The sequence below is a fragment of the Synechococcus sp. WH 8016 genome (assembly GCF_000230675.1).
GTDB lineage: Bacteria > Cyanobacteriota > Cyanobacteriia > PCC-6307 > Cyanobiaceae > Synechococcus_C.
The window spans coordinates 774738-828327 of sequence record NZ_AGIK01000001.1 but is presented as its reverse complement, the minus strand read 5'-3'; the positions used below and the strand labels follow the sequence as shown (position 1 = coordinate 828327).

At 55.4% G+C, this 53590-nt stretch carries 62 protein-coding genes (2 of these 62 only partly in view); 33 read left to right on the top strand and 29 right to left on the bottom strand.

Annotated features, from left to right (window positions below):
- The 9 genes from ruvX to SYN8016DRAFT_RS04295 all read left to right on the top strand — a co-directional run.
- Window positions 1-142, top strand: the 3' portion of a protein-coding gene (gene ruvX / locus SYN8016DRAFT_RS04335; protein WP_006853070.1) for a Holliday junction resolvase RuvX. Its footprint begins 314 nt before the window's first position; the window shows 142 of its 456 coding nt (coding positions 315-456); its start codon lies off the left edge, out of view; it ends in the stop codon at window positions 140-142.
- Window positions 143-161: 19 nt separating this feature from the next.
- Complete coding sequence (locus SYN8016DRAFT_RS04330) at window positions 162-707, top strand: DUF3727 domain-containing protein (RefSeq protein ID WP_006853069.1); 546 nt, start codon at window positions 162-164, stop codon at window positions 705-707.
- Window positions 707-1216, top strand: coding sequence for a YqeG family HAD IIIA-type phosphatase (locus tag SYN8016DRAFT_RS04325; protein ID WP_006853068.1), 510 nt, complete (start codon window positions 707-709; stop codon window positions 1214-1216). Before SYN8016DRAFT_RS04330 ends, SYN8016DRAFT_RS04325 begins: the two co-directional genes overlap by 1 nt.
- Window positions 1213-2328: a glutamate 5-kinase gene (gene proB, locus SYN8016DRAFT_RS04320; RefSeq protein ID WP_006853067.1), complete on the top strand. Its 1116-nt coding sequence runs from the start codon at window positions 1213-1215 to the stop codon at window positions 2326-2328. The genes SYN8016DRAFT_RS04325 and proB overlap by 4 nt, the downstream gene beginning before the upstream one ends.
- A 4-nt stretch (window positions 2329-2332) precedes the next feature.
- A complete protein-coding gene (gene lpxD, locus SYN8016DRAFT_RS04315) occupies window positions 2333-3373 on the top strand; it encodes a UDP-3-O-(3-hydroxymyristoyl)glucosamine N-acyltransferase (protein WP_006853066.1) in 1041 nt (346 codons plus the stop codon).
- 30 nt (window positions 3374-3403) lie between these two features.
- Window positions 3404-4477 (top strand): 3-isopropylmalate dehydrogenase, encoded by a 1074-nt coding sequence (gene leuB, locus SYN8016DRAFT_RS04310; protein ID WP_006853065.1) that lies wholly within the window; start codon window positions 3404-3406, stop codon window positions 4475-4477.
- 74 nt (window positions 4478-4551) lie between these two features.
- On the top strand, window positions 4552-5454 hold the full coding sequence (locus SYN8016DRAFT_RS04305) for a phosphoribulokinase (RefSeq protein WP_006853064.1): 903 nt from the start codon (window positions 4552-4554) through the stop codon (window positions 5452-5454).
- A 51-nt stretch (window positions 5455-5505) separates the two neighbouring features.
- Window positions 5506-5835 carry a hypothetical protein gene (locus SYN8016DRAFT_RS04300; protein WP_006853063.1) on the top strand — a complete coding sequence of 110 codons (330 nt, stop codon included), beginning with the start codon at window positions 5506-5508 and terminating at the stop codon, window positions 5833-5835.
- A gap of 17 nt (window positions 5836-5852) precedes the next feature.
- Entirely contained in the window at window positions 5853-6665 is an 813-nt protein-coding gene (locus SYN8016DRAFT_RS04295; RefSeq protein WP_006853062.1) for an A24 family peptidase, read from the top strand.
- Between the two features lie 129 nt (window positions 6666-6794).
- On the opposite strand, the gene SYN8016DRAFT_RS04290 is transcribed toward SYN8016DRAFT_RS04295, so the two are convergent.
- Window positions 6795-7193 carry a hypothetical protein gene (locus SYN8016DRAFT_RS04290; RefSeq protein WP_006853061.1) on the bottom strand — a complete coding sequence of 133 codons (399 nt, stop codon included), beginning with the start codon at window positions 7191-7193 and terminating at the stop codon, window positions 6795-6797.
- Between the two features lie 533 nt (window positions 7194-7726).
- Between SYN8016DRAFT_RS04290 and SYN8016DRAFT_RS04285 the strand changes: the two genes are divergently transcribed.
- The 5 genes from SYN8016DRAFT_RS04285 (at window position 7727) to fba (ending at window position 12676) form a co-directional block, all read left to right on the top strand.
- The gene (locus SYN8016DRAFT_RS04285) at window positions 7727-8185 is read left to right on the top strand and encodes an SET domain-containing protein-lysine N-methyltransferase (RefSeq protein ID WP_115070169.1); all 459 of its coding nucleotides are present in this window, start codon (window positions 7727-7729) and stop codon (window positions 8183-8185) included.
- Window positions 8186-8524: 339 nt separating this feature from the next.
- Window positions 8525-9403, top strand: coding sequence for an acetyl-CoA carboxylase, carboxyltransferase subunit beta (gene accD, locus SYN8016DRAFT_RS04280; RefSeq protein WP_006853059.1), 879 nt, complete (start codon window positions 8525-8527; stop codon window positions 9401-9403).
- Window positions 9400-9798: a hypothetical protein gene (locus SYN8016DRAFT_RS04275; protein ID WP_006853058.1), complete on the top strand. Its 399-nt coding sequence runs from the start codon at window positions 9400-9402 to the stop codon at window positions 9796-9798. The genes accD and SYN8016DRAFT_RS04275 overlap by 4 nt, the downstream gene beginning before the upstream one ends.
- Window positions 9799-9817: 19 nt before the next feature.
- Window positions 9818-10897: a Gfo/Idh/MocA family protein gene (locus tag SYN8016DRAFT_RS04270; RefSeq protein ID WP_006853057.1), complete on the top strand. Its 1080-nt coding sequence runs from the start codon at window positions 9818-9820 to the stop codon at window positions 10895-10897.
- Between the two features lie 705 nt (window positions 10898-11602).
- Window positions 11603-12676: a class II fructose-bisphosphate aldolase gene (gene fba / locus SYN8016DRAFT_RS04265; RefSeq protein ID WP_006853056.1), complete on the top strand. Its 1074-nt coding sequence runs from the start codon at window positions 11603-11605 to the stop codon at window positions 12674-12676.
- Between the two features lie 100 nt (window positions 12677-12776).
- Here the strand turns inward: fba and SYN8016DRAFT_RS04260 are convergent, their stop codons facing one another.
- The 3 genes from SYN8016DRAFT_RS04260 to purS all read right to left on the bottom strand — a co-directional run bounded on the left by SYN8016DRAFT_RS04260 (window position 12777) and on the right by purS (window position 14876).
- Complete coding sequence (locus tag SYN8016DRAFT_RS04260) at window positions 12777-13757, bottom strand: LD-carboxypeptidase (protein WP_006853055.1); 981 nt, start codon at window positions 13755-13757, stop codon at window positions 12777-12779.
- Between the two features lie 208 nt (window positions 13758-13965).
- Window positions 13966-14625 (bottom strand): phosphoribosylformylglycinamidine synthase subunit PurQ, encoded by a 660-nt coding sequence (gene purQ, locus SYN8016DRAFT_RS04255; protein WP_006853054.1) that lies wholly within the window; start codon window positions 14623-14625, stop codon window positions 13966-13968.
- Complete coding sequence (purS, locus tag SYN8016DRAFT_RS04250; RefSeq protein WP_006853053.1) at window positions 14622-14876, bottom strand: phosphoribosylformylglycinamidine synthase subunit PurS; 255 nt, start codon at window positions 14874-14876, stop codon at window positions 14622-14624. The genes purQ and purS overlap by 4 nt, the downstream gene beginning before the upstream one ends.
- A 101-nt stretch (window positions 14877-14977) precedes the next feature.
- Between purS and SYN8016DRAFT_RS04245 the strand changes: the two genes are divergently transcribed.
- The 3 genes from SYN8016DRAFT_RS04245 (at window position 14978) to SYN8016DRAFT_RS04235 (ending at window position 16628) form a co-directional block, all read left to right on the top strand.
- Entirely contained in the window at window positions 14978-15322 is a 345-nt protein-coding gene (locus tag SYN8016DRAFT_RS04245) for a hypothetical protein (RefSeq protein WP_253909811.1), read from the top strand.
- A gap of 14 nt (window positions 15323-15336) precedes the next feature.
- Window positions 15337-15915, top strand: a complete 579-nt coding sequence (locus SYN8016DRAFT_RS04240) for an isoprenylcysteine carboxylmethyltransferase family protein (RefSeq protein ID WP_006853050.1) — start codon at window positions 15337-15339, stop codon at window positions 15913-15915.
- Between the two features lie 80 nt (window positions 15916-15995).
- The gene (locus SYN8016DRAFT_RS04235) at window positions 15996-16628 is read left to right on the top strand and encodes a L,D-transpeptidase (protein WP_141561358.1); all 633 of its coding nucleotides are present in this window, start codon (window positions 15996-15998) and stop codon (window positions 16626-16628) included.
- A 145-nt stretch (window positions 16629-16773) separates the two neighbouring features.
- Here SYN8016DRAFT_RS04235 and cobW read toward each other — a convergent pair whose 3' ends face one another.
- Both cobW and SYN8016DRAFT_RS04225 read right to left on the bottom strand, forming a co-directional pair.
- Window positions 16774-17856, bottom strand: a complete 1083-nt coding sequence (cobW, locus tag SYN8016DRAFT_RS04230) for a cobalamin biosynthesis protein CobW (RefSeq protein WP_006853048.1) — start codon at window positions 17854-17856, stop codon at window positions 16774-16776.
- Window positions 17856-18374 carry a pentapeptide repeat-containing protein gene (locus SYN8016DRAFT_RS04225; protein ID WP_006853047.1) on the bottom strand — a complete coding sequence of 173 codons (519 nt, stop codon included), beginning with the start codon at window positions 18372-18374 and terminating at the stop codon, window positions 17856-17858. Before SYN8016DRAFT_RS04225 ends, cobW begins: the two co-directional genes overlap by 1 nt.
- An 85-nt stretch (window positions 18375-18459) precedes the next feature.
- Between SYN8016DRAFT_RS04225 and SYN8016DRAFT_RS04220 the strand changes: the two genes are divergently transcribed.
- The 3 genes from SYN8016DRAFT_RS04220 to ilvD are packed head-to-tail and all read left to right on the top strand — an operon-like array spanning window position 18460 to window position 21119.
- Window positions 18460-19077 carry a uracil phosphoribosyltransferase gene (locus tag SYN8016DRAFT_RS04220; RefSeq protein ID WP_006853046.1) on the top strand — a complete coding sequence of 206 codons (618 nt, stop codon included), beginning with the start codon at window positions 18460-18462 and terminating at the stop codon, window positions 19075-19077.
- Window positions 19078-19101: 24 nt separating this feature from the next.
- The gene (locus tag SYN8016DRAFT_RS04215) at window positions 19102-19392 is read left to right on the top strand and encodes a hypothetical protein (protein ID WP_006853045.1); all 291 of its coding nucleotides are present in this window, start codon (window positions 19102-19104) and stop codon (window positions 19390-19392) included.
- Between the two features lie 53 nt (window positions 19393-19445).
- Window positions 19446-21119, top strand: a complete 1674-nt coding sequence (ilvD, locus tag SYN8016DRAFT_RS04210; protein WP_006853044.1) for a dihydroxy-acid dehydratase — start codon at window positions 19446-19448, stop codon at window positions 21117-21119.
- 27 nt (window positions 21120-21146) lie between these two features.
- On the opposite strand, the gene SYN8016DRAFT_RS04205 is transcribed toward ilvD, so the two are convergent.
- The 7 genes from SYN8016DRAFT_RS04205 to glpX form a co-directional block, all read right to left on the bottom strand.
- Entirely contained in the window at window positions 21147-21536 is a 390-nt protein-coding gene (locus tag SYN8016DRAFT_RS04205) for a hypothetical protein (RefSeq protein ID WP_006853043.1), read from the bottom strand.
- Window positions 21533-22069: a CIA30 family protein gene (locus SYN8016DRAFT_RS04200; RefSeq protein WP_006853042.1), complete on the bottom strand. Its 537-nt coding sequence runs from the start codon at window positions 22067-22069 to the stop codon at window positions 21533-21535. Before SYN8016DRAFT_RS04200 ends, SYN8016DRAFT_RS04205 begins: the two co-directional genes overlap by 4 nt.
- 26 nt (window positions 22070-22095) lie before the next feature.
- Window positions 22096-22812 carry a 6-phosphogluconolactonase gene (gene pgl, locus SYN8016DRAFT_RS04195; RefSeq protein WP_006853041.1) on the bottom strand — a complete coding sequence of 239 codons (717 nt, stop codon included), beginning with the start codon at window positions 22810-22812 and terminating at the stop codon, window positions 22096-22098.
- An 8-nt stretch (window positions 22813-22820) separates the two neighbouring features.
- Window positions 22821-24239, bottom strand: coding sequence for an NADP-dependent phosphogluconate dehydrogenase (gene gndA / locus SYN8016DRAFT_RS04190; protein ID WP_006853040.1), 1419 nt, complete (start codon window positions 24237-24239; stop codon window positions 22821-22823).
- Window positions 24240-24354: 115 nt separating this feature from the next.
- Entirely contained in the window at window positions 24355-25650 is a 1296-nt protein-coding gene (locus SYN8016DRAFT_RS04185; RefSeq protein ID WP_006853039.1) for a glucose-1-phosphate adenylyltransferase, read from the bottom strand.
- Between the two features lie 94 nt (window positions 25651-25744).
- The gene (locus SYN8016DRAFT_RS04180; RefSeq protein ID WP_006853038.1) at window positions 25745-27058 is read right to left on the bottom strand and encodes a glutamyl-tRNA reductase; all 1314 of its coding nucleotides are present in this window, start codon (window positions 27056-27058) and stop codon (window positions 25745-25747) included.
- Between the two features lie 32 nt (window positions 27059-27090).
- Complete coding sequence (gene glpX, locus SYN8016DRAFT_RS04175; protein WP_038013776.1) at window positions 27091-28095, bottom strand: class II fructose-bisphosphatase; 1005 nt, start codon at window positions 28093-28095, stop codon at window positions 27091-27093.
- A gap of 138 nt (window positions 28096-28233) precedes the next feature.
- Between glpX and rpe the strand changes: the two genes are divergently transcribed.
- Window positions 28234-28902, top strand: coding sequence for a ribulose-phosphate 3-epimerase (gene rpe, locus SYN8016DRAFT_RS04170; RefSeq protein ID WP_038013773.1), 669 nt, complete (start codon window positions 28234-28236; stop codon window positions 28900-28902).
- A gap of 316 nt (window positions 28903-29218) precedes the next feature.
- Here rpe and SYN8016DRAFT_RS04165 read toward each other — a convergent pair whose 3' ends face one another.
- From SYN8016DRAFT_RS04165 to SYN8016DRAFT_RS15630, 4 genes are all read right to left on the bottom strand, one after another.
- Window positions 29219-29425 carry a hypothetical protein gene (locus tag SYN8016DRAFT_RS04165; RefSeq protein ID WP_006853035.1) on the bottom strand — a complete coding sequence of 69 codons (207 nt, stop codon included), beginning with the start codon at window positions 29423-29425 and terminating at the stop codon, window positions 29219-29221.
- Window positions 29426-29543: 118 nt separating this feature from the next.
- Window positions 29544-30095, bottom strand: a complete 552-nt coding sequence (locus SYN8016DRAFT_RS04160; protein ID WP_006853034.1) for a YqhA family protein — start codon at window positions 30093-30095, stop codon at window positions 29544-29546.
- Window positions 30096-30117: 22 nt separating this feature from the next.
- Window positions 30118-30360 carry a hypothetical protein gene (locus SYN8016DRAFT_RS14400; RefSeq protein ID WP_071778019.1) on the bottom strand — a complete coding sequence of 81 codons (243 nt, stop codon included), beginning with the start codon at window positions 30358-30360 and terminating at the stop codon, window positions 30118-30120.
- Between the two features lie 420 nt (window positions 30361-30780).
- A complete protein-coding gene (locus tag SYN8016DRAFT_RS15630; RefSeq protein WP_006853033.1) occupies window positions 30781-30975 on the bottom strand; it encodes a hypothetical protein in 195 nt (64 codons plus the stop codon).
- A gap of 91 nt (window positions 30976-31066) precedes the next feature.
- Between SYN8016DRAFT_RS15630 and mfd the strand changes: the two genes are divergently transcribed.
- The 4 genes from mfd (at window position 31067) to SYN8016DRAFT_RS04140 (ending at window position 36027) form a co-directional block, all read left to right on the top strand.
- Entirely contained in the window at window positions 31067-34609 is a 3543-nt protein-coding gene (gene mfd / locus SYN8016DRAFT_RS04150) for a transcription-repair coupling factor (RefSeq protein WP_006853032.1), read from the top strand.
- An 84-nt stretch (window positions 34610-34693) separates the two neighbouring features.
- A complete protein-coding gene (locus SYN8016DRAFT_RS15480; RefSeq protein ID WP_006853031.1) occupies window positions 34694-34858 on the top strand; it encodes a hypothetical protein in 165 nt (54 codons plus the stop codon).
- A gap of 63 nt (window positions 34859-34921) precedes the next feature.
- Window positions 34922-35479 (top strand): hypothetical protein, encoded by a 558-nt coding sequence (locus SYN8016DRAFT_RS04145; protein ID WP_006853030.1) that lies wholly within the window; start codon window positions 34922-34924, stop codon window positions 35477-35479.
- 35 nt (window positions 35480-35514) lie between these two features.
- Entirely contained in the window at window positions 35515-36027 is a 513-nt protein-coding gene (locus SYN8016DRAFT_RS04140) for a hypothetical protein (RefSeq protein ID WP_006853029.1), read from the top strand.
- Here the strand turns inward: SYN8016DRAFT_RS04140 and SYN8016DRAFT_RS04135 are convergent.
- Genes SYN8016DRAFT_RS04135 through SYN8016DRAFT_RS04120 form a run of 4 tightly spaced genes read right to left on the bottom strand, consistent with a single transcriptional unit; the run spans window position 36018 to window position 39648 of the window.
- Window positions 36018-37370, bottom strand: a complete 1353-nt coding sequence (locus tag SYN8016DRAFT_RS04135) for a S41 family peptidase (RefSeq protein WP_006853028.1) — start codon at window positions 37368-37370, stop codon at window positions 36018-36020. The two genes, SYN8016DRAFT_RS04140 and SYN8016DRAFT_RS04135, sit on opposite strands and share 10 nt — an antisense overlap.
- A 36-nt stretch (window positions 37371-37406) precedes the next feature.
- Window positions 37407-38600 carry a (E)-4-hydroxy-3-methylbut-2-enyl-diphosphate synthase gene (gene ispG, locus SYN8016DRAFT_RS04130; RefSeq protein WP_006853027.1) on the bottom strand — a complete coding sequence of 398 codons (1194 nt, stop codon included), beginning with the start codon at window positions 38598-38600 and terminating at the stop codon, window positions 37407-37409.
- A complete protein-coding gene (locus SYN8016DRAFT_RS04125; RefSeq protein WP_006853026.1) occupies window positions 38600-39205 on the bottom strand; it encodes a uracil-DNA glycosylase in 606 nt (201 codons plus the stop codon). The genes ispG and SYN8016DRAFT_RS04125 overlap by 1 nt, the downstream gene beginning before the upstream one ends.
- Before the next feature lie 20 nt (window positions 39206-39225).
- Window positions 39226-39648 carry a VOC family protein gene (locus tag SYN8016DRAFT_RS04120; RefSeq protein ID WP_253909810.1) on the bottom strand — a complete coding sequence of 141 codons (423 nt, stop codon included), beginning with the start codon at window positions 39646-39648 and terminating at the stop codon, window positions 39226-39228.
- 103 nt (window positions 39649-39751) lie between these two features.
- Here SYN8016DRAFT_RS04120 and SYN8016DRAFT_RS04115 point away from each other — a divergent pair, with 103 nt between their 5' ends.
- The 6 genes from SYN8016DRAFT_RS04115 (at window position 39752) to SYN8016DRAFT_RS04090 (ending at window position 45833) form a co-directional block, all read left to right on the top strand.
- On the top strand, window positions 39752-40930 hold the full coding sequence (locus SYN8016DRAFT_RS04115) for a pyridoxal phosphate-dependent aminotransferase (protein ID WP_006853024.1): 1179 nt from the start codon (window positions 39752-39754) through the stop codon (window positions 40928-40930).
- A 16-nt stretch (window positions 40931-40946) separates the two neighbouring features.
- On the top strand, window positions 40947-41861 hold the full coding sequence (locus SYN8016DRAFT_RS04110; protein WP_006853023.1) for a putative selenate ABC transporter substrate-binding protein: 915 nt from the start codon (window positions 40947-40949) through the stop codon (window positions 41859-41861).
- Window positions 41858-42619 (top strand): phosphonate ABC transporter ATP-binding protein, encoded by a 762-nt coding sequence (locus SYN8016DRAFT_RS04105; RefSeq protein ID WP_006853022.1) that lies wholly within the window; start codon window positions 41858-41860, stop codon window positions 42617-42619. The genes SYN8016DRAFT_RS04110 and SYN8016DRAFT_RS04105 overlap by 4 nt, the downstream gene beginning before the upstream one ends.
- The gene (locus SYN8016DRAFT_RS04100; RefSeq protein WP_006853021.1) at window positions 42616-44145 is read left to right on the top strand and encodes an ABC transporter permease; all 1530 of its coding nucleotides are present in this window, start codon (window positions 42616-42618) and stop codon (window positions 44143-44145) included. The genes SYN8016DRAFT_RS04105 and SYN8016DRAFT_RS04100 overlap by 4 nt, the downstream gene beginning before the upstream one ends.
- 22 nt (window positions 44146-44167) lie before the next feature.
- Window positions 44168-44851 (top strand): GDSL-type esterase/lipase family protein, encoded by a 684-nt coding sequence (locus SYN8016DRAFT_RS04095; RefSeq protein WP_006853020.1) that lies wholly within the window; start codon window positions 44168-44170, stop codon window positions 44849-44851.
- Window positions 44852-44972: 121 nt separating this feature from the next.
- Window positions 44973-45833 carry a sigma-70 family RNA polymerase sigma factor gene (locus SYN8016DRAFT_RS04090; RefSeq protein WP_006853019.1) on the top strand — a complete coding sequence of 287 codons (861 nt, stop codon included), beginning with the start codon at window positions 44973-44975 and terminating at the stop codon, window positions 45831-45833.
- Here the strand turns inward: SYN8016DRAFT_RS04090 and SYN8016DRAFT_RS04085 are convergent.
- Window positions 45760-46512 carry a DUF92 domain-containing protein gene (locus SYN8016DRAFT_RS04085; protein ID WP_038013351.1) on the bottom strand — a complete coding sequence of 251 codons (753 nt, stop codon included), beginning with the start codon at window positions 46510-46512 and terminating at the stop codon, window positions 45760-45762. The two genes, SYN8016DRAFT_RS04090 and SYN8016DRAFT_RS04085, sit on opposite strands and share 74 nt — an antisense overlap.
- Before the next feature lie 86 nt (window positions 46513-46598).
- Between SYN8016DRAFT_RS04085 and SYN8016DRAFT_RS04080 the strand changes: the two genes are divergently transcribed.
- The gene (locus SYN8016DRAFT_RS04080) at window positions 46599-47099 is read left to right on the top strand and encodes a hypothetical protein (RefSeq protein WP_006853016.1); all 501 of its coding nucleotides are present in this window, start codon (window positions 46599-46601) and stop codon (window positions 47097-47099) included.
- Between the two features lie 7 nt (window positions 47100-47106).
- Here SYN8016DRAFT_RS04080 and SYN8016DRAFT_RS04075 read toward each other — a convergent pair whose 3' ends face one another.
- From SYN8016DRAFT_RS04075 to SYN8016DRAFT_RS04050, 7 genes are all read right to left on the bottom strand, one after another.
- The gene (locus SYN8016DRAFT_RS04075; protein ID WP_006853015.1) at window positions 47107-47865 is read right to left on the bottom strand and encodes a 16S rRNA (uracil(1498)-N(3))-methyltransferase; all 759 of its coding nucleotides are present in this window, start codon (window positions 47863-47865) and stop codon (window positions 47107-47109) included.
- A 5-nt stretch (window positions 47866-47870) separates the two neighbouring features.
- Window positions 47871-48803, bottom strand: coding sequence for a glycosyltransferase family 2 protein (locus tag SYN8016DRAFT_RS04070; protein WP_006853014.1), 933 nt, complete (start codon window positions 48801-48803; stop codon window positions 47871-47873).
- Window positions 48804-48920: 117 nt separating this feature from the next.
- On the bottom strand, window positions 48921-49076 hold the full coding sequence (locus tag SYN8016DRAFT_RS14960) for a hypothetical protein (RefSeq protein WP_006171625.1): 156 nt from the start codon (window positions 49074-49076) through the stop codon (window positions 48921-48923).
- Between the two features lie 38 nt (window positions 49077-49114).
- Complete coding sequence (locus SYN8016DRAFT_RS04065) at window positions 49115-49807, bottom strand: DevA family ABC transporter ATP-binding protein (RefSeq protein WP_006853013.1); 693 nt, start codon at window positions 49805-49807, stop codon at window positions 49115-49117.
- Window positions 49808-49811: 4 nt separating this feature from the next.
- A complete protein-coding gene (gene devC / locus SYN8016DRAFT_RS04060) occupies window positions 49812-50984 on the bottom strand; it encodes an ABC transporter permease DevC (RefSeq protein WP_006853012.1) in 1173 nt (390 codons plus the stop codon).
- A complete protein-coding gene (locus SYN8016DRAFT_RS04055) occupies window positions 50981-51886 on the bottom strand; it encodes an HlyD family efflux transporter periplasmic adaptor subunit (protein WP_006853011.1) in 906 nt (301 codons plus the stop codon). Before SYN8016DRAFT_RS04055 ends, devC begins: the two co-directional genes overlap by 4 nt.
- Entirely contained in the window at window positions 51883-52620 is a 738-nt protein-coding gene (locus tag SYN8016DRAFT_RS04050) for a phycocyanobilin:ferredoxin oxidoreductase (RefSeq protein ID WP_038013755.1), read from the bottom strand. Before SYN8016DRAFT_RS04050 ends, SYN8016DRAFT_RS04055 begins: the two co-directional genes overlap by 4 nt.
- A 120-nt stretch (window positions 52621-52740) precedes the next feature.
- On the opposite strand from SYN8016DRAFT_RS04050, the gene SYN8016DRAFT_RS04045 reads away from it, so the two are divergent.
- Window positions 52741-53590 carry the 5' portion of a pitrilysin family protein gene (locus SYN8016DRAFT_RS04045; protein ID WP_006853009.1) on the top strand. Its footprint extends 347 nt past the window's final position, so the window shows 850 of its 1197 coding nt (coding positions 1-850); its start codon is at window positions 52741-52743; its stop codon lies off the right edge, out of view.

Below are 53590 nucleotides of genomic sequence, written 5' to 3'. Positions count from 1 at the left end.
GCAAGGCGATCGCAGCGGCCGACTCGACAGTGCAGCCGCTGCACTGCTTCTTGAACAATGGCTCTCTGATGGGCCAGAGCCCGAACCGGTCGACATGGCGACCCCGTCTGCTAGCAAGACGGACGGCAATGAAGGATCCTGAAGGTAATGATTCTTGAGCAATGAGTTCTAGCGGCCCGAACAACAGCGGAGACGTACCAACTCTGCTGGTAAAAGACAGTGAAGGGCGTGATCTTCTTTGTTTTCTTGAGCAGCTCATTCCCCTCGATGGTCAGGACTACGCGTTACTCACCCCTGTCGACACTCCGGTCTGCTTGTTCCGGTTGAAGGACGGTGATGAGCCGGAGCTGATCGACAGCATCACCAGCAATGAACCGATTCTTTCGGTGGCTGATGTGGTGCTTCAAGAGCATGACCTCACCCTTGTGCGCTCCGCGGTCACCCTCACGGTGAATGGTGAGCTGGATGAGCCCGATCCTGAAGATCTCGATGAGGATGAGGCGGGTGACGATGAATCGGAGACCTATGAATTGCTGGTGAGCTTTTTGGCCGATGACTTGGAATACGGCCTTTACATCCCCTTAGATCCATTCTTTGTTGTCGCCCGCATGGATGATGGCGCTGCGGTGTTGGTGGAAGGGGATGAGTTCGACCAAATTCAACCTCGCATCGAGGCTGAGCTTGATGAGCGTGAGCTATCCGAGTGATGCGTCGTGAATGGCTGCGACCTGACTGGGATCCAGGCTTAACCCTGGCCCATCTTCCTTTGGAACCCTTGCTTGGCAGAGGCATCAAGGCTTTGTTGCTTGATGTTGATCGCACGCTTCTTCCAGGGCGCGATGTGGCCTTGCCTCCCTCCGTTCTTCACTGGGCTCAATCTGCTCAACGCCATACGCACCTTCATTTGATCAGCAACAATCCCTCCCGTCAGAGAATCGGGGCTGTGGCTGAGCAGCTTGGGATTGAATTCACCAGCTCTGCCGCCAAACCGCGTCGAGGAGCGATCCGACGCGTCATCCAAACCTTGGATCTCAAGCCGGAGCAGATCGCCATGGTTGGAGATCGTGTGTTCACCGATGTCCTGGCTGGAAACCGGCTTGGTTTGTATACGGTTTTGGTCAGACCTCTGCGTGAAGACGGAACCCCTTGTCGTCACGATCGCGTTCAAGTGTTGGAGAGGCAACTCGCCCGATGGCTTGGAGCAGGCCACGCATGAGCCTGCGGGTGGTGAAAGTTGGAACGAGTTTGCTGCGCAGCACGGACCATCGCAGCACGGCTGATGCCATCTCAGCCTTGTGTCTGAATCTCGCCCAATGTCTCCAGCGCGGTGACCGTGTCGTCTTGGTCACAAGTGGTGCTGTTGGACTCGGATGTCAGCGCCTGGGCCTGAAGGCCAGGCCTTCAACGTTGAGCGGTCTTCAAGCGGCTGCGGCGATCGGTCAAGGCCATCTGATGGCTCTGTACGAAGAAGCGATGGCCGTTCATGGCATTCCCGTCGCGCAGGTTTTGCTCACCCGATCTGACTTGGCGGACAGTCGGAGTTATCAAAACGCTTCCGCAACCCTGCATCAGTTGCTCGAATGGAGGGTTTTGCCGGTCATTAACGAAAACGACACGGTGTCCTCGGCAGAGCTGCGTTTTGGCGATAACGACACGCTCTCAGCCCTCGTTGCAGCAGCGATTGATGCGGATGATCTGATTCTGTTGACCGATATCGATCGCTTGTACTCCGCTGATCCGCGCAGTGACGCCTCGGCTCGTCCGATTTCGGACGTTCATCACCCAGCAGACCTGCAGGCCCTTGAACAAGGTGCGGGAGACGGAGGTCGTTGGGGAACGGGGGGGATGACCACCAAACTCGCGGCCGCTCGGATTGCCACCGCGAGCGGAATCACCGTGCATTTGGCGGATGGTCGCGATCAGCAAATGCTGGAAACCATGTTGGCTGGCGGGCGCGGAGGAACGGTGTTTCATCCCCACCCCCAGCCCCTTGGTCATCGAAAAAGCTGGCTGGCCCATGCGTTGCAACCCCAAGGAAGCCTGCAAATCGATCACGGTGCCTGCCAAGCGTTGTGCGACAGAGGTGCCTCCTTGCTGTTGGTGGGAATTACGGACCTAACCGGAGACTTCACGGCCAACCAACCCGTGAGGATCGTCGATCAGGAGGGCCTTGAAGTAGCCCGTGGCTTGAGCTCCCTCAGCAGTGAGTCCCTTCGACGTCTTGTCAAAGAGCCAGCGCGACCCGATCGGCAAGGCAGCTCGCCTGTTGTGGTTCATCGAGACGTGCTTGTCCTCAGCACGCCTACGATCCGCCCATCAGACCCCTGAATCGATGCGTTTCAGCCAGTTAATCGCCGTCCTTCAGGACGGAGAGGCAGGTCTGCTGGAGCATCAGCTCGGCAGCGATCCTGAGCTCCGAGGAGCGGCCTCTTTGGAGAGAGCCGAAGCCGATCAACTCAGCTTTCTTGAAAAGGGCAACGCTCTGATTCAGAGCCTGGAAACCAGCCATGTTGGTGCCGTTTTGATTCCCAATCAGGACGACCTCAAGGCGATGGCTGAGCAGCGCGGGCTGGCTTGGGCTGTGATGGCTGATCCCCGTTTGGCCTTTGCTGAAGCCCTCGAGCGCTTGCATCCTCGCCCCAGACCAGACGCCACCATCCATCCTTCGGCGGTGATCGGTGACAGGGTTCAGATCGATGCTGGGGTCTCGATTGGCCCTCACGTTTGCATTGGTGACGACACACGCATCAGTGCCAACAGCACCCTTCATGCCGGTGTGGTGATTTACGGGGATGTGAGGGTCGGTCAATTCTGCGAACTGCATGCCAATGCGGTGCTGCACCCAGGCGTGCGATTAGCCAACCATTGTGTGGTCCACTCCAACGCGGTGGTGGGCTCCGAGGGGTTTGGTTTTGTTCCGACCGCCAAGGGGTGGCGAAAAATGCCTCAAACGGGTCTCGTTGTCCTGGAGGAGGGTGTTGAGGTGGGGTGCGGCAGCACGATTGATCGTCCCTCCGTGGGTGAAACCCGGATTGGGGCGGGAACCAAGATCGATAATCTCGTGCAAATCGGCCATGGCGTTGTCACCGGACGGGGCTGTGCTCTGGCCTCGCAGGTGGGCATTGCGGGCGGCGCTCGCCTTGGCCATGGGGTGATTTTGGCTGGACAGGTTGGTGTGGCCAACCGAGCGATCATTGGCGATCGTGCGATCGCCAGTTCCAAGAGCGGGATCCATGGAGAGGTGGAGCCCGGCGAGGTGGTGAGTGGCTATCCGGCGATTCCCAGCAGGCTCTGGCTGCGTTGTTCGGCTGCGTTTAGCAAATTGCCTGAGATGGCGAAGCAGATCCGGGAACTCAAGAAAGCCGCTCGGTAACCTCTCTTGTTCTCCCCCCTCTGAGTTCCAATGCCACTGCATCGCGTTGTTTTGCTTCCGGGTGACGGCATTGGACCAGAGATCACGGCGGTGGCGAGGCAGCTCCTGGAAGCCGTGTCGCGCAAGCATGGTTTCACTATCGAATTCAGTGAAGCGCCGATCGGTGGCTCTGCCATCGATGCCACCGGTGAACCCCTACCAGCGAGCACCCTTGAAGCGTGTAAGGCTGCCGATGCCGTTTTGCTGGCAGCGATCGGGAGCCCTCGATTTGATGCCTTGCCTCGGGCACAACGGCCCGAGAGTGGATTGCTGGCCCTGCGCTCTGGCATGGAGCTGTTTGCGAATCTCCGTCCAGTCAAAATTGTCCCTGCCCTGATTGGTGCCAGCAGCCTGCGACCCGAAGTTGTGGAAGGGGTGGATCTGATGGTGGTGAGGGAACTCACCGGAGGCATTTATTTCGGTCAACCGAAAGGTCGTGTGCAGGCCGACGGTGAAGAGCGTGCGTTTAACACCATGACCTACTCGGATTCTGAGATCGACAGAATCTCCAGGGTGGCGTTCAAGCTGGCCTGTGAGCGACGTGGGCAGCTCTGCTCGGTGGACAAGGCCAATGTGCTCGATGTCAGCCAACTGTGGCGTGATCGCGTGGAGGGCATGAAAGGCGATTACCCCGCAGTGGATGTCAGTCACTTGTACGTGGACAATGCGGCAATGCAACTGGTGAGAGACCCTCGCCAGTTCGACGTGGTGCTCACTGGCAATCTTTTTGGAGACATTCTTAGCGATATTTCTGCCATGCTCACCGGCTCGATCGGCATGCTCCCTTCCGCCTCTCTGGGAAGTGAAGGTCCTGGTTTGTATGAACCCGTTCATGGTTCAGCCCCTGATCTCGCCGGTCAAGACAAGGCCAACCCGATGGCCATGGTGCTCTCCGCAGCCATGATGTTGCGGACCGGTCTCAAACAAAACGCAGCAGCGGACGATCTCGAACAAGCTGTTGATCGCGTTTTGGCAGCCGGATTCCGCACTGGAGATTTGATGTCTGAAGGCTGTACTGCCCTGGGCTGTCAGGCGATGGGGGAGGAACTTCTCAAGACACTCTGATGCGACCTGGCAGGAAAAATGTGGAATTTGCCCTTTGACCTGCCAAACTCATTTGGCCAGATCTTCCTCCGTCGATGTCGAAGCGTCACCCCGTCGTGGCTGTCACGGGTTCCTCAGGTGCAGGCACCAGCACTGTTAAGAGGGCTTTTGAGCACATCTTCGCTCGGGAGAACATCACTCCTGCAGTGGTGGAGGGCGACAGCTACCACCGCTTCGAGCGGATGGCGATGAAGACCGCCATGTCTGAATCGCTTGCGAAGGGTGAGAATTTCTCCCACTTCGGACCCGAAGCCAACCTCTTCGACAAGCTCGAAGAGCTCTTCCGCGTCTACGGCGAAACGGGTGGAGGTCAGAAGCGTTATTACCTCCACAGTCCAGAAGAGGCTGCTGAGCACAACGCTCGCCTCGGCGTGAACTTGGATCCAGGTCAGTTCACCCCCTGGGAATCCATCCCTGGTGGGACGGACGTGTTGTTCTACGAAGGCCTCCACGGTGGCGTTGTCGGAGACGGCTACGACGTGGCTTCCCTCGCCGATCTGCTGGTGGGTGTTGTTCCGATCACCAACCTTGAGTGGATCCAAAAGATTCACCGTGATAACGCTGAGCGCGGCTATTCAGCCGAAGCGATCGTGGACACGATCCTGCGCCGCATGCCGGATTACATCAATCACATTTGTCCCCAGTTCAGCCGCACGGATATCAACTTCCAGCGGGTGCCCACGGTGGACACCTCCAACCCATTCATCTGTCGCAACATCCCGACGCCAGATGAAAGCTTCGTGATCATTCACTTCCGCAAGGGAGCTCGTGAGAAGTGGGGAATTGACTTCAGCTATCTGCTGAGCATGATTCATGACTCCTTCATGAGCAGTCCCACCAGCATTGTTGTGAATGGAGGAAAGATGGGCTTCGCGATGGAACTCATCTTGACTCCCATCATTCACCGCATGATTGAAGAGCAAAGCAAGGTCTCCTGATTGCTTCTGCCGAACATCTTGAGCAATCACATCTATCGTGGACTCATCTGAATGATCAGGTGGGTCTTTTTTTTGTCCTCTCCCTCCTTTGAAATTGCAGGTGCCGGTGGATCAACAACTCCACCACCACGCTGGGACAGAGTGGATAGTCGTCGTCTGATCGCCTTGGCACGACGGATCTACTTCCGCTTTTTAAGTGATTCTGGGCAGCAACTTGAACCGATGGGTGTTGTTGTGAATGAGCGCTTAGATGAAGGCAGGGTTGTGTTCGAAAGCCCCACTCTGTTGCTACAAGAACATTTCATCAGCATCGATCTCATCGGCCGTCGGCTGCGTCGCCCGCGTGGCTGGCGAGATCGACCAAGAGGGTCAGGGCTTTGACCGGTTTGCTCAGCCTGATGCTTGTGGTGGGTGGAGCCTGTGTGGGGAGCTTCGCCAATGTGGTGGCCTGGCGGTTGCCGCGCCAAGAATCAGTGGTTTGGCCTGGTAGTCACTGTCCGAAGTGTGGTCAGGCGGTGCGCTGGCACGACAATGTGCCGGTGCTGGGCTGGGTGTGGCTTCGGGGCCGTTGTCGCGATTGCCATCAGGGCATCTCGGGCCGTTATCCATTGGTGGAACTCATCAGCGCCCTTCTTTGGTTGAGCGCGTTGTGGGGCCATGGATTGCTTGCCGCGTCTGATCAATTAGGCCTGGCCTTGCTCAATGTGTTGGCGGGGATTGTTCTGATCAGCGTGCTTTTGCCCCTGGTGTTGATTGATATTGATCATCTCTGGCTGCCCGAACCTCTTTGCAGAATCGGGGTGTTGCTCGGCCTTGCCTTCACGGGTGCTCTGTATCTGGTCATTCCAGGGCCGGAAGCGAGTGCCGTGCTCCTCAATCATCTGTTGGCGGCTTCCGCAGGATTGCTGGCGCTGGAAGGATTAAGTGCTCTTGCTGAGCGCATGCTGGGACAACCTGCGCTCGGACTTGGTGATGCCAAATTGGCAGCTGTCTCAGGCGCTTGGCTCGGCTTGGGCGGTGTCTTGGTTTCTTTGGCAATCGCCGTTTTTAGCGGTGCCTTGTTTGGCACGATTGGACGTCTGTCTGGACGGTTAGGGCCGAGACAGCCATTCCCCTTTGGCCCCTTTATTGCCCTTGGAATCTGGCTGACCTGGATCGGAGGTGCTGAGTGGTGGGGTCAGCAATGGTTCGGCTTGTTTGGGGGCATTTAAATCAACAGCTATTAGCACTTGTCCTTCAGCAGGAAGCAAGCTTTTTCTTGCTCACCAAATGAAGAGAGAGAATTCCCTCGATGTTGATCAAGCGGTGTTGATCAAGCGGTGTTGATGGCAAGGATGTGACTACTCAGACCCCTCATACCAGCCATCTTCTATCGCTCTGTGCCATTGATCGATGGAGGCAATGGCCAATTTCCTTGCAGATTCCAGTCCAGGCCAAAACATCAGGGTCAACAGTGTTCTTGCGCTGGTTGACTCGTAGATCTCTAAAGCTTCATTTCTACGGCTTTCAGGGTCAAAGATCACCTGTAAGTTGATCTCCCGATTGACCGTGATGTCCAGCCGGGACAGTCGTTTGGTGATCGTGTTGTCCAGATGGCCGAGATGACTGCAGTTGGTGCCCTCTGAGATGCTCCAACTCCCATCGGGGCAGGAACGTGACTCTCCTTTGACCCAATCGATTTTTTCGCCACCTGCTGACATCAGGGAGTGAATCACATTGTCGATCGTTTCAATAGGCATAAGTTCACGTCCAATTGCTTGTGTTTATGTATACAAAAATAGATTTTTTTGTGGCAGCTTATTCGCTCAAAGGAATTCCGTTAGGGATGAGATGCTCTGCTTGAAAGGTTGTCCTGCTTGGCTGAGGCTTGGAGCAGAAAGGTGTTGAAACTCTACGCTTTAGCCATAAAATTCAAGGCCTTATGCATAGTGCTTTTGCCAATTGATCGTAAAAGCCTAAGGGTGTTGTCGTTTGCTCTGGGAGAAGGTCGCCGTAAAGAGCGACTCGAAAATGTTTGAAGAGTTGGAGTGAATTTTGGTGATAACAATAATAGTTGAAATCGTGGCCTCTCGCGCTGTCTGCGTTGGAATAAGAACAATCAAAAGCTTTTACCAAAGCTTGGTTTTGCTTGAAAATTTATTTTTCATAGAGCGTGGAAAATTCATGCTAAGATAAAAATATTTATTGAAAAAATTGATCTATTAATGGGTACTATTGCTTATTGTAGTAACGTAAAAAGTGATGAAAATGAAGACGTCTTTAAGGTCCTATTTTGTCCGTTGGATATGAAATCAAAGTCACTCCGTTGAGAGGTGATGGGATATTTGCAACAAAGTCTTTCCAGGTTGGTGAAACTGTGATGATTGGGGTGATTGAAAAAGTCTTATCCGCAAATCACTCGCATGCTTCTCAGGTGTCGGCTTCTCAGCATGTTCAGCATGCGGGCTTGATCAGCAAAGTCAATCACTCATGCAATCCTTCCTGTGGTATCTCGCTGAATGCATCTGGAGCGCATGACTTTATTGCGTTTAGGGTTATCGAGAAGGGCGAAGAAATTACCTTTGATTATGCAATGAGGAATTATTCAATCGATTACTTTCCTGACCCTTGTTTATGTGGAGAAGTCACTTGTAGAGTCCATGTGAATGGTTGGAAGGGGTTATCAAGCGAAAAACGGCTTGAATACCAAGGTTTTGTAGCCCCCTATCTCTTGGCCATGATTGAGCAATAGAGCCTTTACAATCCTTGGCTTTTAGGGTCACTTTCGCCGAAAGGTTGACCCCTTGATTCACGGCTTGGTTCAAGGCTCGGTTCACGGCTCGTGGGCGATCACTGCTCGTTCTGCAAGGCCGTCAAGAGGGGTGAGCCAAGGAAGGGCTGACCTAAGCCTCAAGAAGACGGTCTTTCTGTGCCGAAGGATCCTCGATCTAGGATCGCGAAATCAATAGAAAACCTTTCCCCTCTTGCCTGGTCATTTGGTCCGTGCTTTTCAAAAGATACTGGTGCATGTATCGGCTGAAATCCACTGCGGCAGCTGGGATTGCTTGCCACTACTGCGGAGTCAAAAGTCATGAGCCTCTTCGACTGGTTCGCTGATCGCCGTAAGGGTCAGTACGTCGGCAAGGTGAATCAAGAACCGGATGAAGGGGATGGCCTTTGGAGCAAGTGCCCAGAGTGCGGTCAGGTGGTGTACCGCAAGGATCTGCTGAGCAACGCCAGTGTTTGCAGCAACTGTGGCTATCACCATCGCATCGATAGCACCGAGCGCATTGCGGTGTTGGTGGATCCCAACAGCTTCGTGGCGATGGATCAAGAGCTGCAACCCACGGATCCATTGGGTTTTAAAGACCGCAGGGCCTATGCGGATCGACTTCGCGAAACCCAGGCCAGCACAGGGCTTCGAGACGGTGTTGTCACTGGGCTTTGTGAGGTTGAGGGGATTCCGATGGCCCTTGCCGTGATGGATTTCCGTTTTATGGGCGGTTCGATGGGGTCGGTGGTTGGTGAAAAGATCACTCGCTTGGTGGAAGAAGCAACCGCCAAAAAGCTGCCGCTTCTGATTGTGTGTGCATCAGGTGGAGCGAGGATGCAGGAGGGCATGCTCAGCCTCATGCAGATGGCCAAAATTTCTGGTGCGTTGGAACGCCATCGTGAGGCGGGTGTGTTGTACATGCCACTGCTCACCCACCCCACCACAGGTGGCGTTACAGCCAGTTTTGCGATGCTTGGTGATTTAATTTTGGCGGAGCCAAAAGCTCTCATTGGCTTTGCTGGGCGGCGCGTCATTGAACAGACCTTGCGCGAAAAGTTGCCGGATAATTTTCAAACCGCTGAGTATCTACAAGACCACGGATTTGTGGATTCGATTGTTCCGCGAACGCAATTGCGCTCCACTCTGGCGAGTCTGCTCAGATTGCATGGCTGTGAATCTCGGGTCCCCAGCTCATGATTCCTGTTTTGGCTTCACGGTTTAGGGCCGTCGTTGTTCTTGTTTTGGCCCTGATTCTTTGGGCGGCTCCTGTTTGCGCAGGTCAGGTCGAATGGAGAGAAGTGCCCTCCAGTGGCGAGGGACAGCAATGGTGGGATGCTGGCAGTTTGCGGCTGAAGAAGGATGGCACCGTCTCCGTGCTGAGCCGCTACAGCTTGCGTCAGGAGGATGATCGCCCCGCCTTGGGAACCCTGGTGGTGATGGAGATCGACTGCAGCCAGCAGTTATATCGAGACAAGCAAAAGAATGGATTGCCCCAATTCAAAGCCGAATGGCAACCTTCTGGTTCTGACCCTTTGATCGACGGCGTTCTTTCCGGTGTGTGCTCATCGGACGAGCTTTCCGCGCTCTCCTGATCCCCACGCGGCTTTTCCTATGGCTCTCCCAACCTCAAGCCCATCCCCCATTGGAGTGGCCATTGCGGGTCTCGGCTTTGGTGAATCGGTTCATCTCCAAGCCCTTGCCTCTCAAGCTGATCTCAAGGCGGTAGCGCTCTGGCATCCCCGTCGTGATCGCTTGGATCAGGCCTGTCAGGAGCACAACCTTCCGGGTTATGACGATTGGGAGGCTCTGCTCAGCGACTCTCGCGTGCAGGCCGTGATTATTGCTACCCCTCCGGAGCCACGCTTTGCCTTGGCCCTTCAAGCGCTCAATGCCGGCAAACACTTGTTGCTGGAAAAGCCTGTCGCCCTCAAGGCGGAATCGGTGGCCGAGCTCCAACGCTTGGCCATTCAGAAGCGGCTCAGTGTTGCGGTGGATTATGAATATCGGGCTGTGCCTCTGTTCATGCAGGCCGCCAGGATGTTGGAGGCCGGTGCCGTAGGCACTCCCTGGCTGGTGAAACTCGACTGGTTGATGAGCAGCCGAGCCGATGCCTCACGACCATGGAACTGGTACTCACAACGGGAAGCCGGTGGGGGCGTGATCGGTGCCCTTGGGACCCATGCCTTCGACATGTTGGCCTGGTTGATCGGACCGATTCGATCCGTTCAAGGCCTCAATAGCGTGTCGATCAAGGAGCGCCCTCACCCCAGCGGGGGTATGGCTCCAGTGGATGCCGAAGATGTTTCCCTCATTCAGATGCAGCTGGATTGGCAGGGACGCACGGACCAAACGGTTCCAGCCCAGGTCAACTTGTCGTCTGTGGCGCGCAACGGTCGAGGTTGCTGGCTCGAGATCTACGGATCTGAAGGCAGCCTCACCCTCGGTAGCTCCAACCAAAAAGATTATGTCCATGGCTTTGGGCTGTGGCATACGCCCGCGGGAGAGCCCACACGCAATATTGAAGCGGACGTTGACTTCGTCTTCCCCACCACCTGGAGCGATGGCCGCGTGGCGCCGGTGGCTCGCATCCAGAGCTGGTGGGCTCAAAGTATTCGAACCGGAACCCCTATGGTTCCAGGCCTTTCAGAGGGTCTGCTTAGTCAGCAAGCATGCGATCAATCGATTGCATGATCCAATTGGATCGCACAGATTCTTGAAACAATGATCATTTTTTGCGGATCTTGATCACGGAGCTGGGTACAAATCTGGGTATCAATATTGGGCTTCGGCCAGGATTTTGTGGGTAGGTTTTGGTCTGCTTCATTGTTCGTGCATCATTCTTAGTTCTTTGTTACCCCAAGCTCTTTGTTATCCGGAGGTCTTTCTGCGTGTCCTCCAAAGAGTGCACGGCCCTCGCCAACATTTTTGGATGATCCATACATAATTAGGCGGCATTCATGGGGCAAAGACTGCTCCAACGCAAGAGCCGATTGTGCTTAGCAATCCGATTCTCAAATGGTTGCAAGCATGCGCATCAAGAGTTCGGGTGTTGTGTTGTTGACGAATGCACTTGGACTTGTTCTCTGATCAGTCGGGTTGCAAGGGCGTCTCTACACCTCAGCAACACGCGAGGTTTCGATGGGAGCGAAACATGGGCCAAGCCGTCTGTTGGTGAGGGCTTAGGCCATTTCAGAGGCCTCAAAAGCGTGCCGCTTAGCCCCCGAACCATCCGTGGATGAGCAGCTTTTCCGGGCGGTCCCCACTGCCTAATCGGTCAGTCGCTGGCACTCCAGCAGGATTTCTGCAACGGAGTGTCGTGACATTCACACGACTCAAAGGTAAAGTCGCGCGGTTACGGACCTATGTCCGTTGATCGGCCTTCGTTAGGACTTCACTATGGCGCTCGTTCCGCTTCGACTTCTGCTCGACCATGCCGCGGAAAACGGCTACGGCATCCCTGCTTTTAACGTCAACAATCTTGAGCAGGTGCAGTCGATCATGGAGGCGGCTCACGAGACTGACTCTCCTGTGATCCTCCAGGCTTCCCGTGGGGCTCGCACCTATGCAGGTGAGAATTTCCTGCGTCACCTGATCCTGGCTGCTGTTGAGACCTATCCCGACATTCCCGTCGTGATGCATCAGGACCACGGCAATAGCCCTGCAACTTGCTTCGGAGCAGCCGCCAATGGCTTCACCTCCGTGATGATGGACGGCTCCCTCGAGGCCGATGCCAAGACGCCTGCGAGTTACGACTACAACGTCAACGTCACGAAGGAAGTCGTGGACGTTGCCCATGCCATCGGCGTGAGTGTTGAAGGTGAATTGGGTTGCCTCGGCTCCCTTGAAACTGGCAAAGGCGAAGCCGAGGACGGACACGGTTTTGAAGGTGAGCTTTCCAAGGATCAGCTGCTAACCGATCCAGCTGAGGCTGCCGACTTTGTGGCCAAAACCAAGGTGGATGCCTTGGCGATCGCCATCGGTACAAGCCACGGTGCTTACAAGTTCACCCGCAAGCCCACGGGTGAAGTGCTCGCGATCAGCCGTATTGCTGAAATCCACAAGGCCATCCCCAACACTCACCTGGTGATGCACGGCTCCTCCTCCGTTCCCCAGGAATGGTTGGAAATGATCAACAAGTACGGCGGTGCGATTCCTGAGACCTACGGCGTTCCCGTGGAAGAAATTCAGGAAGGGATCCGTAACGGTGTTCGCAAAGTGAACATCGATACCGACAACCGTTTGGCCTTCACCGCGGCTGTGCGTGAAGCTGCGATGGCTGATCCTGCCAACTTCGATCCCCGTCACTTCAACAAGCCGGCTCGTAAGTACATGAAGCAGGTTTGTTTGGATCGCTACCAGCAGTTCTGGGCTGCCGGTAATGCCAGCAAGATCAAGCAGCGCGACATCAACTTTTACTCCGGCCTTTATGCAAAAGGCACCCTTGACCCCAAGACAGCAGTTGCTGCCTGATTTTTCGGTCAAAGCCAATCAATCGGGGGGCGTAAGCCTCCCTTTTTTAATGGGTTGATCGATGGGTGTCCTATCGAGGCCTCTCCTATCGAGGCGTGTCCTATCGATGGGTGCGCTCAGGATTCAGTTGCAGCGTTCCTCGGTTTGCGTCGAGCGTGGCTGCTGCACCAAGGGGGAGAGCCATGTTGGGAAGTCCATGCCCAAGGGGCAAATTCATGACCAAGGGGATGCCTAGATCAGAGAGCCGCTCCTCGAGGATCCCATCCATGGAGAAATCACCTGGCTCCACCTCCCCTTTCCAGCTGAACCGTCCCGTAGCCACGCCGGCAAGGCCACGAAGCAGCCCAGAGCTGCGCCACTGCGTGAGCATGCGATCCACTCTGTAGGGAGCTTCTCCCACATCCTCCAGCACCAGGATGGATCCACGCAGATCAGGCAACCAGGGTGTGCCAATCAAATGGGTTGCGACCGTGAGATTGGTCACCACGAGCGGACCACTGGCCACCCCGGGTCGTACGGCACGGCCTTGCAGTGGAGCGACCGGTTCTCCCTTCAGGAGATGGACCGTTCGCTCCCACTGTTGGTCCGGTCCAGTTGTGGATCCATGGATGGCGCCATGCAAACCCGCCGACCATTGCGCCAGCAGAATCGAGCTTGTGTCAGAAAATCCCAAGGTCCAGAGCGGTCGCTTGGGAAAGCGGAAGCCAACTTCTAAAACCCTGGCGCCTCCCCAGCCAGCACCGACATAAATCAGACCATCCAGCGAAGGATTGTTCCAAGCGCGCTCAAGATCATCGGCTCGCTGTTGATCGGTGCCTGAAAACCATTGCCATTGACGCCTCACTGATTCTGGGATCTCAAGCGTCCAGCCTTCAGCCTCACAACGCTGCACGAGGAGGCCAAAATCAGTATCAGGATCGATCCAAGTTCCGGCATTGACCGCCCGAAGCCTTGAGCCCCTTCTTAAAGGATTTAGGAAGGCCTTTTTTTGGGTCGATGCCGCCAATCCATTTGCAGAAAATGGAACGGCCATCGCCAAGGCCGCCGGGATTCCCAACATTAAAAATGATCGACGACGCATCAAAGGCCTGATTCCCCATTGGCCCCAAGTCTGACCATGCTATTGAGGGCTACATTCGATCTTTAGAAGATCTTATCTTTGACGTGCAAAAAATAATATTTTTCATTTATTGATGCAAGCGAATCAATGTGTTTGTTGAATTAATTTCAAGCCCGCATGGATAAAGAATCTTTTTGAATCCCTGTCTTCTTAGAGCTGATCATTCTGGTCATGATGGATCAATCAGCGCCTCGATTAATCGGCGTCCGTCAACGCCCCCTGTCGCAGGATCACAAGCCCGCTCAGGGTGAGGCATGAGTCCAAGAACATTGCCAGCTGGATTGGTGATTCCGGCAATATCGGCAACGGAGCCATTGGGATTGTTGGTGTAGCGCAGCGCGATGCCGTCACTGTCTTGAAGGGATTTAAGAGTGTCTTCGCTGCATTGATAACGGCCCTCTCCATGGGCAATGGGCAGCTGGATGTCACTTCCTGCTTTGAACTGAGACAACCAGGGCGTACGCGCACTCACCACCTCGAGAGGAGCGTCTTCGCAGATGAAATGGAGGCCGCTATTGCGGGTGAGCGCTCCTGGCAATAAGCCGAGCTCAGTGAGTACCTGAAATCCGTTGCAGATGCCCAGCACCCGCCCGCCCTTGTTGGCGAATTCGATCAACGCTCCCAGCACGGGAGCAAATCTGGCGATTGCGCCGCAGCGCAGGTAGTCGCCATAACTGAAACCTCCCGGCAGCACCACAGCGTCTAGGCCGCTGAGATCTGTCTCCTCATGCCAGAGGTATTGGGTTTGCATACCTAGGCATCCCTGCGTCGCCCAACGGACATCCCGGTCGCAATTGGAACCAGGAAAGACAACAACACCAATGCTCATGACAACTTGAGCTCCATGGTCCAGTTCTCAATCACAGGATTGGCGAGGAGTCGATCGCTCAAGAGTTCAACCTGTTGGCGTGCATCCGCTTCATCCGATGCCTCTAGCTCCAGCTCGACAGCCTTGCCGATGCGGAGCCGCTCGACGCCTTCCACCCCTAATCGGCTGGCGGCTGAACGGGTGGCCTCACCGGCTGGATCTAGAACAGAAGGGCGCAGATGCACCAGGACACGAGCTTGATAACGCGGCACTGGCTCGGAGCATGAATTGTTAAATCTTGGCAGGCCGTAGTCCCGTTCCAGTCACTTTCTCTTCAGGTTGAAAACAGACCACGACTCCATGTCCTTTGTCTGTGATCCCATCCATCGGATTCACACTCACTCTGATCACACCATTGGTGCTGATCGCACCAGGCATTGTTCGACCTGCACTTGCTGAGCCGGTGGCCGTCGACGTGGAGTGTCGCTGGAGTCACGAGGCCTGGGAACCATGCCGTTTTGAGGCCGATGCCGTTGGGAGCCGTTGGAATTTGGCGTTTAATGACCACAGGATTCAGTTTGAGCATGACGGCACTGGCTTGATGCGGATGCGGATCAATGAGCGCTCTTCTTGGAACAGCGTGCAGGCCAGTTGGAGTGAGGAAGGTGCGCTTTGCTGGGGTGAGGTCTGCGCTCGCGGCGACCTACCGATGGATTAATCCTGCGGATCACGATGGAAAAAAAGGGTCTTCCGCTCAAGGAGCCAGGGCAACAGGTTGATTGGCGTGAGAGCTTTCAGGGTTGGGGGCTGAGCTGGATTGGATTGCTCAACAATCAAAAGGGGGAGTGGTGGTTGCTGGCTCAAGTGGTCTTGATCTGTGCTCACATCCTTCCGAGCTGGTCCCCTGAGCTTCTCGATGCCTGGAGTTGGCCTGCATGGCTTCATGTCAGCGGGTTGATGCTGTTTGTTGTTGGGCTTGGCCTGGCTCTGCAGGGTTTCTTGGCGTTAGGCCCCAGCCTTTCTCCATTGCCGGATCCCAAGCCCAATGCAGCTTTAATCACGTCTGGGGTGTACGGCCGTTGCCGGCACCCTCTCTATCGCGCTGTTGTGATCTGCTCTGTTGGTGTCGTGCTTGCGAAGGGAAGCCTGCTTCACCTGGCGCTGTTTTTGCTGTTGGTTGCGCTGCTCAACAGCAAGGCCCACCGCGAAGAAAAGCGGCTTTGTGCCATCCATCCCGACTACTTGATCTATCGCTCCAATACGCCAGCAATTCTGCCCCGCATTCCTGGCTTGGATTGGCGCAAGGGCTAGGGCCAGCTGAGCAACCGTTTCTTTTTTTCAAAAGAACGCAAAAATCCTCTTAAGAAAGATGCGTTTTTCGATCATTTCGGATGCCTCGGTCTATGCCCTTTCAGCGGCTGGCGAGCAGGGCCACTCCTTCCCTGATGCTCTTCAGTGCTGTCTGCGTAGGTCTTGGGATCAGTGCTCCGAGTTGGGCCAACGACTTTGTGCTGAACAGCTCCGAACCTGTTGAGGTGAGTTCAAGGCTGCTGGCGATTTTGGAGCCTCCTGTCGCCATACCGGATCCTGAGCCTCAGCTCGTTCTTGGCCGCACCAAGAGACAGATTCGCTCCACAGGCGATCCCATCTGGGATTTAAGGCTTGAGATTCCGGGGGAACCGGCGCGTCATTTCGATGCAGTGAGCGGACGTGCCCATCGCCAGAACGCGGACCGTGATCAGATGGGCAGTAAGGCTCCCCTGCCAACGGGGAGCTACACCCTCGGACCAGTGGAACCCTTGGCCGATGGTGCTTATCCAGAATTAGGCCCCGTTTGGATTGGCATTGAACCAACCTTCACCACGGGCCGAAGGGTGCTCGGGATTCATCAAGACCCCAGCGCAGGGCTCAATGGAAACAGCGGAACCTTGGGATGTATTGGGCTGATTCGTAAACACGACATGTTGGAACTGTCTCAGCTAATCAAAGGCCGTGATGTGCGTTTATTGGTTGTTGAAGACTGAGCAAGCAAAAAGATTCAGAGCTTGTTTTAAGCAAGCTGCATATAAGTTTCTTTGAATATCTGTTAGCGATTGAAGTCGTATTAGGGTCTGATGGCTCTGTTGATTCGTTCGTTTTAGGGGGATGCTTAAGAGCTTTTGCCAGAACTTATTGACTCGCCTGAAGCAGGAGAGTTGTGAGTTTTTCAGAGGCCTTTGGATCAAATCCGATCACAACCAGATCCACGCCAGATTGATTTTGGGGAGTCCAGGCTTGATCCGGAGCGGCTTCAAACCAAGTTTCTAAGCGGGGACCAACCATTTGGACTTGCAAAGGAAGGGATTTGCCAGGCAACCAGACCCGTCCCTTCAGGCGCACGACCTGATGCTCAGTCACAAAGGGAGGAAGGATGCGTTCAAAGTCCGCACGTTGAATGACGCCCTCGAAACGAACATTTCCGCCCACCACATCCAAGTGCGTGTGATCGTGATGATCATGCGCATGTTCATGTTCATGTTCATGTTCATGTTCATGTTCATGTTCATGTTCATGTTCGGCAGACGTCTCACGCTCGACTCCCAGAAGCAAACTCGGCTCCACTTGCCCGCGAGTCATCGGGATCACCGATGTACCGGATCGTAGTTTGGGGGCAAGCGATTGCTGAATCTGGTCCAGTTCGTTGGGCTCTAAGCAATCAGAACGACTGACCAACACCAGGTCAGCGGATTGAAGTTGATCAGCGAACAACTCATCAATGGCGGTGAGGTGGTCCAGGCTTGGGTCTTCCTGTCGTTGCCGCTCCAAGGCCTCAGGATCTCCCACGGGGCTTCCGTTGTTCAGGGCTTCCCCATCCACAACAGTCACCACGCCATTCACGTGAACACGAGCCCGGATCGCGGGCCATTCGAGGGCCTGCAACAAGGGCCTGGGAAGCGCCAAACCACTGGTTTCAACAACGATTCCATCGAGCTGATCAGCGCGAGCGAGCAGCGTTTCCATCGTCGGTAGAAAATCGTCCTGCACTGTGCAGCACAGACAGCCGTTGTTCAGCTCGACAAGACGCCCATCGATTTCATCTTCTGGGCAGAAGCCGCAACTTCGGATGAGATCGCCATCCAGGCCCACGGTTCCAAATTCGTTGACCATCACCGCAAGGCGTTGGCCGCTGTTGATCAATAAATGGCGCAACAACGTTGTTTTCCCGGCTCCGAGAAAGCCGGTAATCACCGTGACTGGAAGGCGTTCAGACATCAGCGGCACCCCAGGCTTTCGCGGGTGCTCACGCCGCTGACACTATTCACGCCACTGGCACGACCACAGAGGGCTTTCATTTGCGTGAGGTCGATGACGGCGTTGGTGAAATCCGTTCCTTCAATGCGCGCATCCACAAACCGGCTTTGCATCAGCATCGCGTTCGTGAAATTGGCGTCGCTGAGGTCGGTTTCATCAAATCGACTGGAGAACGCCACCACATCTTCAAGGTTCGCTCCATGGAGATCAGCGCCCTGCAATTGAGAGGTGTTGATCACAGCTCCGCGTAGGTCGGTGTCACTGAGGTCCACACCACGGAGGTCAGCTTTCAAAAATTCTTTTTCTTTTAAATCTCGGCCATGCATGTCGTTGCTGATGTCTTGCACCGCAAATTGACCACGCAATTCAGGCGCCGTGATGGCTTGAGCAGCGAAGGGAAAAGAGATCAAGCTCGACGTAAGAAGCAACCCGAACAGAACGGATAACAGTTGCTTGCGGAACAAATCGGGAAGGGGCATCAGATATGGATGCAGCCGGCTTCAGGTTGCAGCTGCCGTAACTTGTACGGTCACGTTATGGCAGACAGCTGCCCCTCCACGTGCCATGGCCAAAACCTTGAGGGTGGTTGTTCCCCCCCATCCACTCATTGCTCATTGGCTCACGATGTTGCGCCACGCCGGCACACCACCGTCGCTGTATCGCACAGCGCTCGAGGAGTTGGGACGTTGGCTCACCTATGAAGCGCTGAGGGATTGGCTTCCCCATCGTCGTGAACAGGTGCAAACCGCCCTTGAGCTCACGGAAGGCACCGTGATCGAAACGGGTGTTCCCTTGCTTGCCGTGCCTCTCCTCCCTGGTGGGCTGATGCTTTGGGAAGGGGCAAGGCAAGTGCTGCCTCACGCAGAGCTTTGTCTGGGTGGCCTACCTGAAACCATTGAGGCCAACGCCGGTCTCGTCCTGCTGCTGGATCAAATCAGCGATGCAGAGGATCTTCTCGGCTTGATGGAAGAGCTTGTGGCAAAAGGTGTTGAGAGCCGAAGGCTTCGTGTGATTTCAGCCTTAACAGCCAGCCCGGGGCTCAAACGACTGGGGGAAACGTTTCCCGAACTCACAATTCATACCGCCTGCATTGATGAAGAACTCAATGCAAATGGTCAAATTTCTCCTGGGATTGGCAACACATCTCAACGGCTGCAAATCAGAACAGCTCCCTCGACCTAGGCTTAAAAAAATCCATCGGCGGCGATGAGCAGGCAGCAAGAATCCACCTCAGGAACACTTTTCACACTCCTGAGCGGAGCCCTCATCGGGGCAGCAGGTGTGGGGTGGTGGCTGCTCACCGAAGCAGAACGTCGTCAGCGGCTCAAGCGTCAGCGTTCCATGCTCTACGCGCCAAGGATGCAAGACGGCAGTGAAGCATTTGAGGCCAATCAATACGCCAATCGCGATGATCAGCTGGAACATCGTGTTGAGCAGCTCAATTCAGCCATCTCTGATGTTCGGCGTCAGCTTGAAGACCTCGGTTCAAAGTCGTAATCTCCACGGCCGGTAAGTTGGGACCTCTCCCAATCTGCGATCCAGTCGTTGCCATGCTTCGCTCAGACGCCGTCACTCAAGGCATTCAGCGCTCACCCAATCGAGCCATGCTGAGAGCGGTGGGCTTTGGTGACGACGATTTCGGCAAGCCAATCATCGGAATCGCCAACGGCTACAGCACCATCACACCGTGCAACGTGGGATTGGATGGGCTATCCCGCCGCGCTGAAGACGCTGCTCGAAAGGCTGGGGGCATGCCTCAGATGTTCGGCACGATCACTGTGAGTGATGGCATTTCTATGGGCACCGAAGGAATGAAATATTCCTTGGTGAGCCGTGAGGTCATCGCCGATGCGATCGAAACGGCCTGCAATGGCCAGAGCATGGATGGCGTTCTTGCCGTTGGTGGCTGCGATAAAAATATGCCTGGCGCCATGTTGGCGATGGCACGCATGAATATTCCCTCGATCTTTGTGTATGGGGGAACGATTAAGCCTGGGAAACTTGGAGGTTGTGACCTCACTGTTGTGAGTGCTTTTGAGGCTGTCGGTCAGATTACAAGCGGGAAAATTGATGAAGAGCAGCTGACAGCGATTGAAAAAAATGCTTGCCCTGGTGCTGGCAGCTGTGGAGGGATGTTCACCGCCAATACGATGAGTGCCGCGATTGAAACGATGGGGCTGAGTCTTCCCCATAGTTCAACAATGGCGGCAGAAGATGAGGAAAAGGCAGAGAGTGCGGCCCGGTCTGGAGAGGTTCTGGTTGAAGCGATTAAAGCCAATATTCGCCCCCTTGATCTACTCACGCGTGAAGCCTTTGAGAATGCGATCAGTGTGATCATGGCGGTAGGCGGCTCCACAAATTCTGTGTTGCATTTGCTCGCCATCGCACGCACCGCTGGCGTGAATCTCAGCATTGATGATTTTGAAATGATCAGAGAGCGTGTGCCTGTGATTTGCGACCTCAAACCGAGCGGTCGTTTCGTCACCGTGGATCTTCATCAGGCTGGCGGTATTCCACAGGTGATGAAATTGCTCTTGGATGCGGGACTTCTCCATGGGAAATGCCGCACGATTGAAGGCAAAACATTGGAGGAATTGTTGGCAAATATCCCCTCAACACCTCCTGAAGGGCAAGAAGTGATTAGGCCCTTGAGCAATCCTCTTTATGCAAAAGGTCACCTGGCGATCCTGAAGGGAAATTTGGCAAGTGAAGGAGCTGTCGCCAAAATTAGCGGGATTAAAACACCCGTCTTAACGGGTCCTGCCCGCGTTTTCGAAAGCGAAGAGGATTGTTTGTCCTCGATTATTGGGAAACACATTCACCCAGGTGATGTGATTGTGATTCGCCAGGAAGGTCCAGTGGGAGGACCTGGAATGCGTGAAATGTTGGCACCAACCGCTGCCATCGTTGGGCAGGGATTAGGGGACAAAGTGGCCTTGATCACCGATGGCCGATTCAGCGGTGGAACCTATGGCTTGGTTGTTGGCCACGTGGCACCAGAAGCGGCCGTTGGCGGAGCCATCGGTCTTGTGATGGAGGGGGACAGCATCACCGTGGATGCCAATCAGAATCTTCTTCAACTCAATGTGGATGACGCTGAACTCGACCAACGCCGTCGCATGTGGTCTGGTCACACGCCCAAATACAAGACCGGAATTCTTGGCAAATACGCTCGACTTGTTTCAAGTTCGAGCCTAGGTGCGGTAACCGATCAGCCTGATTAAGGCACTTTTAGAGCGGTGGATTCATCATCAATCCCCATGGGATTGATTGACAAGTTGTGCCCTCAGTCTGCGTGCCATCGCTTCCAATGGTTGGCCATCGGCTGGGGCCGTGCAGCGCATGCCGTTGTCTCCATGCATCCAAACGGGATGTTGTCCCTGCCAAAGCATGGGGCGCTCAGCTTGATCACACCAACTGAGCATGAGATTCACATCATTGCCGCTCCGATAGATCTCGAGTTCTAGATCCATGGCCTCCATGCGAGAGCCGGATGCATCACGGGTTTCGATGCGAACGAAGAGATCGTCAATGCTGGACGTTGACGCATCTTCGTCCGCGTGAATCGGAACAACAGCATGTTGATAAGGCTTGCGGCAGAGATCAGCCGTGTGGGCAATCACAACAGCTAAATCAATCATTTGTAGGCTTCGATGGAATGAATCAGAATCCGGATTGCACCCGCACGGAAGCCTGGATTGGCCGATCCCGCTTCATCAAACCGGGAATGGAGCACTTGTAAGCGAGTGATCGCAGAAGAATCAAAGCGCAAAGGCAGCCCAACCGGTTTGGCACGGACCACGGGCTGAAGATCTTTGAATGCAATCTCGGCAACGGTGGTTCCTTCCGCTTCCGTTGGCACGGGCATCACCCAGCGCAGCCCCCCTGGAATCATCTCTGTGAGTCCCATCAATCCATCAGCGCAGGCCACTGCAAATTTCAGGGTTCGCCCCTCCCCTGCAATCGTTAAGCGCAACCCACTGAACGCCGAAAGATCGAGTGGTGGTCGCAACAGCGGGGAGCGGCAACTCACAAACCCCCCTCCATCGGCGATCACCTCACCTTCCAGCAATAGGCCTTCAGGCGTGAGGCGGCAGCCGGCTTGGCTTCTCCCCCCCATGATCGTGTCGTTGAGCGTGGCCCACGAATCGAATGAGACACGGGGGATGGTCATCTCAACCCTGCACAAGGAATGCTTATTTAAAGACCTTCGCTGGCAGCTTCGTCGGTAAGAACAATGATTTCTGCCTCGGGTTGGACCAACTTCGCAGGCGTTCGTTGTGCGGACTCAGCTGGATCGAGCAAGCGACGCAGGGCTTCCTGTTTATTGGCACCACTCACGAGGAACATCACTGTTCGAGAAGCGCTGAGCACCGGAGCGGTCAGGGTGATGCGCTCCAATCCCTTGCCCCGCCCGATCGTGGTCCAACGATCACGGACGTTAGGAGCCTCAGTGCCCGGGAAGAGTGAGGCGGTATGACCGTCATCCCCAAGACCCAACACCATCATGTCGAAGATCGGTGGTTCGCCACTGCAATGCTTGGCAATCAGCTCTGCGAAAGCCTCGGCGCTGGCTTCTGCTGAGGGAAGCTCCACTGTTGGAACAGGGTGAAAACAGGCCGCTGCACCGGGCTCACCGGGTTGGAGCAAGGTGGAGCGGAGCATGCGGGCGTTGCTGGACGCATCATCAGCAGACACCCAGCGCTCGTCCCCTAAAAACACATCCACACGATTCCAGGGCAGGTGTTGCTGCCCCAACCGCTGATAGGCCGGGGAGGGAGTGGTCCCTCCAGATAGAGCAATCTGAGCACGATCCCGTTGATCGAGTGCTAGCTGGATGGCTGTGGCGATGTATTCAGAGGCCCGCAGGGCTAGATCCTGGGGATCTCGGGCCCGTTCAATGCGATAGGAAGCCATCGGTTCGTTCAATCCAACCACTCGGTATGGAAACTACCCTCCTTATCCACCCGTTCATAGCTGTGGGAGCCAAAGCAGTCACGCATGGCTTGAACTGCATTTTGAGGCAGACGAGCGGTGCGGTAGCTGTTGATGTAGTCGAGGGTGTTGCTGAGGCAGGGCACAGGAATTCCCGCTTCAGCTGCACCTGCAACAACTTTGGCTAAACCAGGAAGTCGGGTGTTGACCTGATTGGCAAACCAAGGATCAATGAGCAGATTGTTCAGCTGCGGATCGGTTGTGAAGGCATCCTGAATACGCTTCAGAAGTCGGGCGCGAATGATGCAGCCACCCTTCCAGATCTGAGCGATCGCGGGCATGTTCAAGTTGTAATCATGCTCTGCGGAAGCGATCCGTAGAAGCTCCATGCCTTGGGCGTAGCTGGCCATGCAAGCGAGCACCATCGCATCCATCAGCGGTGCCATTCCATCGGCAGGGGTACCGAGATCAAAGGGTTTGACCGCGGGACCTTTGAGGATGGTTTCCGCTTTGACGCGCTGATCTTTCATCGAACTCATCACGCGGCCATTGAGGGCTGCATAGATGGTTGGTACGGAAGCACCCATCTGCAAGGCACTCACCACAGTCCATAAACCCGTGCCTTTTTGCCCAGCTTTGTCCTGAATCTTTTCGATCAGATCGCTCCCATCATCGGGATCCTTGGTGCGCAAGCAGACCTCTGTGATCTCAACGAGGTAAGAGGCGAGTTCCTCGGTGCTGTTCCAATGGGCAAAGACGTCGGCCATCTGGGTGCCATTCATGCCCCCAACTCTCTTCATGAGGTCATAACCCTCGGCAAGGATTTGCTCGATGCCGTACTCGATGCCGTTGTGGACTGTTTTGACGAAGTGTCCTGATCCGCCTGGGCCGATGTAGGTGACACAAGGACCGTCTTCGACTTGGGCCGCCATTTTGGTGACCAGGCTCTCGATCGCGTCGTAAGAGGCCTTGGTGCCGCCGGGCATCATGCTCGGACCTTCTAGAGCGCCTTTGGCACCTCCAGACACGCCCATGCCGATGAAGCCGAAGCTTTTGCTTTCCAATTCGGCCACACGACGCTCTGTGTCGCGATATTCCGAGTTGCCCCCATCAATCAAGAGATCTCCTTCATCTAAAAAGGGAGAAATCTGTTCGATGACGGCATCAACAGGACCCCCCGCTTTCACCATCATCAAGATGCGGCGAGGTCTTTCTAATTTGTTGACAAAATCTTGAAGGTCGGTGGCACCTTGAATGTTTTTACCAGCGCCACGACCTTTCAGAAAGTCTTCCGTCTTTGAATAAGTGCGGTTGTAAACAACACTCGAAAAACCGTTGCTCTCAGCGTTGAGAACAAGGTTTTCGCCCATCACGCCTAGACCGATAAGACCAAAGTGAGACTTGGACATCCAAAACTGCGTTCACTGAAGTCAGTGTGACCACAGGATCAAAAATCGGCTGCGAATTGGCCCATCTCTGTCAGGAATAAGAGATGGAAGCGCCAATCCTTCGTTCACTTTGTCCTCAAATCACTGTGTCGTCGGCAATCGATGCATTTTTAACGACAACGACGATGCCATTACGTATGTAGAAGCCGTGTTCAGGACGATCAGCTTCTTCCACGTGATCCTTATTCACGATGGTGACGTTTTTACCAATACGGGCATTCTTATCAAGAATGGCGCGCTTCACAGTGGTGCCCTCTCCAACGCCGACAGGAATACCGCCTCGCGCTCTCAGGGTTTCGCGTTCGCTTTGCGATTCAAAGAAGTCAGCTCCCATCAACAACGAATCCTGGAGGACCACATTGTTTTCCACGCGACTACGCACACCAAGGACGGAGTGGTGAATGCTGCAGGCCTTGATAATCGATCCCTCACTAATGATCGAATCTGTGATCTGACTGTCCACAAACTTGCTTGGGGGCAAATACCGCGGGCGGGTGTAGATCGGGAATGCTTCGTCGTAGAAGCTGAATGGAGGGGTTGGCTGCTGCGTTAGGGCCAGATTGGCTTCATAGAAGGCACCGATGGTACCGATGTCTTCCCAGTAATCATCAAAGACATAGCTCTTGAGGACGTCACCCCGTGATAGCGCTTCTGGGATCACCTCTTTGCCGAAGTCCTTATGGCCGGGATTGGCGTCGAGCAGATCGAAAAGCGTTTTACGACTGAAGACGTAAATGCCCATGGAGGCGAGGTAGGGGCGCTCCTTAGAGGACTCAGCGCTGAGGCCAAAACGGGACGTGTCAACGGCCATTTCCTTTAAGGAATCGCCTTTGGGCTTCTCGCGGAATTCCTTGATGTTCCCATCGTTATCGGTTCGCATTAAACCGAACGCTTCGGCCTGGGCAGCGTCTACGGGCAGTGCGGCAACGGTGAGATCGGCGCCGGTACTGCGGTGATGCTCCACAAAACGGCTGTAGTCCATGCGGTACAGCTGATCACCGGAGAGGATCAGATATTCATCCACATCCCATTCGCTAAACAGGGTTTGGTACTGCCGCACCGCATCAGCCGTTCCTTCAAACCAGGAGGGGCTATCGAGGGTTTGTTGGGCCGCTAAGACTTCAACAAATCCTTGCCCAAATCCGGCATTGAGGTTGTACGTCTGGCTGAGGTGGCGATTGAGTGAAGCGCTATTGAATTGCGTCAACACATACATCTTGTTGATGCTGGAGTTGATGCAATTACTGATTGGAATATCAATAAGGCGATACTTGCCCGCCAAGGGCACAGCTGGCTTGGCTCTCATCTTTGTGAGTGGTTGGAGGCGGGTTCCAGCCCCTCCCCCGAGAATGATTGCCAGTACTCGCTTCATGCCGCTCCCGCCTTTCGGCTATGCGTTGCAAACTTACTGGACTTTTCGCTCTCAAAACCAACCCTTGGGCCAGATCGTGGAGATTGAAAGGGAATCAATCTTGACCGGCTGCTCCAGAGTCCAAATCAAAGATTTTTTCCACCACCTGAAGAGCCTGTTGACGTTCGCTGCGTTGCTGGGGACAGCGGAGCTGGGTCACAGGGGTGTGGAGGATCTTGTTGATCATTCCCTTGGTTAACGCTTCCACCACCTTGCGTTCTCGCGCTGAGAAATCAGGACCCATACGGCTCAGCGCTTTGGTGAGTTCCTCGACCCGAATCTCCTCGAGCGAGGCTCTTAACCGGTTGATGGTGGGCACGGCCTCCAGGCTGTCCCACCATTCGAGGAAGAGGCGTCCCTCCTCTAAGAGCAATCCTTCAGCTTCCCGTGCAACCTGCTGCCGCGCCTCTTGGTTGCGCTCTACCACCTCTTGAAGATCGTCAACATCGTGGGATTCCACCCCAGACACATCGCGCACATCGGAGGCGATGTTGCGGGGCACACCAATATCAATCAGTCGCAATGAACTGCGGCGATTGAGACCGTTCAATCGGCTGGCATCAATGATCGGGTCATCGGCTGCCGTGCTCGTAAACACCAACGAACAGGTGCTCAAGCACTGATCAAGGGCGTCGAGTCCCCGGCACTGAATGGGCAGGTTTGGAAAATCAGTTGCGAGGGCTGAGGCCCGCTCGATGGTGCGATTCAGCAACACCACTCCAGAGGCTCCCTTCGCTTGGAGGTGTTGGAGCAACAAACGGCTCATCCGTCCAGCACCAACAACGGCGATCTGCTCGGTTTCAAGCGTGACCAGGGCATCCTGGCCGCGCGATTGCCCAAGCTTGAGTTGAGCTAATTCCACGGCTGCGGAGCTCACGGACACAGCTCCGGTGCTGAGGTTGGTTTCCGAGCGGACACGCTTTCCTGTGCTGACAGCTTGTGTCAGTAAACGGTTCAGGATGGGGCCGATCGATTTGTGCTCTTGGCCCAGGCGCATCATCTTCTTGACCTGGGACAAAATTTGTCCTTCACCAAGAACGAGGCTGTCGAGCCCTGCCGTCACGCGCATCAGATGCGCAATGGCTTCGTCGTGGTGATAAGTGAAAAGGTGCGGAGAAAGATCACGGCTTTCCAAGCCGGAGTGGCCACTCAAAAAATCGCGGACGGCAGCAATCCCTAAATCCGGGTTGCGCACCAGGGTGTAAATCTCAAGTCGGTTGCAGGTGCTGAGGATGGAAGCCTCGAGCACCTGCTCATGATTTCGCAGGTTTCCTAGGGATTCCTCCATGGTTTGCTCAGGAATACTGAGCTTTTCGCGCACTTCGACCGGAGCCGTTCGATGACTGAGGCCGACGACGGCGATATGCATGGAGAAATCCCTCTGTTGCTGCGAGTCGTGAATCAGTTCAAAGCGATGCTTTGAGCTCCATCCTTCATGTGGATGGTGTTCGTGAAACTGCAGGTGTTGTTCAGGTTGCTGATGATCAAGCTGCTCGTGCGGGTGCAATCAGCTTCGAACTTCACTCCGTTGAAAAGAAGACCATCTGTGATGCCGCTACCGGCGAACACAACGTGCTCTCCGCAGGCGAGCTCACTGGCCTCATACACCTTATCGGGGTCGGTAATGCCCATTTCTGCGAGACGGGCGAGATTGCCTTCCTTCGTCATGTCTGCCCACTCAGATGTCTGAGCAATGGCAGGGTCATACACCAGTTGTCCCTGGAAGTGGCCGCCAAGTGCGCGCATGGCGGCAGCGGAGATCACACCCTCAGGAGCGGCACCAATGCCCATCAAGCAATGGGTTCCGGTTCCAGCAAAACCACAGGCAATCGCTGCTTGCACGTCACCATCGGAGATGGGCTGAATGCGAGCACCCGTGGCGCGGATTTCAGTGATCAGATCTTTGTGACGCGCACGATCCATCACAACAATGGTGAGCTCATCAGGAGCAAGACCCAAGCACTCACTAAGGATTTTGATGTTTTCAGTCGCAGATTTGCGAATGTCAACTTTGCCCTTTGCTGCTGGTGGCGCAGCCAATTTCTTCATGTAGAAGTCGGGAGCGTTGAACAAACCACCACGGTCGGAGGCTGCGAGAACGGCCATGGAGCCGCGCTGGCTGTAGGCACAAAGGTTGGTGCCTTCGCAAGGGTCAACAGCGAAATCCACGCCAGGACCAGTGCCGGTTCCGACTTCTTCACCGATGTAGAGCATGGGAGCTTCGTCGCGTTCGCCCTCCCCGATCACAATGCGGCCCTGCATTTGGATTTGATTCATGCGCTTGCGCATGGCATCAACAGCCAAAGCGTCCGCTTCATCCTTCAGACCTTTGCCGGAGAGCGTGGCGGAAGCGATGGCGGCCTGCTCGACGATCTCGAGAATTTCCTGGATGAGAGTGCGATCCACGTAAGTGCTGCGGGGGTTAAAGAGAGGCTTTGAGGAGAAAGCCTGCAACAGCAGGGATTTCTGTCTCATATGCGCGGCTCACTGTATCAGTGGTATCAGCGCTCTTTACAATCGACCGATCCCTTAGCCGACTCCGCCATGAGCACCAAACCCCTGGTGATCTCTCCATCGATCCTGTCTGCTGACTTTTCTCGCCTAGGTGAGGACGTCAAAGCTGTTGATGAGGCAGGTGCTGATTGGATTCATGTCGACGTCATGGATGGTCGATTTGTTCCCAACATCACGATTGGCCCTCTGATTGTTGAGGCCTTGCGTCCGGTGACGAAAAAACCTTTGGACGTGCATCTGATGATTGTGCAGCCTGAGAATTACGTCGAAGATTTTGCGAAAGCTGGGGCAGATATTATTTCTGTACAAGTTGAGGCTTGTCCTCATTTACATCGCAACTTGGCTCAAATTAAAGACCTTGGCAAAATGGCTGGGGCTGTCCTTAATCCCAGCACGCCACTTGATACGCTCGAGTACTGCTTAGAGCTGTGTGATCTTGTTTTGATCATGAGTGTGAACCCCGGTTTTGGCGGACAAAGTTTTATTGATAATCAAGTCAAGAAGATCAGTGATCTACGTCGTATGTGTGATGAAAAAGGCCTGGACCCCTGGATTGAAGTGGATGGTGGCGTGAAGGGTGGAAACGCATGGAAAGTGATTGAAGCTGGTGCTAACGCAATCGTGAGTGGCTCTGGGGTGTTCAATCAGCCTGACTATGCTGCGGCTATTCAGGGAATTCGTAATAGCAAGCGCCCATAGTTTCCTGGTTAGCAGCAAACGAGCACATTGTTGTTGCTATAGATTTTTTTTGTGTGCTCTTCTCAACCTCTGCCTAAGGGCAGGGGTTTTTCTTTTGGAAAAAATGAAGGTGAGACTTGCGCAGAGTGATCTGACAAGAATGCAAAGATCGACGTTGGTTTCAGTTGATTTGGTAGCTAGTGATGAAAGGTGATTCTTTATTTACGAGACGATTACCGATGACTCCTTGTTGATTAAAGCGGTACGTATTTGGTAATTTCTTGGATTTTTTGAGGAATATATGCCCGTATGATTGTCCAGTTATTTCATTCAATGATTAGATTTTTTCTTTGATGATTTTTCTATAATCCCTGCACTGGTAAGACGAGTGAATGCTTTCAGTGGCTGCATCGATGGCACAGCTAAAGCCTTCGCGGAAGGCGGCGCGCTTCATGGCCTCGATTTGAGAGACGGCATAAATACCGAGGGCAATCAAGATGAACAGTGAAATTCCAGCTCCCGTGCCTTTTGGATACAGCCTCATCGCTTTTCGTTGATGTCTTGAATAAGTTTAGGGTGTTAAAAATAAGATGTAAACCATGAGGGGTCAAAGCTTTTGAGTTGAGGCTATCCAGGGATGGATTTTGGTTCTATGGGTTGTGCTATGGGGTTGATGATTCCTTATGATTTTTGCCAACTAGCAAGGCGCTAAATGCAAGCATGAGGACACAGCCGCAGAATTGAAGTAATTCTGAAATTGATTGCACTTGAAAGCTAATCATGAGCTTAAAAGCCGTTACGATTAGGGCAACGATGATGACGTTGGTTAGTTTTTGCTTGAGGCCTTCTAGTGATGTAATGCTAAGGATGTTTCGTCTTTCTTGGGATAGGTCTTGAAGCCTTGGGTCGATATCAGAAATAATCAGCTCATACACGCCATAGCCGAAGATAAGAAGGGCAATTCCAATCACATAGTAATCAATGCCTCCTACAACTTTGCCGAGTAATAAAATGCTGTTTTCTGAATTCAGGTGACCGTTGATAAGTTTGTTGAGTGCGTGGATTTCCTCCTGGGTGCCAAGGATGAAACAGCTAACACTGCCCAGCAGGCTCATGACAACAGGCAGGATGGTTACTAATCGGAATCTCCAAAGCAACTGTTCAAAACGTGATTCAAATCTTGCTCTGCGATTTTTTTTGATCTCAAGTTCCATCATGTACTTATGCGTGGTGCAATTAAACAGTTGTGCCTGGAGGATTGGTTTGAGGCGGTAAGGGGCGCGGCGTAAAAAGTGCCGGTATGGACAATGTGATTAGCGCGCTACCCACGGCCAGCAACACGAGGAGTGGCAAGGGTTTGACCAGGGGCTGCTTCTCTAAAAGCGTTCCGCAGCGAATACAGATTGGGGTTGCTCCAGGGGGTGGGTGTAGGACAACGGCTGGTCCACAACAGCACTCGGGGCAGCGAAAACGGGGCATGGCTGTGTTTTAAAGATGATTCCGTATCACGGAAAATTTAATCGTGACGATCAACGTTGGGTGGTCAAAGTCTTTTGTATCCAAGCGTTTGTTGATGGCTGTTGGTCGTTCACATCCTAATTTTACGCTCTGGATCGCTTGATTGCATCTTATTCAGGACTCGCGTTGACTCTTATAGATAGCCAAGGCATCTTTTTTATGATTGATGGCATGAATGCACGCAAAATAGTTGCGACGCTGGAGCAACGTTACGGAAATGATTCGTGACCGGAGTCTGAGTAGATCCCGATAGATTGCCAATAGTTGATTGAGGAGGTCGTCCTTGAATGGTGCTGTCTTTCCCGTGTTCTTGGCTCTTGTTTCTGCTGAAAGACCAGGCAATAATTCATAGAGTTTAGACCTTGATTCTTCTGCTGCTTATCATCTTGTATCAGCATCTTGGTGTCCTTTCGTGTCACGCTCTTTAAGGGCTCTGCCTGCAAGTCGTGCCAGCTCTTCGAGTTGATGCAGGTGCTTTATTTGGTTGATCTCGAATAGAGAGTTAAGTTGATGTTGGAAATTTTCTTTGTTTGTGAAAACCACTAAATACTCTTTTGTATTAATGCAGCGATTCATTTAGGAGGCAAAGGCAAAGGTAAAGGGAGGAAATCCTGCATCTGGGGCCTCGTTCTTGACAGAATCATGCGTTGCCGAAAGTTGTTCTGCCATGCCCCTCAGCTCTTTGGTGCGTCTGCTGCAGACCTCAGCGCTGAGCGGTGAGTTGTGCGAACGAGCCCAACGGGACCAGCGGTTGTTGATGCGCGGAGCTGGCAGAGCTGCTCGGGCCTTGGTGGCTAGTGCGCTGGCTCGTCGGATGGATCAGCCCCTGTTGGTGGTTGTTCCCACCCTGGAAGAGGCCGGACGTTGGGCAGCTTTGTTGGAGCTGATGGGCTGGTCTAGCGCCCAGCTTTATCCCACCAGTGAAGGGTCTCCTTACGAACCCTTCGATGCCACCACCGAAATCACTTGGGGCCAGCTCCAGGTGTTAAGCGAACTTCAAACAGACAGCCGCAAAAGCGACGTCGCGATCGTGGCCACAGAGCGTTGCTTGCAGCCCCACTTGCCGCCTCCGCAGGCCTTGGCAGAGCATTGCCGGGCTTTGAAGAAAGGCGATGTTGTGGATCTCGAAGAGCTATCGACCTACCTAAGCCAGCTTGGCTACGAGCGCGTTTCGACCATTGATCAGGAAGGCACATGGAGCCGTCGTGGCGACATCGTTGACGTCTATCCCGTGAGTAGTGAGCTCCCCGTGCGCTTGGAGTTCTTCGGCAATGAACTCGACAAGCTTCGTGAATTTGACCCGGCCAGCCAGCGCTCCCTCGACACCGTCGACACGCTCAAGCTCACCCCCACCGGCTTCAGTCCCCTCATCGCTGAACGTCTGCGCGAGCAGGTTCCTGACGATCTTGACCAGTTGCTGAGTGAGGCGCAAATCACGGAGTTGTTGGAGGGCGGAACCCCTGAGGGGATGCGTCGATTGATGGGATTGGCTTGGCAGACCCCTGCTTCCCTCCTCGATTATTTGCCTGCCAAGTGCTGCATCGCCATCGATGAGCGTCGTCATGGCAGCGCCCATGGTCAGCAGTGGCTTGATCACGCCGAAGAGCAGCACGCAGAGCTTCCCGTGCCCATTCCTGTTTTGCATCGCCCGATCAAGGAGGCGATGGAGCTTGCCGAAGCGTTTGCTGGCTTCGACCTGGCAGAACTTCAGGAACAGGACAGCCACCCCAATGCGTTTGATCTCGCCAGTCGACCGGTTCCGTCTTACCCCAATCAATTTGGAAAACTCGGCCAAATGATCAAACAGCACCAACGGGAGCGTCAGGCTGTTTGGTTGTTGTCAGCGCAGCCCAGCCGTGCTGTGGCTTTGCTGGAGGAACACGACTGCATCACCCGCTTCGTACCCAATGCAGCGGACACACAAGCGATCGATCGCTTGATGGAGCAGGGCACACCTGTGGCCTTGAAAACGCGAGGAACCGCCGAGCTCGAAGGGCTGCAGCTTCCCGCCTGGAGGGTGGTTCTGCTGACCGATCGCGAATTTTTCGGACAGCAGTCGCTCACGAGCAGCGGTTACGTGCGTCGGCGCCGCAAAGCCGCGAGCCGCACCGTTGACCCCAACAAGATGCAGCAAGGGGATTTCGTGGTGCATCGCAACCATGGAATTGGTCGATTTAAAAAGCTCGAAAAATTAGCGATTAGTGGCGAGGTTCGCGATTACCTCGTTGTTCAGTATTCCGATGGCATCTTGCGAGTGGCTGCCGATCAGCTCGGAAGCCTGGGACGGTTTCGCGCCAATAGCGATACACCGCCGCAGCTCAGCAAGATGGGTGGCTCCGCTTGGGTGAAGGCGAAGGAGAGGGCCTCCAAGGCGGTTCGCAAAGTTGCGCTTGATTTGGTGAAGCTGTACGCCGAACGCCACCAAGCGGCAGGGTTTGCCTTCCCGATCGATGGGCCTTGGCAGGTTGAACTTGAGGATTCCTTCCCCTACGAGCCAACCTCTGACCAGCTCAAGGCCACGGTGGATGTCAAGCGCGACATGGAGAAACCAGAGCCGATGGATCGGTTGGTCTGTGGTGATGTGGGCTTCGGGAAAACGGAGGTGGCCATCCGAGCGATTTTCAAAGCGATCACCGCTGGCAAACAAGTGGCGATGTTGGCTCCCACAACGGTGTTAGCGCAACAGCATTGGCGCACGCTTTCGGAACGCTTTGCCCCCTATCCAATCAAGGTGGCCCTTCTCAATCGTTTCCGTACGGCAGGTGAGCGCAAGACGATTCTTGAGGAGTTGAAAACGGGCACCATCGATGCCGTGGTGGGCACGCACCAGCTGCTCAGCAAGAACACCGCCTTCGACAAGCTTGGTTTGTTGGTGGTGGATGAGGAACAACGGTTTGGGGTGAACCAAAAGGAAAAAATCAAGGCCTTGCGCAAGGACGTGGATGTTTTGACGCTCTCGGCGACACCCATCCCGCGAACCCTCTACATGAGCTTGTCTGGCGTGCGTGAGATGAGCTTGATTACCACTCCACCACCCTTGCGCCGTCCGATCAAAACCCACCTAGCGGCTCTGGATGATGAGGCCGTGCGCAGCGCCATTCGCCAAGAACTGGATCGTGGTGGTCAAGTGTTTTATGTGGTGCCCCGTGTGGAAGGGATCGAGGACGTCGCAGGCAAGCTTCGTGAGATGCTTCCCGGCCTCAAGCTCCTCGTCGCCCATGGACAAATGGCTGAAGGCGAGCTCGAGAGCGCCATGGTGGCGTTCAACGGTGGGGAAGCCGACGTCATGCTTTGCACCACGATCGTGGAGAGCGGTCTCGACATTCCGCGTGTCAACACGATCCTGATTGAGGATGCCCACCGGTTTGGACTTGCTCAGCTGTATCAGCTCAGGGGCCGCGTCGGCCGCAGCGGCGTCCAAGCCCATGCCTGGTTGTTTTACCCCGGAGATGCCTCGCTCAGTGAAGCGGCGCGTCAGCGCTTACGCGCCATCCAGGAATTCGCTCAGCTCGGCAGTGGGTACCAATTGGCGATGCGCGATATGGAGATACGAGGAGTGGGCAACTTGCTCGGTGTGGAGCAAAGCGGACAAATGGAGGCGATTGGCTTCGATCTCTACATGGAGATGTTGCAAGAGTCACTGGCAGAAATACAGGGACAAGACATTCCAGCTGTGGACGACACGCAGGTGGATCTACAGGTCACTGCCTTTATTCCAGCGGACTGGATCGTCGATGCCGACGAGAAAATGTCTGCGTATCGAGCTGCATCCGAGTGCCTTAGTTCAGAAGCCCTGGTGGAACTGGCGGCAGGTTGGGCCGATCGCTATGGGGCCCTGCCTGGACCGGTTCAATCCCTGTTGCAGCTGATGGAACTCAAGCTGCTGGCGAAACGCTGCGGATTTGCGCGGATTCGCCCTGAAAAACCAAATATTGCCCTCGAAACACCGATGGAGGAACCTGCTTTTCGTCTGCTTCGTCAGGGTTTGCCCCAACATCTCCATGGACGACTTGTGTACCAGGCAGGAAGTGGAAGCGTTGCCAAGGTCCTGGCACGAGGCCTCGGCGTCCTGCCCATGGATCGGCAATTGGATGAGCTCAAAGGTTGGCTAGAGCAGATGGCATCACAGATTCCGGATACGGATGGATTGACGCCTGAGCAGCGCGACCAACAGCAAAAAGAACGGAACGAGGCTGTTTTGAGGGTTTGAGCTCGCGCTTGCGCTGGAAAAATGAGAAAGCCCAACACATTTCGCAATCCTTCGTTACCATGTGACCATACGACGTGATACCCCGTGGCCGAATTCATCGATCCGATTGCAACGGGAAGTTCCCTCGGTCTCCTAGGCAGTTTGGTTGGTGCAGCCGCCCTCGGAATTTTTGCTTTGTGGCAGAACGATACGGAAAACGATGACGACGACTCGTCTCCAGGCGGTGGCTTGATGCAGCCTGTTGCCTGAGCGACCCCTCGCTCACATCTAGTCACAGGAATCACCCATTTGGGTGATTTTTTTTATGCGTTGATGCCTGACTCTGGTGAGGTGCCCCGAGAGCGGACCATGCCAAAGCCGCTGAATCAGTTTCAACGCCAGGTTCGACGCCAGGTTCAACGATGGACCTTGATTGCTTGCTTCACACCTGCGCTGCTGGGAACAGCACCTGTGCGCGCTCAATCGTGGGAAGCGGTTGATGCCTTGCGCAGCAAGCTCACCTCCCATGGCGTCAGGGTGCTTCAACGCGATTGCTCGACCCGGGGGTTGCAGGGGGCTTACCACCCCAAAAATGACATCTTGATTGTGTGTCGCACCCACCGAAATGCAGCACAAGTTTGGAACACCCTGGCTCACGAAGCGACTCACAGAATGCAGAGCTGCGCCGGTGGATCGATCACCCTTCCCAGCCAACATCGGATGATGTCTCGCGTTTTAAGACGAGAAACACCGCAGGAATGGAAATCGATTAGGGCGTATCCCCGTAGTCAGCATCTGGCAGAACTTGAGGCTCGTTATACGGCCAAGCTTCCCGCGAATGATGTCCTGAAGCTCTTCGATCGCTACTGCGGCTCAACCGTTCGCGTTTAAGACCATCTCCCTTACTTACCAAGACCAACCGACTGATGAATAATCTTCTTCTCCAATTAGCGATGGCAGCCCTTGGGCAAATGTCTGGAGGCGGCGGACTCGCGCAAAGGCCGCTCAACATTCCCTCGATGCCCTTTCCCGTGGGTCGCCAGAGCCGCCCTGTGTATCCCACGCGTTCGTCTCAAGCGCCCAACCTTCAGGTTGCCACCTTGGCAACGACCACCTGTTTGATGCGATCAGGTTCGATCGGACATGGAGAGGCGGTCGCGCTGTTGGAACGTCAAGGCCAAACCTGGGGATGGCCTCGCAGTTGGGGCCAACGCATTCCGGTGAGCAGCGTGGATGAGGCGATTGAATCGGCGGGGGGTTGCAATGCGCTTGTCCAGAGGGCGCGCCAGGCGGCCCCAGCCCGGACAGCCACGATTCCAGCAACCCACCGAGGCACTCGCTATGGAGGCAATCGCTATGGAGACTCGCGTTATGGAGGCAACCAATCGCAAGGCAATCGAAGTGAACGCGAAGGGTTTGGATTAGCCCCTTATCGCTGAAGTGCCGACTGAAGGTTGGCCGCTCCTGGTTGATAGGTTTTTCCTGTTTTCGGAGCTTGCAAGGCTTTGAGCAGGGTGGTTTCCGCGACGCGGTACTGCCCATCTTTGTTGGTCCCTAACTGTTCAACAGTGAGGGTTTTAATTTCTTTCTCACTCATCTCCACCGCAACATCCGGGCGAATGCCGTTTTTGTGGATGTCGGTGCCCTTGGGTGTGAGGTATTTGGCAATCGTGACGGTCATTCCAGATCCGTCAGAGAGCCCGCGCACGGATTGCACGAGTCCTTTCCCAAACGTTTTCTGGCCCACCAGAAGCCCGCGCTCGTTGTCTTGTAGAGCGCCTGAAAGAATTTCGCTGGCACTCGCTGAGCCTTCGTTCACCAACACCACGACGGGACGGTCGGTTAAGGCATTCCCTGTGGCGCGGCGCACGTCCTGAATGCCCTCACGGGTTTTAGTGCTGACAATCGTGCCTTCATCCAGCCACTGACGCGCAATGTCGACGCTGGCTTCAAGCAACCCTCCGGGATTGCTGCGCAAATCAAGGACGTAACCCTGTGATCCTTGCTTCTCAAGCTCGCGAATCGCGGCACGCATCTCTTTCGATGCATTGGCATTGAACTGCTTCAGGCGGATGTAACCCACCTTGGTGCCATTGGCACTGGTGTTGAGCTGACTGTCAACGGCCTGAATTTCGATCCGCGCCCGCACGAGGGGCACGTCGATGATGGAGCCATTCCTGCGCAAGCCCAGGACGACGTTGCTTCCTTCCGTTCCACGAATGAGCTTCACCGCATCTTCCGTGGTCATCCCCTTGGTGAGTTGACCATCAATCGAAACGATCACGTCTTTGGGTTGGACCCCGGCTTTTGAGGCCGGTGTGCCTTCGATTGGCGACACCACCACGATCTCTTTGGTGTCTTTGTCCAGTGAAATTTGAATGCCGACACCGGTTAATTCACCTGATGTGTCGATTTGCATTTCCTTGAACTCTTTCGGGTCTAGGAATCGGGTGTAGGGGTCATCAAGACTCGCCAACATGCCGCGAATCGCTTCATAGGATTCCGCGGTTCCGGCATAAGACTTGGAGAGCAAATCCTTTCGAAGAATGGACCACTGATCGAGGTCATAACCTCCCGATGAATCCAGGAAATCTCGATAGACGATCTGCCATACCTGATCAATCACCTCTTTCGGGCTGTTGGTGATGGACGACGAAGTCGTGCTTGGCAAACCCAACCCAGGATTGGCCACAACCACGGCAGCTGTGACAGCCCCTGCGCCCAGAGCCACAAACCAGCCGCGACGTTGCGTGACCTTGATGCCGAATTTTTTAGCGCGCATGCCGTCCACTAGGACCTTTTCAGCACCTTAACGACATCAGTCGGGTTCAACCCAGCGACCGTCGTCTTTGATCAACTGAACCAAGGCTGCTACACCCTCCGACTCGGGGACTTTTCGGATCTCATCGCGGTTGCGATAGAGAGCGATCACCCCAGGCCCTTTGCCCACATAACCGTAGTCAGCATCGGCCATCTCGCCAGGACCATTCACAATGCAACCCATCACAGCAATGTCTAGACCGGTGAGATGAGAGGTGGCGTTTCGGACCTGATGAAGGACCTCCTCAAGATTAAACAAAGTGCGACCGCAGCTCGGACAGGCCACGTACTCGACCATCGTCTTTCGGATTCCAAGCGCCTGCAGGATCGAAAAGCACACAGGGATTTCCTTCTCTGGCGCTTCTGTTAGGGAGACGCGGATGGTGTCTCCGAGTCCTTCCGCCAGCAGGGTTGCGATTCCGGCCGTGCTCTTGATTCGTCCATAGTCACCATCACCTGCTTCGGTGACGCCCAAGTGCAGGGGGTAGTTGAACCCTTCCCGATCCATGGTGTCGGCCATGAGTCGGTAGGCCGCCAGCATCACGGGCGCACGCGATGCCTTCATCGAAATCACGATGTTGTGAAAATCGAGTGAATCGCAGATCCGCACGAATTCCATGGCCGATTCGACCATGCCTTGGGGGGTATCTCCATAGGTGAACAGCATGCGTTCAGCCAAGGAGCCGTGATTCACTCCAATCCGCAAGGCCTTGTTCTGCTCTTTCAGCACCCGCACGAGAGGAGCAAACGTTTCCTTGATCCGATCTCCAATCGCATCAAACTCTTCTTGGCTGAACTCCTGGCGTTCGGGATCCGGTTTGTCGAAAACGAACAACCCAGGGTTGATGCGCACTTTGTCGACGTGCTTGGCAACTTCTAAGGCGATGCGCGTGCCGTTGTGATGGACATCAGCCACGAGTGGGATGTTGCATCCCTGAGCGCGCAAGGCTGCACGAATTTTCCCCATCGCGATGGCATGGCCAATCGAAGGAGTCGTGACCCGCACGATTTCGCATCCGGCATCGGCCAAGCGACGGATTCCTGCGACCGACCCGTCGATATCCAGCGTGTCCTCATTGATCATCGATTGCACCGCAATCGGATGCTCACTTCCAATCGGCACATCACCAACCATCACCGTGCGGGTGACCCGGCGATGAATCTTTGTGTCGTAGCGCTGCGAGGCGGTCATCAAGGATCGCTCGAATCTGGAGCTAACCCTGACACAACCCCGTTCAAAGCGTGCTTGACACTGGTCAGATCGGCCATGAACAACGCGCGTGGCTTCCCTGGCTCCCGCGATGGATTGCGCAACAGGTAGGAGGGATGAAAACTCGGCATCACATAACGCCCGTTCCATTCGGTCCAAGCACCTCTTAAGCGACTAATCGGTGTGCGGCATTCGAGAAGGGTTGCGGTGGCAGTCGCTCCAAGAATGAACAGGATCTCCGGATTGACCTCACGAATTTGACGATCCAGCCAGGGTCTGCAGGCCTTGAGTTCAGCTGGGGATGGGCGTCGATTTCCAGGCGGCCGACATTTGATCAAGTTGCAGATATACGCGTCCTCTTCTTGATCCAGGCCGACGTCCGCCAGGCATTCGTCCAGGAGCCTGCCGGAACGCCCCACAAAAGGACGCCCCTGAGCATCCTCATCAGCCCCTGGCGCTTCGCCAATCACCATCAGCCTCGCTGAAGGATGCCCGCGACTGACCACCACATGCTGGCGTTCCTTTGCCAGGTCGCAGCGCTGGCACTGGAGACAGGATGCCTCGAAGTCTTCTAAGGACACGCGCATGGGTAGCTCAGCTCAAAACCCTATGAGCCAACGGACCTTTGCGGCAGCACCAAGGTGAGAAAAGGCTGCTCCTCTGGATCCTCCATCCAGCATTCCGCTCCAAACGATTCGAGACGCGCTGCTTCGCGCCTCCGCGCCCCCAACGCTTCCAGTTGTTCGATCCAATGGCCGAGCTCAGTCTCTGGATGGTCGGATCCGACCCGTTGAAAACAAGGGGCGAGGGCCGCACCGCGAATGGGCCAAGGCCGTAGACGCGAAGGGCGATAAATCTGAAGCGTTCCTCCCGTTGGTAGAGCCACCATCCAGTGCTGGTCAGACAGTCCTGATCGGCAGGTACATCCAAGAGCTTGCGCATAAAACTCGGCGAGCGCTTGGGGATTCTTGGCTGCCAACACCCAACTCAACGAGGTCGTTCCAGCTGACATGTTCGGCATGGTCAACATTTCGATCCAGGCTGTCATCAGCACATCGGTGTTGTCACTGACGCCACATCAGGCAGGATGTTGTTTCACATATCCGAGCATCCATCGAGGGGGTGCCGTGCTGATGCCAGGCCCCCCATCTCTCTCGCACCGAGCTTTGGCATTGCAGCCATCGCTCACACTTGCCATCAGCGCCCGAGCAAAAGCCCTGCAGCAACAGGGTGTTGATGTTTGTAGCCTCAGTGCAGGGGAGCCGGATTTCGGGACGCCAGAGTTCATTGTTGAGGCAACGATCCAGGCCCTCAGGGATGGCATCACCCGGTATGGCCCTGCTGCTGGCGATCCAGAGCTGCGCGCGGCCATTGCTCAGAAATTGAGTCTTGAAAACAACATCCCCACCCAAACCGATCAGGTCTTGGTGACCAATGGCGGCAAACAGGCGATTTACAACCTGTTCCAAGTTCTGTTGAACCCAGGCGATGAAGTCATCATCCCTGCCCCGTATTGGTTGAGTTATCCAGAAATTGTTCGCTTGGCCGGGGGGAAGCCGGTCACGGTGGCGTCGTCAGCAAGCGATGGGTTTGGACTGGATCTGAATTTGATCGAGCAATCCATCACACCGGCCACCAAGCTTTTGGTGCTCAATTCACCGGGGAATCCCACCGGTCGGGTGTTGGATCTCCGTGAACTCGAGGCCTTGGCAGAGCTGGTGCGAAGGCATCCAAACCTGATGGTGATGAGCGACGAGATCTATGAATATCTGTTTGAAGACGGTGAATCTCACCACAGTTTTGCTGCCGTCGCTCCAGATCTCAGACAGCGTTGTTTTGTGGTGAACGGATTTGCCAAAGGCTGGGCCATGACCGGCTGGCGACTTGGGTATCTCAGTGGTGACAGCACGGTGATTAAGGCCGCGGCTGCCCTACAAAGCCAAAGCACGAGCAATGTGTGCAGTTTCGCTCAACGTGGAGCGTTGGCGGCGCTTCAGGGATCACGGGACTGCGTCCGTGAGATGGCCGCTAGCTACAACACGCGGCGTGCTGAGCTCTGTCGTGGGCTTCAACAGATGGAAGGCATCACGCTTGTGCCCCCAAGGGGCGCCTTTTATGCGTTTCCTCGCCTGCCTGATGCGATTACCGATTCGTTGGCCTTTTGCGAACGTGCCCTCGAAGAGGAAGGATTGGCGATTGTTCCCGGTGGTGCCTTTGGCGATGATCGTTGCGTCAGGCTGTCTTGTGCCGTCTCGCGTGAGACGATTTCAGAGGGGCTGAGTCGGTTTCAGAGATTGCTGACTCGTCCCTAAATCCATTCTTTTAAACATGACCAATCCTTTGACACGGGTCCGAAAAAAAGGGGCCGTTGTTCTTTTGGCTCTTCTTTGCAGTCAGGGCGCAACGGTCCTTCCTTCTAACGCGCAAGCAACACTCCGGATCGGAGCCATCCCCGATCAAAACCCAGAACGTTTAAATCGTCGTTACGGCCAACTTGCCGCGGAATTAAGCGACAAACTCAAGGTTCCAGTGCGGTACGTGCCAGTTAGCAATTACCCAGCAGCCGTGAGTGCTTTTAGGACCGGAAGTTTGGACCTTGTTTGGTTCGGTGGACTCACAGGTATTCAAGCTCGACTTCAAACGCCAGGCGCCCAGGTTTTGGCACAACGGGCCATCGATGCACAGTTCAATAGTGTTTTTATTGCCAATACTTCAGCGGGTTTAAAACCCATTAGCAGCCTTGATGGTCTGAACGCTCTGAAGGGCAAGCGCTTCACGTTTGGATCAGAAAGTTCCACGTCGGGACGTTTAATGCCGCAGCATTTTTTGGCTAAAGCAGGGGTGACCCCGAAGCAATTTGCAGGTGGACAAGCCGGTTTCAGTGGAAGCCACGATGCCACCATCGCATTAGTGCAGAGCGGCTCCTACCAGGCCGGTGCGCTTAGTCAGCCCGTCTGGGATGTGGCTGTTAAGAACGGGAAAGTGAGCCCCAACAAGGTGAAGGTGATTTGGACAACCCCTGCGTTTGGGAATTACCACTGGGTGGCGCGACCCAATCTCGATCAACGTTTCGGCAAGGGATTCACCAGCAAACTCCAGCAGTCCATTTTGGGTTTGACTCCCACCAGCAAGCGGCAGAAAACTATCTTGGAATTGTTTGCTGCCAAGCGTTTTATTCCAGCGCAGGAATCGCAATATCAACCCATTGAGCAGGTGGGTCGTCAGCTCGGCAAGATCCGTTGACCTCTCTCCTGGAGTTGGTCAATGTCAGCCTGAGCGGTCCGAGGGGCGATCGACTGCGCTCGATTTCCCTCTCGGTTTTCGAGGGAGAGCGGGTCGCCTTGTTGGGCCGGAGTGGGGCTGGCAAGAGCAGCTTGTTGGCCATCGCCAATGGCAGTCTTCGTGTGGAACAAGGAGAGGTGCGTTGGTGTGGTGCGTCGATTCGCACCCTGCCTCGCCGCAAAAAAAGAGAGATCGGAATGCTCTGGCAAGACTTGCTGCTTGTCGAGGAGCTCAGCGTTGGACAAAACGTCAACAGCGGTGCTTTGGGCCGTCACAACCTGATCTGGGGATTGGCCAATCTGTTGTTCAACGTGGATCAATCCGCCTGCAAGCATTGCCTTCAGCAAGCTGGGCTGGATGCTGATCTGATCGAGCGTGGATTGATCGATGCTCCGATCCGCCAGTTGTCAGGGGGGCAGAGACAACGCGTGGCGCTCGCTCGTTTGCTGCGTCAGCAACCGCAACTGATCCTTGCGGATGAACCGATTGCGAACTTGGATCCCGCCATCGCCTCTGACCTATTGGATCACTTGTTGAATCGTTCGCCAGAGGGGCAGCTGAATTGTGGCGCCAAGGCGATTGTGATCAGCTTGCATCAACCCGAACTGGTGCATCGCTTTGATCGTGTGATCGGTTTGCAGGATGGGGAACTTGTGATGGATCAACCTTCAGACCAACTCACTGCTGCTGATCTTTCGCGGTTGTACGAGGCCGGATGAACCGCCTGAAACCAGCGGCACCGCTTCTCACCCTGTTGCCTTCCATGGCGCTGGTGCCCGTTTTGATCGTCACCTGGACAGGGCTGCATGGCGGTGGTCTGTCGATTTGGCAGCAATGCCTTTCGGGCGCCCTGCATCCATCCATGGATCCCGATGTTTTGCATGCGGTTTGGCATGGTCTTGGCGTCACCATGGCCACAGCTCTATTGAGCTGGAGTCTCAGCTTGCTGTTTGGCGTGTTGCTAGGCAGCGCTTGCGCGGATGTGGTGTGGAGAAGCTGGACGCTTCCCTCCTGGCCAGCCAAAGGACTTCGAAGCGCCCTCGCCATCCCGAGAGCGGTGCATGAGTTGGTTTGGGGCCTGTTGCTGCTGCAAGTGTTTGGGCTCCATCCCTATGTTGCTGTCGCGGCTATCGCGATTCCTTACAGCGCTCTCGTCGCCAGGATTTGGCGCGATCATCTCGATAGCGCTGACCACCGTCCCCTCGATGCCTTGATCAGCGCTGGGGTGCATCCGCTGTCCGCCTTGATGACGGCTCTCAACCCAGGGATGGGCCCTGTTTTGCTGAGCTACGGGGGGTACCGACTCGAATGTGCCTTGCGCAGCGCCACCTTGCTCGGGGTTTTTGGTCTGGGGGGGCTCGGCACCGAACTGCAGCTCACCTTGCAGTCGTTGCAGTTCCGCGAGCTCTGGACAGGTTTGTGGGTGTTAGCGGCCGTGATGCTGATGCTTGAGCAGCTGTTGAGGGTTTGGCGAGAACGTTCCGATGTCGGCGTTCATGGTCAGCGTCGAATGCTGTTGTTCGTCAGCTTGGCGACCGTTTTGGGAGTGATCGGCACGGTTTGGCTCAGACACCTCGTGCCTGATTTGTTTTTTGGCCTCAGTTGGCTCGGGTTGGAGGTTCCTTCTTGGACCCAGCTGAATGCCGCCGCCATGGAACTGCCCTGGTTGCGCATGATCTTGGAAACGCTCGCTCTCGCCGGGTTGGCTGCGGGGATTGCCATCGGACTGCCCCCCCTGGCCTTGCTCCTATGGCCCTCGCCAAGGTGGCATCAGTGTTGCTCGATCTTCTGGGCTTGCATGCGTTGGATCCCACCGCCGTTGATGGTGCTCCTTCTGCTGCTCAGCAATCGGCCAAGCCTGGCGATTGGAGCCTTGGCGATCGGTCTGCACAACAGTGGAGTGATGGGGCGTTTGCTGCTTGAAGGACTGCAGCAACAAGGCGGTCAGCGTCAAGAAGCGCTCAGGGCGATGGGGAGTTCAGAGCGGATGAGTTGGTTGTATGGCCTGCTCAGTCCTCAAAGTCCCAGTTATTTGGCTTATGGGGCCTATCGCAGCGATGTGATTCTCCGAGAAACCGTGGTGGTGGGGGTGATTGGTGGAAGTGGTTTGGGCTGGCAGCTGCTGGAATCACTCAGCTCTTTTCATTGGGCTGCTGTGGTCTTGGTGCTTTGTTGTTACTGCGCCCTCACGATCAGTGGGGAATCACTCAGTGACCGCTGCCGCGCGCTCTGGCTGCAAAGCTGACATCTGGATTGCGTGACCGCCAGTGATAACAACAGCGCCCCGCAAGCTTGTCGTGATCGGTGATAGCGGTGTGTACGGATGGGGGGATCCAGAGGGGGGGGGATGGTGTGAACGCTTGAGGCGTCAATGGATGACATTGCCCTCTGCCCCCGTGGTGTACGGGCTTGGTGTCCGTGGAGATGGACTGGAGCGCATTGCTCAGCGTTGGCAACAAGAATGGAGTTGCCGTGGAGAGCTCCGTCGTCAGCAGCCCGATGGCTTGCTCCTCTCTGTGGGCCTCAATGACAGCGCCCGTGTTGGCAGGTGCGATGGACGGCAGCAACTAACGGCTGAAGCATTTCGCTTCGGGTTGGAGCAATTGCTATCGGTGATGACTCCTGCCACCAACGTCATGGTGATGGGGCTCAGCGTGGTGGATGAAGCGGTCATGCCTTTCGCTGACTGCCTTTGGTACAGCAATGAGGCCGTGGCCATCCATGAAGCGCAATTGGAGGAAACCTGCCTGGAAGCTGATGTTCCGTTTTTAAGCCTGCATCGAGCGATGGCAGCAGAACCTGATTGGCTCACCTGGTTGGAGCCCGACGGGATTCATCTCAACAGCACAGGCCATCACTGGATTTATCAGCGTCTTCAGCACTGGAAGCCCCTTCTCAATTGGGCTGGTCTGGAGCCCCACGCTCAATGCACACCTTTGCTGATGTCTTGACCCTTCCACTCGAAAAGATGAACCGGCTTTCATCCTTTCGAGTGGAGCATTTCATCGCAAAGAAGGAGGGGAGAATGCGCGATGAAAGCGACGTTGAAAGGGTCGTTAACACCCACGCTTCATGCTTTCTTCTCAAAGCCTTCGACGCCGCGAGCAGCGCCGATCGTTGCCCAAGCCAATTCTTGAGCGCAACGATGCTGTGCTCGAACACCTTGGCCTGGCGCACCATGCCGCCATTCGTCAGGCGGCCCGCTATCCAGGGGAGCAGGACGAGTTAGTGCAAGAGGGTCGCTTGGGGTTGATCCATGGCTTGGCCAATTTCGACCCTCAACGTGGATGTCGCATCAGCACCTACGTGCTGGCAAGGGTTCACGGTCAAATCCTGCATTTCCGTCGCGATCGCCAACACGTGCTCAGGATTCCTTGGCGCTTGAAGGACTTGCACAGCCGGGGGATGCGTCTTCAGGCTCAACGGTTGCAAGAGAGGCTGGAACCGCTGGACGAGACAGGCCTTGCTGCATCACTCGACGTGACTGTTGAGCGCTGGCGGGAGGCCCTGATGGCTCACGCCTTGGGCCATGTGGATTCGCTTGATGTTGCCCCTGCCATTCAGGCGGTGGAGGGAGAGTTGAGAAGCTCCCTGCTCGATCAGATCGAGGCTCCCCCAGTCATGTCTGCATCGACCTTTGAAGCGACCTTTGAAGCGGATGAGCAGGAACCCAGGCTTCGCTGGTTGCAGGGGGCACTGAAGGCTCTCGAGCCACGCCAGCGCTGCTGGCTTCTGGCTCGCTACGTCGACAACATTCCCATTAGAGATCTTGCTTTGAAAGAGAAGGTGGCACCAGGGTTGCTACGCAAAGCCATTCGAGAGGCGCTGAGCCTGCTGCGACAGGCAGCACGGACTCCGATCAGCCGGCAAGACCCAGAGGAATCGCGACCAGCATGGCTAAAACCGCAGCCCAGGCCGTCTGCAATCCGTTGACGATTTCATTGGTTAACCAGTGCACCCGCTCCTGAGCCAGAGCTCCCAGCAGGCTTTCCAGCAGGGTTGCGATGAGACCCACAATCGCCACCACGGCCATCGCCGTGGGCGTGGTCACGAACGACAGTCCCGCCATCACCAGCATCATCACAAGGCTGCCGGCGGCGCTGGCCAGGGTGCCTTCCAAGCTCACAGCCCCTTCCGTTCCAGCTGGCACTCTGCGCAGGGTGGTGATCAAAACGGTGGTTCGTCCCCAACGTTTGCCGATTTCACTGCCAAAGGTGTCGGCAAGTTTGGCAGCGAAGCTGGCGGCGAATCCGATCAGCAAGAGCGTTGCCGAGCCAATGCCTGCGCCAATCAAGAGAGCGATCACGGTGCCAGTGAAGGCAGACCCCCAAACGTTGGCGGGTCCTCGCCTTCCTCCACGCGCCTCCGCAAGCCCCTGCTTTTGTTTTTGCGCAAAGCCGAGACGCGTGACCAGTGACCCCAACACGAGGTAGATCACAACGGCGACCCAGCCTCTCCAGCCAAGGCAGCCCCAGAGGATCGTTCCCAGAATTCCGGCATGGACCCAACCCTTGCGCGTGAGAAGGGGGAGGCGCTGCGCAAGGGCAATCAGCACGCCATTGAGAAGCAGGGCTATCCCCCACATCGTGATGTTTTGGTCTGGCAAAACCATCGAGCTGTGTTGCACTGCCCTAAGCATCAGCCCATTCAGACAGTTTGGGTTGGATAATCAGCCCACGTTGTCCACCGGAACCTGGCATGGCGCTGAAGAGCAAAGGCTTTTTCCTCAACCTCGAGGAAGGCGCTTCGAGCGACCAGGCGATTCAGATCGCGCCTGTTCGAGACCTTCCTGAGGAGGACGGTCAAGAGGAGGCTCTTGCCCCCATTCCCGCCATCTCCAAAACAACGGATGGCAATGTCACCACTGAGATCGCCAAACCAGCTCCAGCGGTTACCACCCCAGCCACGGCTTCGGCTCCTGCAGCTTCTGCCCCTGTCGCTTCCGCACCGGCAGCTTCAGTGCCAGCTCCATCGGCACCAGCGCCATCAACACCAGCGGCCGCAGCAGGTTCCCTCACCACGGCTGAAGCGATTGCAGCGGAACTGGCAAAGGCGGAAGCCGAGCGTCCTGTCGTCACGCTCAGCACGTTCGCTCCGGAGATGGTCCAGCCCGGTCGTGCACTGCGTCCTGAGCGTCGCCGTCCGGGAAGAAATTTGAAGGGGTTCAAGGACATGGCATCAGAGCTATTCAGTAGCTGACGCCGCTTCAGGTCTGATCTCCAGTTGGCGTCGTACGCCGCCAACTGCTCAGCGTTGCCACCCCGGCAATCGCTGCAGTGGAAGAGCGCAAAATGTCCTCACTGAGACTGACCGCGGACCATCCTTCCCTCAGGGCTTGCGCTTGCTCCTGAGGGTCCCAGCCTCCCTCCGGGCCAATCGAAAGCCAGATGCAGTTGTTCCCAGGGGTCTGGCGCTGCAACCAAGGCTCTAAAGCAGGAAGCCCTTCTAAGCGTGTGGTGGCAATGGCCAGCGTGTCCCTGCTTTCCGGCCGCGTCCACCAGCTACCCGTGGATGTCAGCGGGAGGAGCTGGGGCATCCAGAGCCGCTCGCATTGCTCGACCGCTTCTTTGAGGATCAGCTGCCAGCGGTCTGGTTTGTAGTCCGCTTGGGGTGTGGATCGCGTTGCTTTCAAGGGTTGGATGCAATCCACGCCCAATTCACAGGCCATGCGCATGACCTCATCCATGCCCCGTCGAACCAGAGCAATCGCGAGGCCCAACCGAGGGGTGCTGGCAGGGGTTGTGGTGTGACAACTGCCGGGAAGCAGGAGTTGCCCCTTCTCCTGAAGCACTCCCTCCCAAAGGTGGCCGCGGCCATCGACAACCTCCACAGGTGCTCCAGGACGCAGCCGTAACACCCGGCGAAGGTAATGACATTCGTCATGGCGAAGCACAAGGCATCCATCGCCATCACGGTCGGCCATGCGGGAGGGTTCGATCAGTAGCCGACGCAGCTCCGCCACCATTCGATTCAGTGCAATCCTGCTTGCCGGGCTTCGCGATACAGCGCTTCCACACCAATCCGGTTGAGGGGTAGGCGCAACAACTCCAGAGCCAGGGATGGTTGGCCCCGTTGAATCAGCCAGGCCATCAGCGGGCGCAGGCTGCGTTCATTGAGGAGACCTCCGAGGGTGAGCAAGGACCAAAGCAGGCGATGCAACCAGGTGAATTGAATGATGAACCGGACGCGACGACTGGGATGCTTGCGATAAAACACCAAGCCCATGCGTGCCCGTTCCCGCTCGACGCGAATCAGGTCTGGGATTTGGTCTAGGCGAAATGCTGGATGCCAGTGATATCCAACCGCTTCTGGACATTTCACCAGCTCAACGCCCATTTGCCTCAGCCGTTCTCCAAGCTCTAGGTCTTCCCATCCATAGAGGCGAAAGCCCACATCAAATAATCCGGAACGCTCTAAAACATCCCGATCGATCGCGACGTTCCCCGTTGCGAAATAGGCCCAGGAGAGATCGCGTAGTTTGTGTCGTTCCGCTGTTGGTTGATCAAAATTGGCTGTATTGATCACAGCGCCATAGGTGAAACAGAGACGATTTCCCTGCTGATTCCAACGACGACTTAAGGCGCGCGCATGGGATGCGAGAAAGCTTGATGTGACCACTAAATCACTATCGATAAAGACGATCACATCTCCTTTGGCATGATCAACGCCGCGATTACGACCTTCTGCAGGTCCGCCATGCTGTTGTTCCACAAGGCGAACATGGGGGAAGCGAGCGGCGTCCTTTCGCAACCAGTCGGGAGTGCCGTCGCTGGAACCGTCATCGACGACAACCACCTCGTAGTTTTCGATTTCCCCGCTGGGATCTTGATGTTCCAGTGCCAGCAGGCACTTCTCAAGAATCGAGCGCCGGTTGTAGGTGGGGATGACGACGCTGATGAACATCCGCGCGAAATAGGGGCAAGATGGCTTCAGCCTAAAGCCATCAAAAAAGAGGGGTCTCCCCCTCTTTCTGGATTCAAATAGTTTTGATGCAAACGGTGCAGGGTCACGCCAAAGCGATCAATCCGCAGCACCACCGTTGTTTGCTGTTCCGGTTACGCCGTTGCCAGCACCTTCACCACGGCCGTCATTGCGGAGCTTGCGCTTCTTGAATTTGCGGGCGTAAGCGCGATTGCGCTCCTGCTTTTCCTTCTTGAGGTTTCTGCGCTTAGCCATGCGTTTTGGAAGATTCCAACTCTTTTACTCAGACCAACTTAACGAATCGTCTGGTAGAGACGCCCATCTTCCATTCGAACAAGACGATCTGCCACATCAAGGATGCGCGGATCATGCGTCACCATCAGCACAGAACAAGACTGTTCGCGCGCCAAGCGCTTCAGTAGCTCCACCACTTCGCGGCCAGTGCCGCTATCGAGGGCCGCTGTTGGTTCATCGGCCAATAAAAGCTGGGGTTTGGCTGCCAGGGCTCTGGCGATCGCTACGCGTTGCTTTTGGCCCCCGGAAAGGTCATGGGGAAGCTTCCCTAACTCGTCTTCAAGACCCACAGAGCGCAACCATTCCCGTGCCTGATCGCGGCGTGCTCTGTAGCCAAGATTGGGCAACAGATCAGCGCCCATCTGCACATTTTGTTCAGCGGTGAGGCAGCGCAAGAGATTGTGGCCCTGGAAAATCATGCCAATGCGACGGCGCAACCGCTGACGCTGGCCGCGAGCTGCTCCGCGTAACTGCTGTCCAAACACCTCAACGTCCCCCTCCTGCACCTTTCGCAAGGCTCCGATCAAGGTGAGCAAGGTTGTTTTGCCGCAGCCGGAAGGACCGGTGAGCAGCACCACTTCACCGGCAGCAATTTGCAAGTCCACCCCTTGCAGCACCTGCCTGCGGGTGGAGCCTTTGCCGTACCAATGGCTCAGCGCATGAATATCAACGGTGAGTGAGCTCGTTGCCATCGCCTTAAAAAATCTCCGCCGGATCGGCATCCACGAGTCGGCGCATGGCAAGACCAGCCGAGAGCATGCACATGATCAAAATCATGCTGAAAACACTCACGGCCCGCACCGTGTTCATCGCCACGGGCAACTGGGTGGCGTTACGCACCAGCAAGTACAAGCCCTGTCCCGCGGCATAAGCGGGTAGATAGCCAAACAGAGCCAGCAACAGACCTTCTCTGACCACTACGCCGAGCAAGCTGTTGAGCTTGTAACCCATAGCCATCAAGGTGGCGTATTCGGGCAGATGATCGCTGACATCTGAATAAAGAACCTGATACACAATCACGCAGCCCACCACGAAGCCCATTGCGGCACCGAGGGTGAAAATGAAGCCGATTGATGTACTTGTACGCCAATAATTTTGCTCGAAATCGATGAATCCTTGCTTGGTCAGCACTGTGACATCGTCGGGAAGTTGGGATTGGAGGCGTTGCGCTACCTGCTCCGCATCACTCCCATCTTTTAAGCGAACTAATCCCACCTCGATGCTTCCCGAAGGGGTATTTGGAATTAGATCCAGAAATGTTTCGCTGCTCGTTAATAAGTTCCCATCAGCACCAAAGGACGCTCCAAGGCCAATCAAACCGGCTACGCGAACTCTTTTGCCAGCAATTTCACTTTCAACGGTGCGTCCCTCCCGAAACCATTGAGCAACAGGACCAAATTCTGCTCGCGATTTTTCGTCAAATAAGACGCGGCCTTTCTGGGTAAGCAGCTTGGCTTTTGCTGCCAATGTTGGATCGGTAAAGAGGGGATGGTTGGGTTCAAACCCCAGCGCAAGAATGGATCGTGTCCCTAGGGTTTCGGGATTTCTCCAAAGCAGCAGATTCCAGTGGACGGGCGTAATTCCCTCCACTTCAGGAGCGGCCATGGCCTGAATCAGTCGCCTGCGGGGGAAGCCGGCCATGCTCACGGAACTGGTGGAGCGCGGGCTGATCAACACAATGTCTGCATCGAACAGACGATGGACGGTGACGCTGGCGTCAAACAGGCCGTCGCGAAAGCCCAGCTGCATGAACATCAGAATTCCGGCGAAGCTGATGCCTGCCAGAGCAACCGCTAAACGCACGGGTTGGCGGATCAGCATCAAGGATGCCAATGGAATCCTGCGCCGCTGCCAGAAGGCTCGGATCATGGGGTCTTGAAGCGGGCTATCACTTTCAAACCAGAGAGTTGCGTCACTCTTTTTTCCGACTCTGGAGAAAGAACCACATCCACTTCAATCACCCTGGCATCGGCATCTCCAGTGGGATCGGTGGAAAGAACTTTTCGCTGTCGCACCTGCGGGGTGATGCGCTCCACACGCCCCTCGAGTGTTCCTTTAAATCCGCCGTTTTCGCTGGTCAGGGTGACGAATTGGCCGATTGAAATTCGATTGATATCCGACTCGTACACCTCCACCAGGGCCTCCATGGTTTGGCTGGCTCCTACCTCCATCACACCGTCGCTGCCCGGACGCTCGCCGACGCGGCTATGAATTTTGAGCACGACGCCATCAATGGGAGAGAGCAGTTCGCTTTCAGCAAGGTCGGCCTCGAGGCTTCGTCGCTTTGCGCTCAGCTCGACGCCTTCCCGTTGAAAGCGTTTGAGCTCATCTTGTTTTTCCTCATAGAGCACCATGGCAGCTGCTCCCACCTTGGCCGCGGCTGCATAGCGGGAAACCTCTCGCTGTTGCAGTTTCACTTCGAGCGCAGCCGATTGGATTTGGGCGTCCACCTCAGCGATTTCGGCTTCGATTTGGGGTCGGTTATCAAAGGTTGCCAAGGGTTGACCCTTGCGAATCTTGTCCCCTTCCTTCACCAGCAAGGCGGCAATGCGCGGCGTACCTCCAAAGCCACTCGCCGGAGCCGCCAAGCGACGGACTTCTCCTGCTGGCTTGAGTTGACCGAGGGCAGCAACCGCTTCCGGAGCACGTACTTTTTGAACCGCGGCAGCCGGTTGGACTTTCGTTGCCGGCCGGCGCGTGATCCAGACACCGGCTCCGACAACGGCAGCTCCGAGCACCCCAACCATCACCCATAGAGGTAATTGCTTCATGGAAGAGGTGGAGGATCGTCGAAGAGCATTTCCTCGATGTAGCGATCGGCCCAAGCGCTGCCGAAGGCTTTCTCTAAGACGCGTCTGGTCTTGTCGTTGCGTTTCTGTTGCCGGCAATAGGAGAGTTGGCCTTGATGACGATCGATCGTAGGGAGTGAATCAAGAGCATCGGGAGCGGTTGCCAGAATCGCCTGGCGCAGGATGTTGAGATAGTCAGCAACAAGGTCAACGAACCAGGTCTCTTCTTGCTGATCAACGGGTCGAATGAATTTCACATAAGGGGAAAAAATGGTTCCCCACGCGGGCAGGTCTCTTACCTGCTGAAACGGCGGCAATTGAAGAGCACTGAGCGGTTGACTCACCGCCTCTGGTAAGGCTTCGCAGACAGGGGAGAGATCAACGATCGCCGCCGAAATGCCCGCTTTGCTGGCAACAATATCGGCACCAAATACGGGTAGGTCGAACCTCGGATCTGGAAAAAAGACGCAGTGGAGGATCTGCAATCCCATGCCTAGGCGAGCAATCTCAAGGTGCAGTTTGCGGAGACCAAGGCATTGATGCAGCTCGTTGCGAATGAAGAGCGTTTCACCATCCAGCATGCCGCTGATCGCCTCCAATGCTGGGTCTACAGCGAGAGGAGAGAGGTCGGGGAGAGCTGTCCGGCACGTGCGAATTTGCTCCGCTAGGGAGGTCACCAGCGGATGCAATTCAAGACCGTTGGTGGATTCGGACATCAGTCCAGCGAGGGACAGAACAGAATGGGACTTTGACACGGGACCCTGAACGAGATCGCCTCCGGCCCTGGGCTGCAGCATCAGCTCTTGAAAAACGGTTGTCGAACCGTGACTGCCCTGATGCCAGACGCAGACCTCACCTGTCTCGACTTTTGGTGTCGAGCCGGAAGTACCTGGGAAGACCAAGGGGAAGAGGGCCTTGCCCACTTTTTAGAACACATGGTGTTTAAGGGCAGTGCAACGTTGCAGGCCGGCGAATTTGATCGTCGGATTGAGGCCCTTGGTGGCAGCAGCAATGCGGCTACGGGTTTTGATGATGTGCACTTCCACGTTTTGGTGCCTTCCAGCTGCGCTCAAAACGCTCTCGACCTGTTGCTTGACCTTGTGCTGAATCCGGCGCTGAGGGAGGACGCCTACGGCATGGAGAGGGATGTGGTGCTTGAAGAGATCGCTCAGTACCGAGATCAACCCGACGAGCAGGTGTTCCAAACCTTGTTGTCTCAAGGCTTTGGACAGCATCCCTACGGCCGTCCCATTCTTGGTTGGGAGAAGAGCTTGATCGATAGCACTCCAGAGGGAATGCGCCAATTTCACAGCAGGAGGTATCGCGGCCCCAACTGTTGTTTGGCCATCAGTGGCGCTGTGACAGCGAGTTTGTTGGAGCAGATCCACTCGAGCCGCCTCTCCGAGCTTCAAGGCGATCTTGACCAGGGGGACAAACGTGCATCCGCCTCTCGTTCGCTTGCGTTTCAAAGCGGACGACAAAGCACCCGATTCCCTCGCCTGGAAGCAGCACGGTTGCTGATGGCATGGCCGATGGCGGCAGCCAACGATCAAGACAGCGTGATGGGCGCAGACCTCGCCACGACTCTTCTGGCCGAGGGAAGGCGGAGTCGATTGGTGCAACGGTTAAGGGAAGATCTACAAATCGTGGAATCCATTGATATGGACGTCACGGTGATGGAACAGG

Excerpts from the sequence above, each read along its gene's own strand:
- accD (WP_006853059.1), top strand. The coding sequence starts at position 8,525 with ATGAGCCTCTTCGACTGGTTCGCTGATCGCCGTAAGGGTCAGTACGTC.
- gndA (WP_006853040.1), bottom strand. The coding sequence starts at position 24,239 with ATGTCCAAGTCTCACTTTGGTCTTATCGGTCTAGGCGTGATGGGCGAA.
- SYN8016DRAFT_RS04080 (WP_006853016.1), top strand. The coding sequence starts at position 46,599 with ATGGCGCTGAAGAGCAAAGGCTTTTTCCTCAACCTCGAGGAAGGCGCT.
- ispG (WP_006853027.1), bottom strand. The coding sequence starts at position 38,600 with ATGACCGCCTCGCAGCGCTACGACACAAAGATTCATCGCCGGGTCACC.
- ilvD (WP_006853044.1), top strand. The coding sequence starts at position 19,446 with ATGCTTCGCTCAGACGCCGTCACTCAAGGCATTCAGCGCTCACCCAAT.
- rpe (WP_038013773.1), top strand. The coding sequence starts at position 28,234 with ATGAGCACCAAACCCCTGGTGATCTCTCCATCGATCCTGTCTGCTGAC.
- SYN8016DRAFT_RS04200 (WP_006853042.1), bottom strand. The coding sequence starts at position 22,069 with ATGACCATCCCCCGTGTCTCATTCGATTCGTGGGCCACGCTCAACGAC.
- devC (WP_006853012.1), bottom strand. The coding sequence starts at position 50,984 with ATGATCCGAGCCTTCTGGCAGCGGCGCAGGATTCCATTGGCATCCTTG.
- SYN8016DRAFT_RS14400 (WP_071778019.1), bottom strand. The coding sequence starts at position 30,360 with ATGCCCCGTTTTCGCTGCCCCGAGTGCTGTTGTGGACCAGCCGTTGTC.
- SYN8016DRAFT_RS04140 (WP_006853029.1), top strand. The coding sequence starts at position 35,515 with ATGAATAATCTTCTTCTCCAATTAGCGATGGCAGCCCTTGGGCAAATG.
- SYN8016DRAFT_RS04085 (WP_038013351.1), bottom strand. The coding sequence starts at position 46,512 with ATGGTTTTGCCAGACCAAAACATCACGATGTGGGGGATAGCCCTGCTT.
- SYN8016DRAFT_RS04290 (WP_006853061.1), bottom strand. The coding sequence starts at position 7,193 with ATGCCTATTGAAACGATCGACAATGTGATTCACTCCCTGATGTCAGCA.
- SYN8016DRAFT_RS04300 (WP_006853063.1), top strand. The coding sequence starts at position 5,506 with ATGATCAGGTGGGTCTTTTTTTTGTCCTCTCCCTCCTTTGAAATTGCA.
- SYN8016DRAFT_RS04160 (WP_006853034.1), bottom strand. The coding sequence starts at position 30,095 with ATGGAACTTGAGATCAAAAAAAATCGCAGAGCAAGATTTGAATCACGT.
- SYN8016DRAFT_RS04055 (WP_006853011.1), bottom strand. The coding sequence starts at position 51,886 with ATGAAGCAATTACCTCTATGGGTGATGGTTGGGGTGCTCGGAGCTGCC.
- cobW (WP_006853048.1), bottom strand. The coding sequence starts at position 17,856 with ATGTCTGAACGCCTTCCAGTCACGGTGATTACCGGCTTTCTCGGAGCC.
- purQ (WP_006853054.1), bottom strand. The coding sequence starts at position 14,625 with ATGAGCATTGGTGTTGTTGTCTTTCCTGGTTCCAATTGCGACCGGGAT.
- SYN8016DRAFT_RS04180 (WP_006853038.1), bottom strand. The coding sequence starts at position 27,058 with ATGCATATCGCCGTCGTCGGCCTCAGTCATCGAACGGCTCCGGTCGAA.
- SYN8016DRAFT_RS04100 (WP_006853021.1), top strand. The coding sequence starts at position 42,616 with ATGAACCGCCTGAAACCAGCGGCACCGCTTCTCACCCTGTTGCCTTCC.
- SYN8016DRAFT_RS04135 (WP_006853028.1), bottom strand. The coding sequence starts at position 37,370 with ATGCGCGCTAAAAAATTCGGCATCAAGGTCACGCAACGTCGCGGCTGG.
- SYN8016DRAFT_RS04070 (WP_006853014.1), bottom strand. The coding sequence starts at position 48,803 with ATGTTCATCAGCGTCGTCATCCCCACCTACAACCGGCGCTCGATTCTT.
- SYN8016DRAFT_RS04295 (WP_006853062.1), top strand. The coding sequence starts at position 5,853 with ATGCTTGTGGTGGGTGGAGCCTGTGTGGGGAGCTTCGCCAATGTGGTG.
- pgl (WP_006853041.1), bottom strand. The coding sequence starts at position 22,812 with ATGGCTTCCTATCGCATTGAACGGGCCCGAGATCCCCAGGATCTAGCC.
- SYN8016DRAFT_RS04260 (WP_006853055.1), bottom strand. The coding sequence starts at position 13,757 with ATGCGTCGTCGATCATTTTTAATGTTGGGAATCCCGGCGGCCTTGGCG.
- SYN8016DRAFT_RS04115 (WP_006853024.1), top strand. The coding sequence starts at position 39,752 with ATGCCAGGCCCCCCATCTCTCTCGCACCGAGCTTTGGCATTGCAGCCA.
- SYN8016DRAFT_RS04235 (WP_141561358.1), top strand. The coding sequence starts at position 15,996 with ATGCCTCGGTCTATGCCCTTTCAGCGGCTGGCGAGCAGGGCCACTCCT.
- SYN8016DRAFT_RS04120 (WP_253909810.1), bottom strand. The coding sequence starts at position 39,648 with ATGTTGACCATGCCGAACATGTCAGCTGGAACGACCTCGTTGAGTTGG.
- SYN8016DRAFT_RS04090 (WP_006853019.1), top strand. The coding sequence starts at position 44,973 with ATGCTTTCTTCTCAAAGCCTTCGACGCCGCGAGCAGCGCCGATCGTTG.
- SYN8016DRAFT_RS04125 (WP_006853026.1), bottom strand. The coding sequence starts at position 39,205 with ATGCGCGTGTCCTTAGAAGACTTCGAGGCATCCTGTCTCCAGTGCCAG.
- lpxD (WP_006853066.1), top strand. The coding sequence starts at position 2,333 with ATGCGTTTCAGCCAGTTAATCGCCGTCCTTCAGGACGGAGAGGCAGGT.
- SYN8016DRAFT_RS04205 (WP_006853043.1), bottom strand. The coding sequence starts at position 21,536 with ATGATTGATTTAGCTGTTGTGATTGCCCACACGGCTGATCTCTGCCGC.
- SYN8016DRAFT_RS14960 (WP_006171625.1), bottom strand. The coding sequence starts at position 49,076 with ATGGCTAAGCGCAGAAACCTCAAGAAGGAAAAGCAGGAGCGCAATCGC.
- SYN8016DRAFT_RS04050 (WP_038013755.1), bottom strand. The coding sequence starts at position 52,620 with ATGTCCGAATCCACCAACGGTCTTGAATTGCATCCGCTGGTGACCTCC.
- SYN8016DRAFT_RS04075 (WP_006853015.1), bottom strand. The coding sequence starts at position 47,865 with ATGGTGGCGGAGCTGCGTCGGCTACTGATCGAACCCTCCCGCATGGCC.
- SYN8016DRAFT_RS04165 (WP_006853035.1), bottom strand. The coding sequence starts at position 29,425 with ATGAGGCTGTATCCAAAAGGCACGGGAGCTGGAATTTCACTGTTCATC.
- SYN8016DRAFT_RS04065 (WP_006853013.1), bottom strand. The coding sequence starts at position 49,807 with ATGGCAACGAGCTCACTCACCGTTGATATTCATGCGCTGAGCCATTGG.
- SYN8016DRAFT_RS04330 (WP_006853069.1), top strand. The coding sequence starts at position 162 with ATGAGTTCTAGCGGCCCGAACAACAGCGGAGACGTACCAACTCTGCTG.
- SYN8016DRAFT_RS04275 (WP_006853058.1), top strand. The coding sequence starts at position 9,400 with ATGATTCCTGTTTTGGCTTCACGGTTTAGGGCCGTCGTTGTTCTTGTT.
- SYN8016DRAFT_RS04110 (WP_006853023.1), top strand. The coding sequence starts at position 40,947 with ATGACCAATCCTTTGACACGGGTCCGAAAAAAAGGGGCCGTTGTTCTT.
- fba (WP_006853056.1), top strand. The coding sequence starts at position 11,603 with ATGGCGCTCGTTCCGCTTCGACTTCTGCTCGACCATGCCGCGGAAAAC.
- SYN8016DRAFT_RS04270 (WP_006853057.1), top strand. The coding sequence starts at position 9,818 with ATGGCTCTCCCAACCTCAAGCCCATCCCCCATTGGAGTGGCCATTGCG.
- SYN8016DRAFT_RS04240 (WP_006853050.1), top strand. The coding sequence starts at position 15,337 with ATGGAAAAAAAGGGTCTTCCGCTCAAGGAGCCAGGGCAACAGGTTGAT.
- SYN8016DRAFT_RS04225 (WP_006853047.1), bottom strand. The coding sequence starts at position 18,374 with ATGCCCCTTCCCGATTTGTTCCGCAAGCAACTGTTATCCGTTCTGTTC.
- mfd (WP_006853032.1), top strand. The coding sequence starts at position 31,067 with ATGCCCCTCAGCTCTTTGGTGCGTCTGCTGCAGACCTCAGCGCTGAGC.
- leuB (WP_006853065.1), top strand. The coding sequence starts at position 3,404 with ATGCCACTGCATCGCGTTGTTTTGCTTCCGGGTGACGGCATTGGACCA.
- SYN8016DRAFT_RS04215 (WP_006853045.1), top strand. The coding sequence starts at position 19,102 with ATGAGCAGGCAGCAAGAATCCACCTCAGGAACACTTTTCACACTCCTG.
- SYN8016DRAFT_RS04325 (WP_006853068.1), top strand. The coding sequence starts at position 707 with ATGCGTCGTGAATGGCTGCGACCTGACTGGGATCCAGGCTTAACCCTG.
- SYN8016DRAFT_RS04220 (WP_006853046.1), top strand. The coding sequence starts at position 18,460 with ATGGCCAAAACCTTGAGGGTGGTTGTTCCCCCCCATCCACTCATTGCT.
- proB (WP_006853067.1), top strand. The coding sequence starts at position 1,213 with ATGAGCCTGCGGGTGGTGAAAGTTGGAACGAGTTTGCTGCGCAGCACG.
- SYN8016DRAFT_RS04185 (WP_006853039.1), bottom strand. The coding sequence starts at position 25,650 with ATGAAGCGAGTACTGGCAATCATTCTCGGGGGAGGGGCTGGAACCCGC.
- SYN8016DRAFT_RS15630 (WP_006853033.1), bottom strand. The coding sequence starts at position 30,975 with ATGAATCGCTGCATTAATACAAAAGAGTATTTAGTGGTTTTCACAAAC.
- SYN8016DRAFT_RS04305 (WP_006853064.1), top strand. The coding sequence starts at position 4,552 with ATGTCGAAGCGTCACCCCGTCGTGGCTGTCACGGGTTCCTCAGGTGCA.
- SYN8016DRAFT_RS04145 (WP_006853030.1), top strand. The coding sequence starts at position 34,922 with ATGCCTGACTCTGGTGAGGTGCCCCGAGAGCGGACCATGCCAAAGCCG.